This window comes from Stenotrophomonas maltophilia, assembly GCF_013464915.1.
Classification (GTDB): domain Bacteria; phylum Pseudomonadota; class Gammaproteobacteria; order Xanthomonadales; family Xanthomonadaceae; genus Stenotrophomonas; species Stenotrophomonas maltophilia_AT.
Genome location: NZ_RAVT01000004.1, coordinates 1 through 57,671 on the forward strand (window position 1 = coordinate 1; position 57,671 = coordinate 57,671).

At 67.5% G+C, this 57,671-nt stretch carries 41 protein-coding genes (1 of these 41 running past the window's edge); 12 read left to right on the forward strand and 29 right to left on the reverse strand.

The window, feature by feature from the left end:
* Window positions 1–46 precede the first annotated feature (46 nt).
* Window positions 47–940 (reverse strand): LysR family transcriptional regulator, encoded by an 894-nt coding sequence (locus tag D7T59_RS01145; RefSeq protein ID WP_180851207.1) that lies wholly within the window; start codon window positions 938–940, stop codon window positions 47–49.
* A gap of 106 nt (window positions 941–1,046) precedes the next feature.
* Here D7T59_RS01145 and D7T59_RS01150 point away from each other — a divergent pair, with 106 nt between their 5' ends.
* Both D7T59_RS01150 and D7T59_RS01155 read left to right on the forward strand, forming a co-directional pair.
* Window positions 1,047–1,790 (forward strand): SDR family oxidoreductase, encoded by a 744-nt coding sequence (locus D7T59_RS01150; protein WP_164137646.1) that lies wholly within the window; start codon window positions 1,047–1,049, stop codon window positions 1,788–1,790.
* A 233-nt stretch (window positions 1,791–2,023) separates the two neighbouring features.
* Window positions 2,024–2,338, forward strand: coding sequence for a hypothetical protein (locus tag D7T59_RS01155; RefSeq protein ID WP_180851208.1), 315 nt, complete (start codon window positions 2,024–2,026; stop codon window positions 2,336–2,338).
* A 91-nt stretch (window positions 2,339–2,429) separates the two neighbouring features.
* Here D7T59_RS01155 and D7T59_RS01160 read toward each other — a convergent pair whose 3' ends face one another.
* The 3 genes from D7T59_RS01160 to D7T59_RS01170 are packed head-to-tail and all read right to left on the reverse strand — an operon-like array spanning window position 2,430 to window position 7,920.
* Window positions 2,430–5,507 (reverse strand): efflux RND transporter permease subunit, encoded by a 3,078-nt coding sequence (locus D7T59_RS01160; protein ID WP_180851209.1) that lies wholly within the window; start codon window positions 5,505–5,507, stop codon window positions 2,430–2,432.
* A complete protein-coding gene (locus tag D7T59_RS01165) occupies window positions 5,504–6,676 on the reverse strand; it encodes an efflux RND transporter periplasmic adaptor subunit (RefSeq protein WP_180851210.1) in 1,173 nt (390 codons plus the stop codon). The genes D7T59_RS01160 and D7T59_RS01165 overlap by 4 nt, the downstream gene beginning before the upstream one ends.
* Complete coding sequence (locus tag D7T59_RS01170) at window positions 6,673–7,920, reverse strand: TolC family protein (RefSeq protein WP_180851211.1); 1,248 nt, start codon at window positions 7,918–7,920, stop codon at window positions 6,673–6,675. Before D7T59_RS01170 ends, D7T59_RS01165 begins: the two co-directional genes overlap by 4 nt.
* Before the next feature lie 62 nt (window positions 7,921–7,982).
* Between D7T59_RS01170 and D7T59_RS01175 the strand changes: the two genes are divergently transcribed.
* Both D7T59_RS01175 and D7T59_RS01180 read left to right on the forward strand, forming a co-directional pair.
* The gene (locus D7T59_RS01175; RefSeq protein WP_180851212.1) at window positions 7,983–8,657 is read left to right on the forward strand and encodes a response regulator; all 675 of its coding nucleotides are present in this window, start codon (window positions 7,983–7,985) and stop codon (window positions 8,655–8,657) included.
* Entirely contained in the window at window positions 8,650–10,023 is a 1,374-nt protein-coding gene (locus D7T59_RS01180) for a sensor histidine kinase N-terminal domain-containing protein (protein WP_180851213.1), read from the forward strand. The genes D7T59_RS01175 and D7T59_RS01180 overlap by 8 nt, the downstream gene beginning before the upstream one ends.
* 92 nt (window positions 10,024–10,115) lie before the next feature.
* On the opposite strand, the gene D7T59_RS01185 is transcribed toward D7T59_RS01180, so the two are convergent.
* Complete coding sequence (locus tag D7T59_RS01185) at window positions 10,116–12,470, reverse strand: GH92 family glycosyl hydrolase (protein ID WP_180851214.1); 2,355 nt, start codon at window positions 12,468–12,470, stop codon at window positions 10,116–10,118.
* Window positions 12,471–12,891: 421 nt separating this feature from the next.
* A complete protein-coding gene (locus tag D7T59_RS01190; protein ID WP_106548619.1) occupies window positions 12,892–13,308 on the reverse strand; it encodes a host attachment family protein in 417 nt (138 codons plus the stop codon).
* A 490-nt stretch (window positions 13,309–13,798) separates the two neighbouring features.
* Between D7T59_RS01190 and proP the strand changes: the two genes are divergently transcribed.
* Window positions 13,799–15,286, forward strand: a complete 1,488-nt coding sequence (gene proP, locus D7T59_RS01195; RefSeq protein WP_164137654.1) for a glycine betaine/L-proline transporter ProP — start codon at window positions 13,799–13,801, stop codon at window positions 15,284–15,286.
* A 111-nt stretch (window positions 15,287–15,397) separates the two neighbouring features.
* Here the strand turns inward: proP and D7T59_RS01200 are convergent, their stop codons facing one another.
* From D7T59_RS01200 to D7T59_RS01250, 11 genes are all read right to left on the reverse strand, one after another.
* A complete protein-coding gene (locus tag D7T59_RS01200) occupies window positions 15,398–16,042 on the reverse strand; it encodes a hypothetical protein (protein WP_164137655.1) in 645 nt (214 codons plus the stop codon).
* 110 nt (window positions 16,043–16,152) lie between these two features.
* Window positions 16,153–16,779 carry an ATPase gene (locus tag D7T59_RS01205; protein ID WP_180851215.1) on the reverse strand — a complete coding sequence of 209 codons (627 nt, stop codon included), beginning with the start codon at window positions 16,777–16,779 and terminating at the stop codon, window positions 16,153–16,155.
* Between the two features lie 3 nt (window positions 16,780–16,782).
* Entirely contained in the window at window positions 16,783–17,124 is a 342-nt protein-coding gene (locus D7T59_RS01210) for a type II toxin-antitoxin system prevent-host-death family antitoxin (protein ID WP_164137657.1), read from the reverse strand.
* 70 nt (window positions 17,125–17,194) lie between these two features.
* Window positions 17,195–18,790: a sensor histidine kinase gene (locus D7T59_RS01215; protein WP_180851216.1), complete on the reverse strand. Its 1,596-nt coding sequence runs from the start codon at window positions 18,788–18,790 to the stop codon at window positions 17,195–17,197.
* 9 nt (window positions 18,791–18,799) lie between these two features.
* A complete protein-coding gene (locus D7T59_RS01220; protein ID WP_180851248.1) occupies window positions 18,800–19,204 on the reverse strand; it encodes a response regulator in 405 nt (134 codons plus the stop codon).
* A 144-nt stretch (window positions 19,205–19,348) separates the two neighbouring features.
* Window positions 19,349–20,803, reverse strand: a complete 1,455-nt coding sequence (locus D7T59_RS01225; protein ID WP_180851217.1) for a surface lipoprotein assembly modifier — start codon at window positions 20,801–20,803, stop codon at window positions 19,349–19,351.
* A gap of 90 nt (window positions 20,804–20,893) precedes the next feature.
* Entirely contained in the window at window positions 20,894–21,658 is a 765-nt protein-coding gene (locus tag D7T59_RS01230; RefSeq protein ID WP_032129432.1) for a Slam-dependent surface lipoprotein, read from the reverse strand.
* A gap of 53 nt (window positions 21,659–21,711) precedes the next feature.
* Window positions 21,712–24,834, reverse strand: a complete 3,123-nt coding sequence (locus tag D7T59_RS01235; RefSeq protein ID WP_180851218.1) for a TonB-dependent receptor — start codon at window positions 24,832–24,834, stop codon at window positions 21,712–21,714.
* 181 nt (window positions 24,835–25,015) lie between these two features.
* Window positions 25,016–25,972 (reverse strand): FecR family protein, encoded by a 957-nt coding sequence (locus tag D7T59_RS01240; RefSeq protein WP_180851219.1) that lies wholly within the window; start codon window positions 25,970–25,972, stop codon window positions 25,016–25,018.
* Between the two features lie 82 nt (window positions 25,973–26,054).
* Window positions 26,055–26,558: an RNA polymerase sigma factor gene (locus tag D7T59_RS01245; protein ID WP_180851220.1), complete on the reverse strand. Its 504-nt coding sequence runs from the start codon at window positions 26,556–26,558 to the stop codon at window positions 26,055–26,057.
* A gap of 153 nt (window positions 26,559–26,711) precedes the next feature.
* Entirely contained in the window at window positions 26,712–27,638 is a 927-nt protein-coding gene (locus tag D7T59_RS01250) for a LysR family transcriptional regulator (RefSeq protein ID WP_180851221.1), read from the reverse strand.
* Between the two features lie 151 nt (window positions 27,639–27,789).
* Between D7T59_RS01250 and D7T59_RS01255 the strand changes: the two genes are divergently transcribed.
* The 3 genes from D7T59_RS01255 (at window position 27,790) to D7T59_RS01265 (ending at window position 29,904) form a co-directional block, all read left to right on the forward strand.
* On the forward strand, window positions 27,790–28,656 hold the full coding sequence (locus tag D7T59_RS01255; RefSeq protein ID WP_180851222.1) for a pirin family protein: 867 nt from the start codon (window positions 27,790–27,792) through the stop codon (window positions 28,654–28,656).
* Between the two features lie 70 nt (window positions 28,657–28,726).
* Window positions 28,727–29,407 carry a hydrolase gene (locus D7T59_RS01260; RefSeq protein WP_180851223.1) on the forward strand — a complete coding sequence of 227 codons (681 nt, stop codon included), beginning with the start codon at window positions 28,727–28,729 and terminating at the stop codon, window positions 29,405–29,407.
* 98 nt (window positions 29,408–29,505) lie between these two features.
* On the forward strand, window positions 29,506–29,904 hold the full coding sequence (locus D7T59_RS01265) for an OsmC family protein (RefSeq protein WP_180851224.1): 399 nt from the start codon (window positions 29,506–29,508) through the stop codon (window positions 29,902–29,904).
* A gap of 61 nt (window positions 29,905–29,965) precedes the next feature.
* On the opposite strand, the gene D7T59_RS01270 is transcribed toward D7T59_RS01265, so the two are convergent.
* The 6 genes from D7T59_RS01270 to D7T59_RS01295 all read right to left on the reverse strand — a co-directional run bounded on the left by D7T59_RS01270 (window position 29,966) and on the right by D7T59_RS01295 (window position 36,750).
* Window positions 29,966–30,295: a hypothetical protein gene (locus tag D7T59_RS01270; protein ID WP_005409871.1), complete on the reverse strand. Its 330-nt coding sequence runs from the start codon at window positions 30,293–30,295 to the stop codon at window positions 29,966–29,968.
* Window positions 30,296–30,393: 98 nt separating this feature from the next.
* Complete coding sequence (locus tag D7T59_RS01275) at window positions 30,394–32,139, reverse strand: putative porin (RefSeq protein WP_180851225.1); 1,746 nt, start codon at window positions 32,137–32,139, stop codon at window positions 30,394–30,396.
* Window positions 32,140–32,181: 42 nt separating this feature from the next.
* Window positions 32,182–32,847 (reverse strand): cell envelope integrity protein TolA, encoded by a 666-nt coding sequence (gene tolA / locus D7T59_RS01280; protein ID WP_180851226.1) that lies wholly within the window; start codon window positions 32,845–32,847, stop codon window positions 32,182–32,184.
* 39 nt (window positions 32,848–32,886) lie between these two features.
* Window positions 32,887–33,300: an ExbD/TolR family protein gene (locus tag D7T59_RS01285; protein WP_005409874.1), complete on the reverse strand. Its 414-nt coding sequence runs from the start codon at window positions 33,298–33,300 to the stop codon at window positions 32,887–32,889.
* A 10-nt stretch (window positions 33,301–33,310) separates the two neighbouring features.
* A complete protein-coding gene (locus tag D7T59_RS01290) occupies window positions 33,311–35,095 on the reverse strand; it encodes a DUF2341 domain-containing protein (RefSeq protein WP_180851227.1) in 1,785 nt (594 codons plus the stop codon).
* Between the two features lie 38 nt (window positions 35,096–35,133).
* Window positions 35,134–36,750, reverse strand: coding sequence for a ShlB/FhaC/HecB family hemolysin secretion/activation protein (locus D7T59_RS01295; protein ID WP_180851228.1), 1,617 nt, complete (start codon window positions 36,748–36,750; stop codon window positions 35,134–35,136).
* A 201-nt stretch (window positions 36,751–36,951) separates the two neighbouring features.
* Between D7T59_RS01295 and D7T59_RS01300 the strand changes: the two genes are divergently transcribed.
* Window positions 36,952–37,287 carry a hypothetical protein gene (locus D7T59_RS01300; protein WP_164138120.1) on the forward strand — a complete coding sequence of 112 codons (336 nt, stop codon included), beginning with the start codon at window positions 36,952–36,954 and terminating at the stop codon, window positions 37,285–37,287.
* 91 nt (window positions 37,288–37,378) lie between these two features.
* On the opposite strand, the gene D7T59_RS01305 is transcribed toward D7T59_RS01300, so the two are convergent.
* Entirely contained in the window at window positions 37,379–37,831 is a 453-nt protein-coding gene (locus D7T59_RS01305) for a general secretion pathway protein (RefSeq protein WP_164138117.1), read from the reverse strand.
* 115 nt (window positions 37,832–37,946) lie between these two features.
* Here D7T59_RS01305 and gspH point away from each other — a divergent pair, with 115 nt between their 5' ends.
* The 3 genes from gspH to D7T59_RS01320 are packed head-to-tail and all read left to right on the forward strand — an operon-like array spanning window position 37,947 to window position 39,363.
* Window positions 37,947–38,393 carry a type II secretion system minor pseudopilin GspH gene (gene gspH, locus D7T59_RS01310; RefSeq protein WP_180851229.1) on the forward strand — a complete coding sequence of 149 codons (447 nt, stop codon included), beginning with the start codon at window positions 37,947–37,949 and terminating at the stop codon, window positions 38,391–38,393.
* Window positions 38,390–38,752 (forward strand): type II secretion system minor pseudopilin GspI, encoded by a 363-nt coding sequence (gene gspI, locus D7T59_RS01315; RefSeq protein ID WP_164138113.1) that lies wholly within the window; start codon window positions 38,390–38,392, stop codon window positions 38,750–38,752. Before gspH ends, gspI begins: the two co-directional genes overlap by 4 nt.
* Entirely contained in the window at window positions 38,749–39,363 is a 615-nt protein-coding gene (locus D7T59_RS01320) for a prepilin-type N-terminal cleavage/methylation domain-containing protein (RefSeq protein WP_180851250.1), read from the forward strand. Before gspI ends, D7T59_RS01320 begins: the two co-directional genes overlap by 4 nt.
* 312 nt (window positions 39,364–39,675) lie before the next feature.
* Here D7T59_RS01320 and D7T59_RS01325 read toward each other — a convergent pair whose 3' ends face one another.
* The 5 genes from D7T59_RS01325 to gspD form a co-directional block, all read right to left on the reverse strand.
* Entirely contained in the window at window positions 39,676–52,062 is a 12,387-nt protein-coding gene (locus tag D7T59_RS01325) for a filamentous haemagglutinin family protein (RefSeq protein WP_180851230.1), read from the reverse strand.
* Window positions 52,063–52,264: 202 nt separating this feature from the next.
* Window positions 52,265–53,497 carry a substrate-binding domain-containing protein gene (locus D7T59_RS01330; protein ID WP_180851231.1) on the reverse strand — a complete coding sequence of 411 codons (1,233 nt, stop codon included), beginning with the start codon at window positions 53,495–53,497 and terminating at the stop codon, window positions 52,265–52,267.
* A gap of 311 nt (window positions 53,498–53,808) precedes the next feature.
* Entirely contained in the window at window positions 53,809–55,008 is a 1,200-nt protein-coding gene (gene gspF, locus D7T59_RS01335; RefSeq protein ID WP_180851232.1) for a type II secretion system inner membrane protein GspF, read from the reverse strand.
* A gap of 7 nt (window positions 55,009–55,015) precedes the next feature.
* Complete coding sequence (gspE, locus tag D7T59_RS01340) at window positions 55,016–56,449, reverse strand: type II secretion system ATPase GspE (RefSeq protein WP_180851233.1); 1,434 nt, start codon at window positions 56,447–56,449, stop codon at window positions 55,016–55,018.
* Window positions 56,446–57,671, reverse strand: partial view of a type II secretion system secretin GspD gene (gspD, locus tag D7T59_RS01345; RefSeq protein WP_180851234.1) — the 3' portion only. The gene runs 1,156 nt beyond the window's last position; only the last 1,226 of its 2,382 coding nucleotides appear in the window; its start codon lies beyond the right edge, outside the window; the stop codon is at window positions 56,446–56,448. Before gspD ends, gspE begins: the two co-directional genes overlap by 4 nt.

The following is a 57,671-nucleotide window of genomic DNA, read 5'->3' on the forward strand; positions in this document are numbered from 1 at the left end:
ACCTTGGCACATCAAGCGTGTTGCAGTTGCCGGCCHGCGGCCGGCACTACCTCATCTGGTCGAACACCCCGGCCACCCAGTCGATGAACACCCGAAGGCGTGGCGACGGTGTGCGGCTGCGTGGGTAGACCAGGCTCAACGGGCTCGGCGTCGGCGGCACCTCCGGCAACAGCTCGACCAGTTGCCCACGTGCGATGTAAGGGTTCATCCGGTAGCGCGGCGCCTGGATGATTCCCAGCCCCGCCAGCGCGGCGCCCAGGAACGCATCCGCGCCGGAAACACGCACCCGTGCGGGCAGCGGCACATAACGCACCTGCATGCCTTGCTGGAACTCCAGCGGAATCAGCTGACCAGTGGCACTGGAGCGATAGCCGACCATTTCGTGGCCTTCCAGCAGGGAGTCGATGCTGCCTGGCAGACCCCTGTCGTGCACGTAGCCCGGCGAGGCCACCGTGACCTCACGCAGCATCGTCAACCGTCGCGCCGCCAGATCACTGTCGGCCAGCGCGCCGACCCGCAGCGCCGCGTCCACACCCTCACGCAGCAGATCCACATAGCGGTCGCCCTCGCTGACCTCCAGCTCGATCTCCGGGTAGCGCTGCAGGAAGTCCGGCAGGTGCGGAAGCAGCAGATGCCGGCCCAGCGTGCCATGCACCTCGATTCGCAACGGGCCGCGCGGGGGTGCGTCACGGAACGCGGCTTCAGCGTCGTCCATGTCGGCGATCAGGCGCAGGCAACGCCCATAGAAGGCCTCACCTTCCAGCGTCGGCACCACCAGCCGCGTGGTCCGGTGCAGCAGGCGCACGCCCAGCCGCTGCTCCAATGCCTTGATCGCGTCGGTCACCGTGGCCCGCGGCAGGCCCAGGTCTTCGGAGGCACGCGTGAAGCTGCGGCGCTCGACGATACGGACGAAGGCGCGCATCGCTGTGAAGCGGTCCATTATTCGGATTTCCGGATGATGTTGGCGGATTATGCATGATTATCCGAAATGGAAAGATCGCGAAGATGGTCCTGCGCCGCTCCGGCGTGCCTCGCTGGAATCCACCATGCCCAACTCCCCAACCCGCCCCGTCGCCCTGGTCACCGGCGGCTCCCGCGGTATCGGCGCCGCCATTTCGCGCCGCCTCGCCGCCAACGGCCATGCCGTGGTGATCAACTATGCCGGCCGGCGCGAAGAGGCCGAGGCCCTTGCTGCCGAACTCAACGCCGCCGGCGCACAGGCGATCGCCCTGCAGGCCGACGTAGCGGATCCACAGGCGGTGCATCGGCTTTTCGACGCCATCGAGGCGCGCTTCGGTGGCATCGACGTGGTCGTCAACAGCGCCGGCGTGCTGCAGCTGGCACCACTGGCCGACACCGACGACGCCCTGTTCGAGCGGGTGATCGGCATCAACCTCAAAGGCGCCTTCAACGTGCTGCGTGAAAGCGCACGACGGGTGCGCGACGGTGGCCGGCTGATCACCCTGTCCACCAGCGTGGTCGGCATCAGGTTGGAGAACTACAGCGTGTACGCGGCCAGCAAGGCGGCGGTGGAGACGATGGGCGCGATCCTCAGCAAGGAGCTGCGCGGGCGCAACATCACCGTGAACGCGGTGGCACCCGGACCCACCGCCACCGACCTGTTCCTGGAGGGCAAATCGCCGGAGCTGATCGAGCGGTTGGCCAAGCTGAATCCCCTGGAGCGGCTGGGTACGCCTGAGGACATCGCCGGTGCGGTCGGGTTCCTGGCCAGCGCCGATGGCGGGTGGATCAACGGCCAGGTGCTGCGCGCCAACGGCGGGATGGTGTAGGTCGCGCGGACGGCATCCACGCATGGCGTGGATCTACCGATCGCATCCATGCATAGCGCGTGAACTCGGTAGAGCCGAGCCCATGCTCGGCTGTTTCTGGCCTTCGCTGACGGGGAGCCAGATCACTGCGGGCCAACGGTGGGATGGTGTAAGGGCACCCTCTCTGGCTATCCTCGCTCAAACGGACGAGAGCCACGCGCATGGGAAAGCCGGGCATCTGGTATTGGCTATGGATGATCACCCTCCTGCTGGGAGGCCTGTTGGCGCTGGCGACGCTGGTGTTATGGACCTGGCTGCCTGGCGACGTACGCAATCTGGCGATGGCGCTGATCTGGGTGCTGTGGGCACTGGCGACCGTCTGCTTCTTCCTGGGGGGCATCGCCGATGGCTTTACGATCTGGGGCGTCAACCTCGCCAGGAAAGTATGGCGTGCTGAAACGCCAGGCCGGTTCTGGCTCTTCCACATCACCACGACGGTGCTGTGCGTCAGCTGCCTGAGCCTGCTGATCGTACCGATGATGATCGCCTGGCAGGGCGCGGCATGGTGACGCAGCGCTGATGTAGCGCCGAGCACGGGCTCGGCGGATCTTCGCGCGAGGGCCAGAAGCAGCCGAGCGTGGGCTCGGCTCTACAGTGTGGTCAGGCGCTACGCGCCTCGCGGCGGCGATGGACCCAGTAGTACAGCGTCGGCAGCACCAGCAGGGTCAGCAGCATCGCCGACAGCAGGCCGCCGATCACCACCACCGCCAGCGGCTTCTGGGTCTCGGCACCGATCGCATGCGAGGTCGCCATCGGCAGCAGGCCGAACATCGCCAGAAACGCAGTCATCAGCACCGTGCGCAGGCGTTGCAGCGAGCCCTGCACCACCGACTGCAGCAGGTCCATGCCCTGCTCACGCAGCTGGGCGAAGCGACTGAGCATCACCACCCCGTTCAGTACCGCCTGCCCGAACAAGGCGATGAATCCAATCGCCGCCGACACCGACAGCGGAATGCCGGTCAGCCACAGCGCCAGGATCCCGCCGATCATCGCCAACGGCACGTTGGCCAGGATCAAGGCCGCACTGCTGATGTCCTTGAAGGCATCGAACAGCAGCACGAAGATGATCAGCACCGACAGCGGAATCACCCAGCCCAGCCGCTTCATCGCACGCTGCTGGTTCTCGAACTCGCCGGACCATTCCAACCGGTAGCCTTCCGGCAGCTGCACGCTGGCATCCACGCGCTTGCGCATGTCGGCCACCACGCTGCCCATGTCGCGCCCGGCGATGAAGATGCTGACAGCCTTGACCCGTTGTGCGTTCTCGCGCGAGATGTTGATCGCGCCGCTGGCCATGCGGAAATCGGCCACGTCGGACAGCGTCACCGTGTGGCCGTCACCGATGCCGACGGGCACCGTGCGCAGGCGCTGCAGGTCGCGGTCGGCGTCGTCCAGGCGCAGCGTGATCGGGAACCTGCGGTCGCCTTCCCACAGCTCCCCCACCTGGCGGCCGCCCAGCGCGGTTTCGATCACCTCGTCGATGTCGCGCACGTTCAGGCCATAGCGCGCGGCGCGGTCGCGGTCGATCTCGATCTGCAGCTGCGGCAAGGAGCCGTCGCGGTCGATGAACGCACTTTCCACGCCCTCCACGCCACGCACCTGGCCCAGGATCGCCTGCGCGTGCTGGTTGAGCACGTCCAGATCCGAGCCACTGACCTTGATCACCACCTGGCCCTTGATCTGCGAGATGCTCTCCAGAATGTTGTCGCGCACTGGCTGCGAGATCGAGAACTCCGGCCCCGGAATGCGCTGCTCCAGCGTGCGCTGCAGGTCGCTCACCAGCTGCCGCTTGTCCACGCCCTTCGGCCACTCCTTCTCAGGCTTCAACGCCACCAGCGCCTCGATCTGGTTGGCACCCTTGGCATCGGAGCCGTCTTCCGGTCGGCCGAGCTTGGCCACCACCGTCGACACCTGCGGGAACGTGCGGACCAGCTCACGGATACGCCGCGACTGCTGCTGTGCTTCGGCCAGGCTGGTGCTGGGGTCGAGCGTGGCGGTCAGCCAGATCGAGCCCTCGTCCAGCTCCGGCAGGAACTCCGAACCCAGCCGCGTGCCCAGCGCCAGCGTAGCGACCAGCAGCGCCACCGCCGTCAGCACTACCGTACGCGGTCGCGCCAGGGCGCGCTCCAGCACCGGCTTGTACCAACCGGTCAGGCGATCCATCAGCGGATTGCCGTCGCGCATGCGGTCGCGCCGCAGCCACCAGAAGCAGAACAGCGGCACTACGGTCAGCGCCAGGATCAAGGCACCGATCAGCGCCGAGGTCACCGAGTAGGCCATCGGCGCGAACATCCGGCCTTCCTGGCGCTGCAGGGTGAAGATCGGGATGTGTGCGGCGATGATGATCAGCATCGAGAAGAACGTCGGCCGCCCCACTTCGGACGCTGCCGACAGGATGGTCGAGAAGCGTGTCTTCCTGTCGGCGCTGGGTGGCAGCTTCGATAGTCGCGAAACGATGTGCTCGGTCACGATCACCGCGCCATCGATGATGATGCCGAAGTCCATCGCACCCAGCGACAGCAGGTTGGCCGGCACGCCCCACAGGTGCAGGCCGAGGAAGGTCGACAACAGCGCCAACGGCATCATCGCCGCCACGATCAGCGCCGCGCGGGCGTTGTACAGGAACAGCCACAACACCAGGAACACAAGCACCGCGCCTTCCAGCAGATTGCGGAAGACGGTTTTCAGCGTGGTCGAGACCAGCCACGAGCGGTCGTAGAACGGTTCGATGCTGACCCCGGCCGGCAGCTGGTTCGCTTCGATATCGGCAATGCGCGCATGCAGGGCGTCAAGCACATCGGACGGATTCTCGCCCTTGCGCATCAGCACCATGCCGAACACCGCGTCGTCGTTGTCGTCCTGGCCAACCAGGCCCTGCCGGGGCAGGCCGGTGTCGGCGATACCGGCCAGATCGCGTACCAGGATCGGCGTTCCTCCACGCTGCGCCACCACCACGTTGCCGATATCGGCCGGCGAACGCATCAGGCCGACGCCGCGGATCAGGAACTGCTGCTGGCCGCGCTCCACGTAGCCGCCACCCGCGTTCGAACTGCCCTTCTCCAGCGCTTCGGCGAACTCGCCGAGGCTGATACCGCGGTCGCGCAGCTTGTCCAGGTCCGGCTTGACCTGGAACGTCCGCGCGAAGCCACCGAAGCTGATCACATCGGCCACACCCGGCACGGTGCGCAGGCTGCGCTCCATCGTCCATTCCTGAACGGTGCGCAGCTGGGTCGGCGTCATGTGCGGGCCTTTCAGCACATAACGGTAGATCTCGCCCACCGCCGAACTCATCGCCTCCAGTTCCGGCGTCACCCCTTCCGGCAGTTCCACGCCCTGCAGGCGTTCCAGCACCTGCTGGCGCGCGAAGTAATCGTCAGCCTTGTCATCGAAGGTCAGGATGATCATCGACAGGCCGAACTGCGTATGCGAGAACACCCGCACCGAATGCGGAATGCCGGACAGCGCCACTTCCAGCGGCATCGTCACTTCGCGTTCCACCTCTTCGGCAGCGCGGCCCGGGTGCAGCGACACTACGGTCACCTGGGTGTCGGAGACGTCCGGGAAGGCCTCCACCGGCAGCACGCGGAACGCGGCGATACCGGCGCCGATGAACAACAGCAACGCCAGCATCACCATCAACGGCTGACGCAGGCAGTAGGCAATCAGGCGATCGATCATGGGGCGGCGTGCCCCGTGCCGGTGCTGACGGTTGCCGGCGCGTTGTCCACCAGCTGTTGCAGCAGCAGGCCGCCCTCGACCACCACCCTGCTGCCTGCAGCCAGCCCTTCACGCACCCACAGCCGGCCATCGCCCAGTTCCTCGGCATGCACGGCGTGGCGCACGAAGCGTCCCTTGCCCTCCTCCACGAACACCACCTGCTTGCCGTCGATCAACAACACGGCCGCATCGGGCAGCGAGACACCGCCCTGGGCCGGCAACGCCACCTGGGCGCGCACGTACTGCCCCGCCTTGAAGCCGCGTGCGCGGTTGTCCAGCTCGGCGCGCGCCTGCACCACGCGGCGTTCGCTGTCGACGAAGTCATCCATGTGAAGCAGAGTCGACTGCACTACCGCGCCATCGGCCGCGTGAAGGCTCACTCCCATGCCAACCTTCACGCGACCGGCCAGGCTTTCGGGAACATCCAGCAGCACCCACAGGCGGTCCGGATCGCCGATCACCGCCAACGGCTGGTCGCTGTCGGGGCTGACCGACATGCCCGGGCTCATCCGCCGCTCCACCAGCACGCCATCGATGGGCGCGCGCAGCGGCAGGCGCTGGTCGACGCGCTGGCCGTTGCCATAGGCCTTGGCGAAGGCGGCCGCGCGCGCATGATCGGCCTGGCTGCCGGCGAAATTTGCCTCGGCCTCGTCCAGTTCACGACCCGACGCCACGCCTGCCGCATGCAGTTCGCGGGTGCGGTCCAGTTCCTTGCGTGCCTTCTGCAGCTCGGCGCGGCCACGCGTGCCTTCAGCCTGGGCCTGGCCGAACTCGGGCGATGTGATCCAGGCGATGACCTGGCCGGCCTTCACCTTCTGCCCCGGCTGCGCCTCGATGCGCGCCACCTGCCCCGGCAGCGGCGTGTGCAATGCGCTGGAGCGCGTCTCATCCCAGGCCACCCGGCCCGGCAACTGCAGGCTGGCACTGGCGCCGGCACTCACCGCCTCGCTGCGCAGCACGTCCAGCTGACGGCTGTCGGCGGGAAACTGGATCTGGCCGGCGCTGACCTGCGACGCATCCTCAAGATAGGATGCTGGCTCTCGACCGCAGCCGCCCAGCAGGGCCAGCACCAGCAACGCCGGCAGCACGGCATGTCGCGCCCGCAGGCGATGGGCAACGGTGGACTTCATCGGGATTCTCCTTCAGCAACGGATGTGGCGGCTTCCCAGCGCGCCAGGGCAATGGCATGGTCGGCACGTGCTTCGATCAGCGCGGCCTCGAAGTCGCGCCAGCTGCGGCGCGCGTCCAGCAGGTCGGTCAAGCTGGCAGCACCGCGGCGGTAGGCCAGTTCGATGCCCTGCATCGCCTTGCGCGCGGCGTCGGCGTGCAGCCCTTCGTAGGCGGTGCGGCGCTGCCCGGCGGACTGCGCGCTGGCCAGCAACTGGTCCAGCTCGGCACGCGCTTCGCGCTGCCGCACCTGCAGCTCAAGCGCCACGCTGTCACGGTCGGCCTCGGCACGTTGGATGGCACCGCGCGCACGCGATGGGCCGCCAAGGGGAATGGTCAAAGACACGCCCCAGGTGACACCACTGATATCGGTCGGCTCACGTTCGGCCTCCACACCCAGCTGGATATCGCGGTGGCGCTCGCTGCGTGCCAGTGCGACGCCCGCATCGGCTGCGGCCAGGCGCGAACGTGCCGCGCGCAGATCGGCACGTTGCTGCGGATCGAACGCGCGCGCATCGGCCACGCTGCTGGCATCCGGCCAGGGGTCATCGGCACTGAGGCCGCGGCTGTCATCGCGGCCGAGCAGCAGCCCCAGCGCATTCCGCGCGTCGCGCAGATCCAGCGCCGCCTCGCGCGCCGCGTCGGCTACCGCGAGGTCGTCCACCGCCAGCCGCGCGCGGTCGACCGGCGCCATCGCCCCTGTCGCGACCTGCTTGTCCGCCGCCGCCATCTGCTCGGCCGAACTCTGGCGGTTGGCCTCGGCAATCTGCGCCCGCTCCTGGGCTCCCTTCAGGCCGAAATAGGTTTCATGCAGCGCCACTTGTTGTCGGCGCCGGGTATCGAGCATCTCCAGCCCGGCCACTTCCAGGAGCGCATCGGCCTGGCGGACGCGCAATGCGCGCTTGCCACCGCGTTCCCATGTCCAACCCAGCCCCAGCGTGCTGTCCACCCGTTTGTCCTGCCAGCGTCCGGGGCCGATGCCATGCTTGGGGCTGATCTTGCTGCTGCCGATCGAAAGCTCGGCTGCGGGCCGCAGCGCGGCGGTCTGCGCATCGCCCTGCATGCCGCGCAGCTCCAGTGCCGCCGCACGCAGGTCCGGATTGTGTGCTTCCATCGCACGCTGTGCTTCCTGCAGGGACAGCGCCGAAGCCGGGGGCGCGCACCAAAGAGTGGCAAGTACGGCCACAAGACAAGAGGAGAAGTTCATGCGCGTCACGGTAAGGTGACGTACTTGCGCCAAACTTGCCCCAACCTTGCACGAAGCTTGCAATGCGAATCCTGCTGATCGAAGACGATGCCGCTCTGGCCGATGGACTGATCCGCGCCCTGCAGGGCGCCGGACATCTATGCGACCACCTCTCGCGTGGGCTGCACGCGCCCGCAGCGTTGGCCAGCGCACCGTATGACGTGATGGTGCTGGACCTCTCGCTGCCCGACGTCGATGGCCTGGATCTGCTGTCGCGGCTGCGCAACGATGGCGTCACCCTGCCGGTGCTGATCCTGACGGCACGCGACGGTGTGGAGGACCGCATCCTTGGGCTGGACCGGGGTGGCGACGATTACCTGGCCAAGCCGTTCGCACTGGGTGAGCTGGAAGCACGCCTGCGCGCGTTGTCACGTCGCCGCAGCGACGCACCGGCGCAGAAGCGGCTCGGGCGCCTGTGCTTCGACAGCATCCGCAATGAGGTACAGGTGGATGGCCAGCGCATCGAGCTGACCGCACGCGAGCTGGCGCTGGTCGAGGCATTGATGCAGCATCCCGGTCGCACTGTCACCAAGCAGCGCCTGTTCGATGCGTTGTACAGCTGGGACCACGAGGCCAACCTGTCGGTGATCGAGGTGCATGTCAGCCGCCTGCGCCGCAAGCTGGAACAGGCGCGCGCCGGCGTTGGCATCCGCATGCTGCGCGGCCTGGGGTATCGCATGGAGGCCGGCGGTGACTGAGGGCGTGCACAGCCTGCGCGGCCTGCTGCTGCGTCGCCTGTGGCTGCCGCTGCTGGTGCTGATGCTGTGCAGCGCGGTTGGCTCGTTCGCGCTGGCCCGCTTCTATGCCGGCCAGGTCTACGACCGCTGGCTGCTGGACTCGGCGATGTCGTTGTCCGAGCTGGTGAAGGTGCAGGACGACCAGGTCTCCATCGACATCACGCCGGCGGTCTCGCGCATGTTCACCTGGGACACCGCCGACGAAGTTCATGGCGAGGTGCTCGATGCCGCGGGCGGGCGCCTGTACGGCGATCTGCCCGAGGCACTGCCGCGCCCAACGGTCGCCGCCGGCGGCAACGACGCGGTCTACTACGATGCACGCCTGCGCGGCCAGGCCGTGCGCATGGTCGAGGTAGTGGTCAGCGCCGGGCCCGGCCATGACATCCGCCTGCGCGTGGCCGAAACGCTGCGCAAGCGCCATCGCCTGGAACGCAAGCTGCTGATGACCAGCATCCCCTTCCAGACCGCGATCCTGGCACTGGCCGCATGGCTGGCCTGGTCGGGCACCGGCGCCGCCGCCCGGCACGCCAACCAGGTCGCTCGACGATTGGCCAGCCCGCGCCCGGATCCGCTTGCTCCCCTGGAACCAGCGCAGGAAGCGCCGCGCGAACTGTGGCCCGCGGTGGAGGCCTACAATGCCCTGCTGCAACGTCTGGATGCCATGCAGGCCGCACAGCGGCGCTTCGTCAGCAATGCCGCACACCAGCTGCGCACGCCCTTGGCGGCGATGCAGGTAGAGCTTGAAAGCTCATTGCGCCAGCATGATCCGCAGGCCCAGCAGCTGGCGTTGTCCGGCACGCTGGCCGGACTGGCACGGTTGCAGCACCTGGTCAATCAGCTGCTGCTGCTCAGCCGCTCCGAGAATGCGCAGGGCAGCGCGCTGTCACTGCAGCCTGTGGATTTGGCCGCACTCGCCCGGGGAGTGGTCGAACGCTATGCCGACCGGGCGCTGGCCGGAGGCGTGGACCTGGGCTACGACGGACCGGATGACGGCGTGCAGGTACAGGGTGATCCGCAGCTGCTGCGCGAGGCGCTGGGCAATCTGCTGGACAACGCGTTGCGCTACGGCTTCGTGCGCGGCGTAGTTACCCTGGGTGTGCGGCAGGATGCCCACGGCGCGCAGGTGTGGGTGGACGATGACGGCCCCGGTATCCCCGCGGCTGAACGAAGCCACGTGACCGAACGCTTCTACCGCGCCAGCAGCGAAGGCGACGGTTGTGGGCTGGGCCTGGCGATCGTGGCCGAGATCGCGCAGCGGCATGCTGCAGTGCTGGCGATCGACAACGCCCCCATCGGTGGCGCACGGGTGGGATTGCGGTTCACCTGACCTTTGTCGAATTGTCTGTGCAGAGCCGAGCATGGGCTCGGCTCTACAGTTCCACGCATCGGAATCACGCCGGGCATGGCCCGGCGCTACCGTTACGGCGTGCTCATCGAATACGGTGCCTGTGCACCCTGCCCCGGCCAGTCCTTGTTCGGCTCGGCCTGCATGCTGAAACGCAGTTCGCCACCGGCCAGGATCTCATCGTGGCGCAGGAACGTGCGCTGCAACGGCGTGCCGTTCAGGGTCACGCTGCCCACATAGGTGTGCCTGTCGTCCAGACCGTCGGCCACAATGATGAAGGTCTTGCCGTTCGGAAGACGCATCGCGGTCTTCGGCAGGAACGGGCGGCCGAGGATGTACTCGCCCGAACCTGGCGCCACCGGATAGAAGCCGAGCGCGGTGAACACGTACCACGCCGACATCTGGCCCACGTCGTCATTGCCGGCCAGGCCATCGGGGCGATCGGCGTACTGGGTATCCATGATCTGCTTCAAGCGCGCCTGCGTGCGCCACGGCTGTCCCGCGTACGAATACAGGTAGGCCACGTGATGGCTGGGCTCGTTGCCGTGCGCATACCAGCCGATCAGGCCGGTGATGTCTTCCATGTGCGCGAAGATCGACGGATCCACCTTTGCATTGAACACATCGTCCAACCGCGCCAACAGCTTGTCGCTGCCACCGTGCACTGCGGCCAGCCCGGCCACGTCCTGCGGGACGTACCAGGAATACTGCCAGGCGTTGCCTTCGGTGTAGTCGGTGCCGTAGCCGCTGGCGCTGGGGTCGAACGGCTCGCGGAAGCTGCCATCGCGCTTGCGCGCGCGCATGAAACCGGTGTCCTTGTCGAAGGCATTGCGCCAGTTGCCGGCACGCTTGTCGAAGGTCGCCGCGACATCGGCCTTGCCCATCGCCTGCGCCATGCGCGCAATGGTCCAGTCGTCGAAGGCGTATTCCAGCGTCTTGCTGGCGGCCTCGCCTTCCTCGTCGATCGGCACGTAGCCCAGCTCACGGTACTGCGCGATGCCGTCGTAGGGGCCGTAGTTGGCGGTCTCGACCATCGCCTTCAATGCCTTGTCTGCGTCAAAGCCACGAATACCCTTCACGTAGGCATCGGCGATCACCGGCACCGCGTGGTAGCCGATCATGCACCAGTCCTCCAGCCCGTGGAACGACCACACCGGCAGCATGCCGTAGGGGCTGTGCTCATGATGGGCCAGCATGGAGTTCACGAAGTCGCTGTTGCGCTTTTCCGGCTGCACCAGGGTCAACAACGGGTGCAGCGCACGGTAGGTGTCCCACAACGAGAACGTCGAATAGTTCGTGAAGCCGTCGGCCTTGTGCACGGCATTGTCCGAGCCGCGGTACTGGCCATCGGCATCCATGAACAGCGTCGGCCCCAGCAAGGTGTGATACAGCGCCGTGTACGCACTGCGGCGCGCATGTTCAGGGGCATCGATATCGAGTACCGACAGTGCCTGCGTCCATTCCTGTTTTGCCTGCGCCCGCACGCGGTCGAAATCGAAGCCGGCCACTTCGGCATCGAGGTTGGCGATGGCGCCGGCCTCACTGACCGGCGAGATCGCCACCTTGACGATCAACGGCGCATCCAGCTTGCCGAAGTTGAAGGTGCCAACCAGCTGCTTGCCCTCGATCTGTGCACGCTGCGCCGGATCCTTCTCGCCCGGCGGCGGGAAGCCCTTGTAGACAATGTCCTTCTCGGTGCTATGCAGCTCATGCCCGGCCAGCGGCCGCGAGAAACGCATCGCGAAGAACAGCTGGCGGCCCGGCGCCCAACCACGGGTTTCACGGAAGCCGGTCACCGTGCCATCGGCGCGCACGCGCACCCGCGACCACAGCACCTTGCCCGGGTAGTCATACATGCTGGTGCGCATGTCCAACAGCAACTTGGCGTCGGTGCCCTTCGGGAAGGAGTAGCGATGCACACCCACGCGGGCACTGGTGGTCAGCTCGGCGCGCACCTTGTAATCGTCGAGGGTGACCGCGTAGTAGCCCGGCTCGGCTTTCTCGTCGTCATGGCGGAATCGGGAGGCATAGCCGCTGCCCGGCTTCTCCGGATCACCGCGCTCGAGCCCGGGGTTGCCGGTGAACGGCATGACCAGGATGTCACCCAGGTCGGAATGGCCGGTGCCTGAGAAATGCGTGTGTGAAAAACCGACGATGCTGCTGTCGTCGTAGCGGTAGCCAGCTGCCCAGCCGTAGGCTTTCTCACGCGGCTGGATGCGCGTATCAGGGCTGAGCTGGACCATGCCGAACGGCACCGTTGCACCCGGGTAGGTGTGGCCCTCGCCGCCGGTGCCGATGAACGGGTCGACCGAGGCATAGGCCTTGTCGGCGGCGGTTCTCGGCGTGGCAGCCAGAGCGGCACCGGAGGCAAGCATGGCGGTGGCGGCGACAGCGATCAGGAGACGACGGTCCAGCGTGGGCATCGGCATTTGGATCGATTCAGGTGATGGCCGGATCCTAGCACCGGGCTTCCCGTGCCGCATGTTGCAGTGCGTCCATCCGCCCTTCCATGGGTCACACCTCCAAGTAGACGCTTCCCACGCGAAGCGCAGGCGTACTTGCTGTGCAGCCGATGCCGCCCTGCCCTGCGCCCACTCCCGGGAGAGCACGCATGAACATCCGCGCTGCATGATGGATCGTGATGGGAAGCGCGTTGGCTTTCGCAAGACCCGGCTACGCCACGCCGTCCACTACGGCCACCACCTCGCAGCCTCCACAGGATGACTACACCATCCTGCGGTTGCTGGTCACCGACGACCTGGGTCGCCTGCTGCTGGAACACAAGCGCCACGGCTGGGAAGCAGCGGAGCTGATCGGCACGGAAGCGCTGCGGATGGAAACCCTGCCTGCCTACGCCGCAATGGCCTTCTGGATATCCGCCAGCGGGGCATTGGTCAGGTCCTTGGCGATATCGCCCAGCAGGCGCGCCTGGGTTTCCTTGTGCAGCAGTGGGCGGATGCGTCCCAGCGTGGTCGGGTCGGCCACCAGCACCAGGTGCGCATAGCGGTTGTTCAACGCATCATCATTGAGCTGCTCGGCCACCTGCTTGGCAAACGTGGCTTCATTGAGCTGCGAAATGGACATGTCCTTCGGCACGGCGCCGGCCGGTCCCTGCCCCGAAACGCCCTGCTCGCTGATGTCCTGCAGGCGCAGTTCGCCCTCCTGCTTCAATGCCAACTGGTGATCACTGCCGACGTTGGTGAATACACGGGCCGATCCGCCATCGGCGACAACCACAAGCGTACCTTCGGGAATGCGACGGGTCATGCGATGCTCCTTCTCTGTTGCGTTCGCCTCTACCGTAGAGGGCCGAACGTGAGCGGTGCGACCAGATTCCGTTCAACGCATGTCATCATCGCTTCGCACATGAACAGGCGCGATGGAACACAGCGTGCAGATCGACGCGCTTCGCCGCACGCTCACGCGCGTGCCGCTATGATGAACCCATGATCGACACGACCCACTACGTGACGGGCGCACCTGTTACGTGGGAAGCACTGCCGACCGGCGCTTCGCTTGCCACGCCGGCTTCTGCCACGCATGTTCCCGCTTCGCCCATCCATCGCCTCGCGCTGGATCCTGGCGGATGACACCCGCAGGCGCTTCGCCTGCCACTTCCCGCATCGCTGTGATTCCCGGCCGCTGACTGCGCCGCCGTAATCGCATTGCCATGTTTCCGCCGCAACGGCGGTGCTTTGCCGTGCCCGTGCATCCATGCATGCCGCCTTCCCCATTCCACATCTCCAAGGGAGCCCCCATGCAGGACACACCCGAGGCACATGCCCATTTCGGCTGGTTCAAACGTCGCCGCCACCTGAAGGTCGATGAGATCACCGTCGTCGACAAGCCCATGCTCAAGCGCGCCGTGGGCGCCGCCGCACTGGGCAATGCCATGGAGTGGTTCGACTTCGGTGTCTATGGCTATCTGGCCGTCACCATCGGCCAGGTGTTCTTCCCGTCCAGCAACCCCACCGCGCAGGTGATCGCTGCCTTCGCCACCTTCACCGTGGCGTTCCTGGTGCGGCCGCTCGGCGGCCTGGTGTTCGGCCCGCTCGGTGACCGCTACGGGCGCCAGAAAGTGCTGGCGTTCACCATGATACTGATGGCACTGGGCACGTTTGCGATCGGCCTGATTCCTTCCTATGAGCGCATCGGCATCTGGGCTCCGGTGCTGTTGCTGCTCGCACGCGTAGTGCAGGGCTTTTCCACCGGCGGTGAGTATGGCGGCGCGGCAACCTTCATCGCCGAGTATTCCACCGACCGCAACCGCGGGCTGATGGGCAGCTGGCTGGAATTCGGCACGCTGGGCGGCTACATCGCCGGCGCCGGCACCGTGACCGCGCTGCACATGCTGTTGAGCAGCGAGCAGATGCTGGACTGGGGCTGGCGCATTCCATTCCTGGTGGCCGGTCCGCTGGGCCTGCTCGGCCTGTACATGCGCATGAAACTGGAGGAGACCCCGGCCTTCCGTGCCTTCGCCGAGGAAGCCGAGAAGCGCGAGCACGATCGTCCCGGGCTGGGCGCGCTGTTCCAGGTGCACGGCCGCCAGCTGCTGGTATGCATGGGCCTGGTGCTGGTGTTCAACGTCACCGACTACATGCTGCTGACCTACATGCCCAGCTACCTCAGCGTCACCATGGGCTATGCCGAGAGCAAGGGACTGCTGCTGATCATCATCGTGATGCTGGTGATGATGCCGTTGAACATCGTCGGCGGATTGTTCAGTGACAGGCTGGGCCGCCGACCGATGATCATCGGTGCCTGCATCGCGCTGCTGGTGCTGGCGGTGCCGTGCCTGCTGCTGGTGGGCAGCGGCAATGACTGGCTGATCTTCCTTGGCCTGATGCTGCTGGGCCTGGCGCTGGTGTGCTTCACCAGTTCGATGCCGTCCACGCTGCCCGCGCTGTTCTATACCCCGGTGCGCTACAGCGCGTTGTCGATCGCGTTCAATGTGTCGGTGTCGCTGTTTGGCGGCACCACGCCGCTGGTGACCGCGTGGCTGGTGGAGCGCACCGGCGATCCGCTGGTACCGGCGTATTACCTGATGGGCGCGGCGGTGATCGGGCTGGTGACGATGCTGTTCGTGAAGGAAACCGCCGGTCTGCCGCTGCGCGGCTCACCGCCGGCGGTGGGTAGCGAGAAGGAAGCCGCTGCATTGTTGAAGAGCGATGTGCCGGTGACGGTGGATCCGAGCCTGCCGCCGCTGCCGGACGTTGCAGAGCCCGATCAGGTGAAGCCGGCCTGAGGCTCGGCGCGAAACGCCAACCGCGCATGGCGTGGATCTGCTGGACGGGTAGCGCCGGGCCATGCCCGGCGGCATTTCGCGCGACGTGCGCCTGGCAGGCAGACGCCGATGTCACACGCCGTGCGGGGGCGCCTCGGCCTCCCCGCCCTCGCGGGTCAGCTTTCCGGGCGTCCAGTGCAGGGTCCACTCGTACGCCCCCTCTGGCGGACAGACGTGTTGGAAATCGCGGGGAATTTCGCAGACCGTTGCGCCTGCGGTCACAGTGAAGGCAACGATGATCCGGTTGCCCTCGATTCGGATCGACCGCACTGCGCCAGGAATCTGGATGCCAGCGTCATCGCCGTAGCCCGATTCCCGGATGGCCGCGAAGTCCTCGGCCTCCACCCGTGACAGGCTCTTCGGGTTCTCCTGGCCGCGCGGATCGTTCGCCGTCAGTGCGGTCATCACCGCCACCACATTACTTTGCGCGAAGCTGCCACCGGTATAGGTGGAGGTGTAGAAGTACACAACTTCAGAACGACCATCACCATCGAGATCGGCAACAGCCGTCCACGCCGGGCGGAAGTCCGATTCGATATCGTCGCCGGGAATAAGCCGCAGGCTGGCTTCGGCGGCGTGCAAGGCCTGCACCAGGCTGGGCGGCGGCACCGTGCGCTTGACGACAGGTGGCGCGGCCATCACCGGCAGGCAGGACAGCGCCAGCACTGCAGGCGCCAGATGGATCAGGATCGAGCGGAGCGTTGCGGATCCGTGCATGACGTCCTCCTTGAATGTGCGGGCAGTCTAACCTGCGGCTCCTGTAGCACCGGGTCATGCCCGGCGATCTTCTGCCCGATGTGCACAAGGCATCCACGCTCGGCGTGGATCTACCGGGAGGTGTTCAACTCCATCGCGCGCATCACGATGGGCTTGGCCCAGTCCGGCGTGTGCAGCAGTTCGGCCACCGACACCGGGTACTGCAGTTGGCCATGCGCCATCGCCAGCACCGGCAGCGGCTCGACGCAGCCTTCGGCGTCGGCCGGTGCGCTGTTGTCGTAGACGTGCAGTTCGGCCAGGTGCGGCAGCAGTTCCAGCAGGTTCTCGCGCGCCGAATCGAAACGAGCGTGGATCTTCTCCACCGGAATGTCATGGCCACCGGCGGCCACCCGCGCTGCAACGCGGGCGATATGCAGGTCCACCGTGGCCAGGCCGCAGAACCAGATCGCCACGTGATGGTGCTCGCAGGCCTCGCGCAGCAGGCGTGGAATGGTGTTGCCACCCAGCGTGGTCTCGAAGGCGAAGTCGGTGCCATCAGCCATGGCCCGGCGCAGGCGGCGGGTGCCTTCCTGCCATGCCTCGGCATTGGCATCGGACAGCGGCCAGCCGGCCTCCACCAGGCGACGGGTGAACGAATCAGGGTTGAACCAGCCCAGCCCTTCGGCTTCCAGCCAGGTACCGAGCAGCGAACTCTTGCCGGCGCCGTTGACGCCGGCAAGCACCAGGATCCGTCCCATCGGTCAGAGCGGACGGCCGAGGGTGACCTTGCGACCGCGGCGGATCGGCTGGCCCAGCACCTTGCCCAGCCCCTCCCCGCGCTGCAGGCTGGCCAGGGTCTGGTCGAATTCACCGCGCAGGCGCAGCAGCTCTTCGCTGCGCTCACCGGCATCACTGCCGGCGGCCTTGGCCAGCAGCTCCTGATAGACGCGGATATCCACGATCACCGCTTCGGGGTGGTTGTGGTTGGTGATGACCAGCGCCTGCTTCTCGCGCACGGTACGCATCAGGCTCGGCCAGCCGCGGGTTTTCACCGACGAGGCCGGGGCCTTTTCGAGGCCAGGCAGATCCAGCGGCAGGGTCATGACACGGCTCCAGACGAGGGCGATTGAGGCCATTATGCCCAATTTGGCCCAATTGGGGATAAATGGACCTTTACCTGCCGGAACCGTCCGCCGCGACGTCGGGCGCATCGGTCTGCAGCAGGCTGTCGCGCTCGCGCAGCGGGAAGCGGATCCAGGCATCCAGGCCTTGTGGGCCAAAGCGCAGCTCCCCGCTGCCGGCCAGCTCGTACGGCACGCGCTGCTCGATCAGCGCCCGGCCAAGGCCGCGCTGGCGTGGCAGCTCCCAGTCCTCCACGGCGGCATGGCGCTCACGCCAGTGCAGGCCCAGCCATGACTGGCCTTCCTGCACCTGCAGGTGCCAGGACACCTCGATCCGGCCGTCCTCATGGGTCAGGGCACCATGCCGCAGGGCGTTGGTCGCCAATTCGTGGATCGCCAGGGACAACACTTCGGCCGCCTTCGGTGGCAGCAGCACGTCCTCGCCCTGCAGGTGGTAAGCGGCCGCTGCCGGCGTCTGCGCTGCGATCTCCTCATCCAGCATGCCGCGCAGGCAGACCCCCGCATTGGCCCCACGGGTCAGCAGGCTCTGCGTGCGCGCCAGCGACATCAGGCGCCCGCACAGCCGCTCGGCATACTCATCCACACTGCCGACCGACTCGCGGGTCCGCCACGCGATGGCGTGGATGGTCGACATGATGTTGCGCACCCGATGCTGCAGCTCGGCCAGCAACACCGCCTGGCGTTCGGTCGCGCGCTTGAGATCGTCGATGTCCACGGCGATGGCGAACACGCCGCTCACCTCGCCATCGGCATCGCGCAACGGCGCCGCAGCGACCCGGGTCCAGCGCACCCGGCCATCGTCGTGCAGATACTGGAACTCCAGCCCGGGCACCACGGTTTCCCCGCGCATCGCACGGGCAATGGCGAAGTCCTCGGGCCCGATGGTGGAGCCGTCCGGATGCCAGCCCCGCCAACGATGCTGGTTCTCCGCATCGGTCGAAGGCACCTTGCCACTGGGCAGGTACGCTCGCATCTGGTCGTTGGACAGCACCATGCAGCCCTGCAGATCGACGATGCACAGACCCACCGGCAGCACCTTGAAGGCCAGCTCCAGGCGCCGCTCGCTTTCACGCCGGCGTTGCTCCTCGCGCTCGCGCGCGGCCTGGGCCACGTGCGCAGGGGTGGTCTCGAACATCGTTACCAGCACACCATTGATGCGCCCTTCCTCGCCCCGGATCGGGCTGTAGGTGATGGTGAACCAGATGTCTTCCAGGCGACCACGCCGGGCCAGCGGATACAGCTTGTCCTCGAAGGTGAGGGTCTCTCCCTGCCAGACGCGGGTATAGAGCGGCCCGTTGATGTGCCAGACCTCGGGCCAGCACTCGCGGGTCGGCTGGCCGAGTCCCCCGGGGTGCTTGTCGGCCAGGATCTCGGCGTAGCCATCGTTGTAGAGCTGCACCAGCTGCTCGCCCCACAGCACGATCATCGGGAACCCATGGGCCAGCATCAGGTCGACGGTGGCGCGCAGGTGTGGCGGCCAACGCTCGATCGCGCCCAAGGGCGTGGAGGACCAGTCGTGGCGGGCGATGCGCGCGGCCATGCCATCGTGCCGGGCATGCATGCGCAGCACAGGAGGCACGGACCCACGCATGTCGGCAGCATGGAGACCTTCAGTCGGGCGGGCCATGCCGCGCAATCAGGCGGCGCCCGCAGAGGCCCGTGGGACCGCCACCAATCCGGCCAGTTGCTGGACCAGGGCCTCGATGTGGTAAGGCTTGGTGCAGCGAGGAGCGGCAGCAAAGCGGCTGGGCAGGTTCTCATCGTAGCCGGAGGTGAGCAGGAACGGTGTGCCCGCCTCGGCCAGTCGATCGGCCAGGGGATAGACCTGCTCGCCGCCCAGATTGATGTCCAGCAGTGCCACATCGATGGGATGGGTATCCACCAGCTGGCCCAGCGCCTGCAGATCGCCTGCAGGCCCGACCACCTTCGCGCCCTTCAGCTCCAGATAGTCGACCAGGAACATTGCGATGGCGAATTCGTCTTCCGCCACCAGTACGCGCAGCCCATTCAGGCCATCCCGTTTGCTACCTGCCTCCAGCACGCCCTGCACTCCTCGGTACACGCGGCCTGCTTCGCCGCAATGCTGGCAGGATGCGCGATCCGGGTTACAAGGGCGCGTGACGACCGATGAAGAACGCTGCCACGCCGCATTCACTCCGATGATGCAGGCGTCGCGGGCGGCGATTCAGAAGGCGCGCTCCCATTTCAGGCTGAGCAGGCTGCGGTCGTGGCTGTACAACCAGCCAACGTTGCTGTCGATGCGTGCGTAACGAAGGCTGAGGCTCGGCACCAGCCCGGCCACGGCCAGCCGCTCGCTGCGCACTATGGCGATCAGGTTCTGCTCGCTGTCCCCGCGACGCGCCTCCAGCAACGGGCTCCACGCGTCGTAATCACGCTCGCGCAACGAGACGAATACAGTGGCGGTGGTGCCGCTCCATTGCCGCGCCGCCCCCAGGCGCAGGCCGCGCTGGCGGTATCCGTTGGCCGGATTGGCGGCGCTGCTGTCACTCAGGTCCAGGCCGGCAAACAGCGTCCAGCGCGGATTGAGCGCGCGGAACCAGGTGGCATATACCGCTGCCAGCTCGCCATCGTAGTTGCTGGCCAGTCCCTGCTGGCGATAGCGCTGGCGCTTCCAGTCGGCCTCCAGCTTGAGCAGGCTGCGCGCGTCCAGTGCATATTGCCATTCGCCATGAAGCCCGCTGCCGCCCTGCAGGGCCCGGTTGCCCAGGCCCTGGTAGTCATAGCTGGGGGCGATCTGCAGGGTGTGCCGTGCACTGCGCCAGCTGTAGCCCGCCTGCACGCTCGCATTGAGCTCGTTGTAGGCGCTGTGCCCGCGCCATGCCTGGCCGAACGCAAGCCCGCGCACATAGACCCCGTGGTGTCCGGCCAGTGCCCAGCGACGTTCCAGGCTACCGTCGTAGTCCAGGCCCACTGCGCGCTGGGCATCGGGAAGATTGCGCTGGATGATGCAGGTGTCGCCCACGCCGAACAGACAGGTGCGGCTGGCCGAACTGCGGTTGATGTTGTCACTCCAGGCCGGACCGGCCGCCACGGCCCCTTTCCAGCGCTGACGGGCCTGCAGCGCGGCCAGGTAGCCATCCACGCGGCTGCGCACACCTGCGGTGGCCGGGTCGCCGGCGTCGATGCTGCTGGCGATGGCCTTGAACAGCGCAACGGCGTCACGGTCGCGCTGGTCCTCGGCATAGACACGTGCAAGTTCAAGGCGGGCGGGCAGGAAATCCGGCTGTGCCGCCAGCAACGCTTCGTATTCGCTGGCCGCGCGATGGTGATCGCCAGCCACACGCGCCAGGCCGCCCTGCGCGTAATGGCGCAGTAACGGGTCGTGGCCGGGCAGTTCGATGTATTCGTCCAGGAAGCGTTGCGCGGCGCCCCATTGCTGGTGCTGCAGCGACAGGTACAGCGCCTGGCCCAGATCGTCCACCGTGCGCTCCACGCGCAGGGTCTGGCCGTCGATGGTGATGGTCGGCCGCTCGGACTCGGCCTGCTGCAGGCGCTGCTGGTCCTGCTGCTGGTGGCGCAGCTCGCTGCCCTGTTCGAGCACGCGACGCAGATCATCCTGCTGGGCGCGCACATCGGCAGCAGCCAGCAACAGGATCACAAGGAAGATGGGATGGCGCATGGTCGATCCGTGGTGATGCATGCAGCGGGCCGAAGCAGGGACTGGCGGATCGCGGCTTGTCCCTGCCCTGCCCCGTCAGGGGCGTGGCAATCAGTTCTTGCTGCCGCCGAAGGCGGTGTCGTACTGGCTGTTGCCGCTGAAGGTGGCGATACCGGCCAGGGCGGCCGCGTTGGCGCCGAAGAACTGCCCCTGGGTGGTGCCGGCAACGCTGCCGTTGGCGGTGGCCGAACCAGCGAACGATGCGTCGGCACTGTTGATGTTGGCAACGATGGCCAGGTTCAGGCCATTGCCGGACAGCGCACCATCCAGGGTGCCGGCGCCGAAGTCAGCGTCGAAAGTGCCGCTCAGCAGGTTGCTGCCGTTGAACTTGTTCAGGCCAGCCACGGTGTAGGACGCCACGCCGGCGGGCAGCGTGGTACCGGCGCGGTCACCGACAAAGTAGACCTGGCGGTTGTTGAAACCACCAGCGGCGCCATCCTTGGACCATTCGCCGAACCAGACGTCGCCACTGCCAACCTTGACGAAGTTGAAGTGGCCCATGCCGGCGTGGCTGCCCGGCGCGCCGGTGATCGGCATGGCCAGGGTACGCACCGTCACGCCATTGACGGTGGTGGGTGCCGAATAGGCGCTCAGGCCCTGGAAGTCCACCGGCTTGGCCTGGGACACGGTGCCGACACCGATACCGGCCTTGCCAGCGCGGTGCGGGCCGCCATTGACCTGCGACTCGCCGACCGCAACGTACAGCTCGGCATCGGTCTTGGCGCTGGCAGCACCGACGATGTCGGCGGCATGCGCGGCACCGACCAGGGCCAGCGAAGCGGCAACGGCGAGAACCGAACGGGAGATCATCTTCATGGTATTGCTCCTTGGTTGAGGTAACTACGGGTACAACGCTTGAAGGCAGGAAATCAGAAGCGCGCGGTAATGCCGAGCTTCAGGGTGCGGCCCGGTGCCGGCAGCGTGGAACGCGTGGCCGGGTCGACGTAGTAGCGGTTGCCGAGGTTGCTGCCCACCAGCTCCACGCTGGCATGCTCGTTGAAGCGCCAGCGTGCGTAGGCATCGACGGTGGTGATGTTTCCCCAGGTGAACGGCACGTTCTGCCAGAGCAGGCCGCTGCCACCGCCCAGCAGGCGGTCCCGATAGGCCTGCAGGTCGGGGTTCTCGTGCCGCTGGTAGTGCACGATGCGGCTGCCCAGCTCCAGGCGCTCGTCGAACAGCCGCGTGCCCAGCGACCAGTTGATCGACAGCTTGGGAATGGCCTGGGTAAGCAGGTAGCCGCCAACGAAGCCGTCCTGCACGCAGTTCGGTACCAGGCCGCGATTCGCGTCCAGAAGCACCGCCGTGCTCTCGTCACACACCTCGTTCTCCAGCGTGCGGGTGACGCCCAGATCGGTGAAGAAGCGCCGGTTGTCGAAGCGTGCCTGCAGCTCGATGCCACGGATGGTCTGCTTGTCGATGTTGTCGAACAGGAAGTTGCCATCGCGCTCGATCACGTCGCGGGTCTTGTGCACGTAGTAGGCCAGCTTCACGTCGGCATCGGCGGTGTTGCCGAACAGCGCCGACAGGTTGTGCACATAGCCGATCTCGTAGTTGTAGGCGTGCTCGGGCTTGAGCGCATACAGCGGATTGAGGCTGCCGGAGAAGGCAATCGTGCTTTCGAACATGCTCGGGAACCGCACCGCTTCGCTGTAACGCACGTAGGCACGGGCGGCCGGGGACAGGTGCGCAGTGGCCGAGAAGGTCGGCAACCAGGCATGGTCGCGCCGGCGGCCGTTGCGTCCATCCACCGGCTGCGACTGCACGCTGTTGCCGATGCTGCAGACCTGGTCGCTGCCGGCAAAGACCGGCTGCACGCCGGGAATGGCCGCCACTTCGCCATTGAGGCAGGGATTGCCGGCGCGGGTGTAGTTGCCATCGGCATCGGGCAGCCAGGGCCGCGTGTACCTGACCGGACGCGGCGTCTCGTACGGCGCCAGCAACGCACGGATGCTGTCATCGATGAACCAGCCCATGCCGCGCTTTTCCCATACGGCCCGGCGTGCTTCCAGCGCGTCGATGCGGGCCTGCAGATTGGCGGGACGGGGCGGCAACTCGTTCACGGTGTACTGGGCCTCCTTGCCCCCCACCCCCTTGGTCAGCAACTCCGGATGGGCCTCGAGGAAATCATCGAAGGCCCAGTAGCGGCTGTAGCGCACGCCGGCATTGAGGGTGAGGAAGTCGACCGGACGCCACTCCAGGGTGAGGTAGCCTTCGCCCTCCTGGCGGCGCCCGGCACGCGGGAACATGCGCCAGCCATCGGTGGTACCGAAGTACGGATCGCTCGAGCCGAGCTTCTCGTACTGCCAGTTGCCGCCCACGGTCAGGTCCAGGGTCGAATGCAGCGCGAAACGGTTGCTCAGGATCAGGCCGGTGCGGTCGTTGCGCGCATTGGCCAGCGCGGTGTTGCGCAGGATCGGGCTGGCGTCCGGGTTCCATGCCGGGTTGCCCACCGCGAAGTTCGGGAAACCGCCTGCGGTATAGGTATCGCTGTCCGTCTCGGTGCGCCACAGGTTGGCGTAGAGGTCCAGCCAGCGGCTGCCGGCCGGCTGGAAGCGGTACTCCAGGTTCCAGGCATCGGACGCAACCCGGCTGAGCGGCCACTGGATGCGCCCATAGTCCGGCGCGGACAGGATGCGCGACGGCATGATCTCGCCGTAGTGCGACAGCGTGCGCCGCCAGGTGGCCTTCAGCTGCTGGTCGTCATTGATCTGCCAGCTGCCCTTGACCAGCCAGGACTCCTGTTCGCTGGAGGTATTGGGCACTTCATCGCCCGGCTTGAAGTAGCGCGCCAGCGTGGTGATGTAGTCGATGCCCTGGTACTCGTACTGCTCGCGCCGGTCCTGGTCGTAGTACGCGCTTCCCTTGCTGCCGGAGAAGTAGTTGCCGCGCTTGCGCCAGGCGTAGGCGGCCATCAGGTCGACGTTGTCGCCGCGCACACCCAGCGCCAACCGCCAGGCCTGGTCCTCGCCGTCGAAGGGGTTGTTGCCGCTGCGCGACTTCACCGGCACCACCAGGGTGCGGTCGTCATAGGGCGAGTTCGGCGAGCCCTGCGGGAATCCCGGCACGCTGCGGTAGTCCTCGCCGGTGTGCAGGCGCGGCAGGCGCGGCGCCACCGCATTGCTGCTGCCTTCGATCTTCAGCTCCCCGCCGAAGCGCTCACCGGCCGCAACAATGTCATCGACGTCGATGGTCTTGATCACCAGCGCACCACCGATCCCGCTGTGCACATCGCGCACCAGCCCTGGCCCCTTGATGACCTGGATGCCACCAATCAGGTTGGGATCGATGTAGTTGCGGTTGCTGACGCCGTTGTAGCCGCGCCAGACCGTAAGCGCCTGTTCGCCACCGTCGATGCTGACCGGCACCCGCCCTGGCCCCTGGATGCCGCGGATGTTGACGTCCAGCGCGCCGCTGTTGCGCGCATCGCCGCTGAACACACCGACCAGATCCTTGACCACGTCGGCCGGGTTGGAGCCGCGGTAACGCTCTACCCGGTCGCGCCCCGAATACGCCGTGGTCAGGTCCAGCGCGAACACATCATCGTAGCCGCGCCGATCGCGGGCCTCGCCCCCTTCCGACTGCAGGCGACCGGCCACGTCCAGTGTCTCGGTCACCCGCACCCCTTCCCCCTCGCCCGCCTCCGCTGCGGCCCGCAGGCTCCAGGTGCCGTCCATCCCGCGCTGCGCGCGCACGCCGCTGCCGCGCAGCAGCTGCTGCAGGGCCTGCATCTGGCTGTACTCGCCACTCACCGCACTGGAGCGGCGGCCCTCCACCAGGTCGCTGCGGAACACCACCTGCACATCGGCCTGGCGGCCAAAGGCACGCACGGCGTCGGCCAGTGGCTGCTCCGGAATGGCGTACTGGCGCAGCGGCGCGACGATCGCCGGTTGCGCCTGCACGGCCGGCACCCAGGCCAGCGGCAGCAGTGCGGTGGAGATGGCCAGGGCCAGGACAGTGGCGCGGCGATGACAGGCGGATGCCGTGGACGGCATGGACAGGAACTCCTCAAGCGTGGCGGGACCACGGGCACATCCGGTGCCGGTGGTGTGTCTGGCTTGAGGAAAAACGGTGTTTCGCTCTGGCTATACCTCTATAGACAGCGGGGCACTGCAGGTGCCCACGGTTCTTTCATGTTTTTTTCATGCGCCCGTTCAGCCGGGTGCTGCGCGGGCCTCACCACACCACCAGCGCGCCGCCTGGCAAGCGCTGCACGCGCAGTCCTGCCTGCGCGGCCACCGCATCGATGGCGGCCTCCGGTTGCTGCAGATGGAACAGGCCACTGACCCGCACGCGTGCGCCCTGCCCGCCCAGCACCCAGACCGGGGCACGACGGTAGCGCGCCAGATCGGCGATGGCCTGCGTGGCCGGCTGATCGTCGATCACCACCTCGCCACGCCGCCACGGCGCCATGGCCTCGGAATCCTCCAGCTGCACCGGCTGCAGCCAGCGACCGTCACGGAACGCCCGTGACTGCCCGGCATGCAGGCGCTGCACGCTGCCATCGCCGGGGCGCACATCCACTACACCCTCACTGACCCGGGTCTCGATCGTGGTGTCCTGCATCGACACGCTGAAGGCGGTGCCGATATCACGGACCAGGCCGCCCGCCGCCTCGACCTGGAACGGACGAGCCTCATGCGCCACCTTGAACCAGGCCTGGCCGCGCAGCAGGCGCAGGTAGCGCTGCTGGCCATCGAACTCAACCGCCAATGCGGTGCCCGCATCGAGTACGGCAGTGCTGCCGTCCTCCAGCTGCACAACGCGCGGTGCATCGCTGCTGCGCAGGTCACTGCGTGCCAGCAGCAGCGCGTGCGGCGCAGCGGCAACCATCAGCACCACTGCGGCTGCACTGGCCAGCAGCCAAGGCAGGCGGCGACGCGGTGCGATCGGGCGCAACCCTTGGCGATCAGCCGTCAACTCGGGCAGCGCGGCCAGCACGTCGGGCCCGGCGGCATCCAACCCCTGCCAGAAGGCCTGCTGCCGGCGCCAGGCCAGCGCATGGCGCGGATCGGCCTGCAGCCAGCGCTGCAGGGTTCGTTGCTGGCGATCCGGCAGCGGGCCTGCACTGCACCGGATCACCCAGCGCAACGCCTGCCTGGCCTGACGCGGCGAGGGTTCGGACGTGGTCATGGTTGTGGCCTGCCGCACCGCGAACGGGTGCGCTTTCCTGTTGTGACAACGCCGGGCGCGATCTGCCCACGGCAATCGCGGCTCATCGGCGTGTTCCCTGCTGGTGCTGCTGGATCAGCAACGCCGCGCGCATTACGTATTTGCCCACCACGCTCTTGGAAATGCCGAGGCGCGCGGCGATCTCGCGCTCGCTCAGGCCCAGGTAACGGTTGAGCACGAAGCACTCGCGTACCTGCGCCGGCAGGGCAAGGATGGTCTGGGTGATCTCACGCAGCTGCGCCTGGTCCAGCGCCTGGGCCTCGCCGTCATGGCCGGCCTCCGCCATGTCGGTGGCGTACTCCGCCATCGCGCGCCGCTCGCGGGCGTCGGCCTGGCTACGGTTGAGCGCGTGATGGTAGGCCATCCGGTAGAGATAGCCGCGCGGCTCGAGGATGGGTGGATCGCCGGGTACGCTGCTGGCCTTCAGGTACAGGTTCTGCAGGGTGTCCTCGGTACTGGCCGGGTCGAGGTAGCGTGCGATGAAGCGAGACAACGCACGGCGCTCGCGGATCAGCAGCTCGACCAGCGCCAGGGCATTGGGAGACATAGGTGCCAAGGCCGGACCGGGGAATGATGGGCGTGATGGCGACGGTCCGGATGTGGATTGTGTGCTGCGCAGCCGCAGGCGGCAAGCAAAGCCTGGTAGCGCCGAGCCCACGCTCGGCTCCACAGTAGATCCACGCCATGCGTGGATGAAGGACTACGGTTCGTCCAACGCCTCGAAACGCTCGGCAAGGTAATCGATCAGCGCACGCACGGCAGGCAGCAGCCCACGCCGCGACGGGAACACCGCATGCACGATACCGTGCTTCGGCACCCACTCCGGCAGCACCGGCAGCAGCGCCCCGCTCTCCAGTTCATCGGTGATCATCATCCGCGGCAGCATCAGCAGCCCGACCCCGGCCACGGCCGCCGCACGCAGCGCGATCATGTCATCGCTGACCAGCCGTGGACGGTGGTGCACGCTGGCCTGCACGTCGTCCGGCCCGGTGTACTCCCAGACATGCTGCTGGCTGGGCGAGGCCAGATCGACGGTCGGCATCATCGCCAGATCAGCCGGCACCTGTGGCGTGCCCAGCCGTTGCAGCAGCGCCGGGCTGGCACTGGTGCACCAGACCCGGCGTGCCAGCACGCGCACCACCAGGTCGCTGTCCTCCAGTGGCGGCGGCCGTACCCGGATCGCCACGTCCACGCCCTCGCCCACCACGTCCACGCGGCGGTTGGTGGCGTCCAGCTGCACCGTCACCTGCGGGTGCAGGGCCAGGAAGTCGGCCAGCATCGGGCCGATGCGCGCGTGCAGGATCGCGATCGGGCACGCCAGGCGGATCGTGCCGCGCGGCTCGGCGCGTGACATCGCGATGGCTTCTTCGGCTGCTTCGGCCTCGACCAGCATCGCCTTGCAGTGGCGGTAGTAGTCCTGGCCGACCTCGGTGACCGAGAAGCGCCGGGTCGAACGCTGGATCAGGCGCACGCCCAGGCGTTCCTCCAGCAGCGCGATGCGCCGGCTCAGTTTCGACTTCGGCATGGCCAGCGCCCGGCCGGCCTGCGAGAAGCCGCCGTGCTCGACCACCATGGCGAAGTAGAACAGGTCGTTGAGGTCGCAACGGCGGATATCAGCGATGAACACGGGGCGATCTCCTGTGGCGCAAGGCCCGCACCCATTGTTCACCAGATAGGACTATGACGGCAAATATTGGCGTCTACCGGCCCCATTGTCGCGGCGATATCGTCTCCTGCAACGAAGAACAGCGGCCGGCAACCCCGGCCAGGAGATCGCCATGAAGCGTGTCACCGGTACCTACAGCGCCCCCCGCCCGCACTGGGTGGGCGACGGATTCCCCGCCCGTTCGATGTTTTCCTACAACACCCACGGCCAGCACCTGAGCCCGTTCCTGCTGCTGGACTATGCCGGCCCCTACACCTTCGCCCCCAGCGACACCCCGCGCGGCGTCGGCCAGCATCCGCACCGCGGGTTCGAGACGGTCACCATCGTCTATGAGGGCGAGGTCGCCCACCGCGACTCGACCGGAGCCGGCGGCACCATCGGCCCGGGTGACGTGCAGTGGATGACCGCCGCCTCCGGCATCCTCCACGAGGAATTCCACACGCCGGAATTCAGCAGGCGCGGTGGCACCCTGGACATGGTGCAGCTGTGGGTGAACCTGCCGGCACGCGACAAGATGGGTGCGCCGGGCTACCAGACACTGCTCGATGCAGACATTCCCTCGGTGGATCTGCCCGATGGCGCCGGCCGCGTGCGTGTCATCGCGGGCCGCTTCGACGGCCACGCCGGTCCGGCGCGTACCCACACGCCGATGGATGTCTGGGACATCCGCCTGCAGCAGGGCCACCACGCCGAACTGCCGGTGGCCGATGGCCGCACGCTGGCGGTGGTGGTGCTGAAGGGCACGGTCCGGATCAACGGCGGCCAACCGGTCGGCGAAGCACAGCTGGTCACCTTCGACCGCAGCGGCGAGGACGTGTTCGTCGACGCCGACAGCGACGCCACCGTGCTGCTGCTCAGCGGCGAGCCGATCGACGAGCCGGTGGTGGGCTATGGCCCGTTCGTGATGAACAGCCAGGCCGAGATCGCACAGGCGGTCAACGACTTCAACAGCGGCCGTTTCGGCCGGATCGCGCACTGAGCGCTTCCGCGCAGCGGGCAATCACCCGCCGCGCCAACGGGCCATCGCCCACTTCCCCAGGAGACTGACCATGAGTACCCCCGCCAACTTCAATGGTGCCCGCCCGGTGATCGATCCGGACAATGCCGCGATGCTGCTGATCGACCACCAGAGCGGCCTGTTCCAGACCATCGGTGACATGCCATTCACCCGCGTGCGCGCCCACGCCACTGCGCTGGCGAGGATGGCCACGCTGGCCAGGATGCCGGTGATCACCACCGCCTCGGTCCCACAGGGCCCGAACGGCCCGTTGATTCCGGAGATCCATGAGGCCGCCCCGCATGCGCAGTACGTAGCACGCAAGGGCGAGATCAATGCCTGGGACAACCCCGAGTTCGTTGCCGCAGTGAAGGCGACCGGCCGCAAGCAGCTGATCATTGCCGGCACCATCACCAGCGTGTGCATGGCCTTCCCCTCGATCGCCGCCGTGGCCGATGGCTACCAGGTGTTCGCGGTCATCGACGCGTCGGGTACCTACTCGAAGATGGCCGAGGAAATCACCCTGGCCCGCGTGGTGCAGGCCGGCGTGGTGCCGATGGACACCGCCGCGGTGGCCTCGGAGATCCAGCGCAGCTGGAACCGCGACGATGCCCAGCAGTGGGCCGAGGTCTACACGAAGATCTTCCCGAACTACCAGCTGCTGATCGAGAGCTACCTGAAAGCGCAGGACGTGCAGAAGAACCACGAACAGCTGGATTCGCAGCGCAGCTGATCCGGAAGGCAGGTAGAGTCGGGCCTGCGATGATCGGGCACGGCCCGACGCTCACCTTGATCAGTCGAGCAGGCTCGACGCTACCTCTGGAGACCCTGATGGCCTACGCACGCATTGTTTCGACCGCCGACAACTACCTGCACCACATCAGCAACGGCACATTCGCGGTGGATGCGGACGAGCCCGCCTCGCTGGGCGGCCAGGGCAAGGGTTTCGCGCCATTCGATCTGTACCTGGCCTCGCTGGCGGCATGTACCGCCATCACCCTGCGCATGTACGCGCAACGCAAGGGTTGGGAACTGGGCGAGTTCCATGCCGAGCTGCGCTCGGAACGCGACGAGGATGGACGCTTCCACGTGCACCGCGTGCTGCATGCCAGCGCCGAGCTGAGCGATGCGCAGTGGCAGCGGTTGCTGGAGGTGGTGGAAAAGACCCCGGTAACGCTGGTGATGCGCGAGGGTGCGCGCATCACCAGCGAACGCGGGGCCACCGGGTAACCCCATCCACGCATGGCGTGGATCTACTGGCGGCGCTCGCCGGGCCATGCCCGGTGGCCACTCAGCGCCGTGAATGCAGCACGGTGCGCTGGCGCATCGCGTTGAATTCCTGTTCCACCTGCTGGATGTCCTCGGCCTGGAAACCGGCCGCATCCAGCAGCTGGTCGGCGGCAGCCGCCGCCAGCGGATCATCGTCACGCTGGCGCCAGCAGCGCGCCGGCAGGAAATAGCCCACTTCGCTGCGCCCACGCATGATCACCACAGGGCGGCCCGCATACAGCAGGAACTCTGCCAGGTGCTGGCGCAGGCCCTCCACTGAAACATAGGCCGGTCCAACACCGAGCATCTGGCTGGACGGTTCGGGACTCTCGAACAGCTTGCGACGGCTCATCCACTCCTCCTTTTGAACAACGCGTGGTCTCCTTTCCTTAGACGGGCGCATCGCTGCGCCCCCGCCACGCACTACGTGATCCGCATCACGCCCGCCACTCAGAAGCCGGTGTTGAACTCCAGCTGGAACACGTCGATCGACAGCGGCGCACCGGACACTTCCTTGGCCGCCATCCACTTGCCACTGATCCAGCTGCGCGCATCCAGCGCGTAGGCGCCGCCCACGTAGTAGCCACGGGCATTGGTGCCGCCGAGGTGGAAATTCGGGTCGTTGTAGGCATCGGGCAGCGCATCGGCCTCGATGTGCTTGTAGCCCAGCAGCGCCTGCCACTGGCCCTTCTCCTTCAGGTCAGTGGCGCCGAAAGTGGCCTGCACCATCCAGGCGGTGTCGCCGCTGCGGAAGGTATCGATGCTGGCAGTGCCGCCAGCGCCGTAGTTGTTCACGATCCCGCTGTTGGCGCGACTGAACATGGCCTGCTTGTCGTAGGCCAGGTTGCGGATGTAGTCGCCGTCCAGGCGCAGACCGATACCCTGGGTCAGCTGGGTATCCCAGCGCAGGTTGAGCGTGGCCAGGCGGAACGCCGAGGCCAGGCCCACATACTGCGGGGTCGGCGTGTTGGCCGGGTCCAGCGGATTGCGCGCGATGTCGCGGATCAGCATCAGGGTGTTGCCCTTCTGCATGAACGCCGGGCGCGACCAGTCGGTATCGCAGCCCACCGCACCCGCATACAGCGCGCACGACGAGGACAGGCGGCCGCTGATGTTCTTGAAGTCGTAGTAACCCAGTGCCGCGCGCAGCGCGTTGTCGTCGTTGAAGCGCCAGTTCACGCCCACCTGCGCACCGGACAGCCACTTGTTCTCGTTCGGGGTCTTGACCCGGCTCTGGCTCGGCGAACTGTCGGAGGTGTATTCCAGCGGCACCACCGCAAGATTGCCGAACAGGTCGAGGTCACCACCGTCGAAGTCGTACTTCAGGTTGGCGGCCAGGCCATCGAAGTTGAGGTCGTTGGAGAACAGCGTGTCGCTGGTCCAGAACGGATTGCCGAAGCGGCCACCGCGCACCGTCACCCAGTCGACCGGACTGTAGGCCAGCCACGCCTGGTCCAGCCACACGTCCTTCTTGCTCAGCCCGCCGCCCAGCTGCTCGGTGGTCGACACCGGGCCATTGCTGCTGCCGCTGGCCAGGCGCACGCCGGCCGTGGTGTGCTGGCCGATGGTTGCCTCGATGCCCAGGCGCGCACGGATGCGCCACAGGTTGCGGCGGTCCTGGCGGCTGTTCAGCAAGGGCGGCAACTGCAGGTTGGTGTTGGTATTGGTGTCGAAGCCGTTGCCGGAGTTGATCGACGCCCAGTTGCTCACGATGTCGCTGTTGCGCTCGGAGTAGAAGCGCGACTCGCTGCGCACGCGCATGTCACCGGTGACCTTGATGCGCTTGGTCCATTCGGCCACCTCGTTCGGTGCCGCCCAGCCCTCGGCCTTGGCCTGCGCCATCACGTCCTGGCGCACTTCGTCACGAATGCCGTCGCGCACGCTCTGGGGCACGTAGGGCACCCGCACGTCGCCGGCTTCCAGGGCCACGCCACCGCTGGCGGCCGCAGGTGCAGTGGTCGCGGTGCGCGATGCGGCCGCCGCCTCAGCCTCGGCCTGCACCAGCAATGCCTGGCCGTCTTCGGGCTTCAGCGCGCCACTGGCGATCAGGCCCTTGATCAGCTTGACCATGGTGGTTTCGGCCGCCATCGCCCCGGCCGGGGCAGCCAGGCTGAGCAGCACGGCGCAGCACAGCAGCGCCCGTCGGGCCGGCCGTGGGCGGCGGGAGTCGGTTCGTGCGCGGACGTGGTCGTTCATCACGGTTCTCATCGAAAGAAGGGAAATCACTGAAGTCGGGAATCAGGCGCCGGGACGGCGGCCCTGGATCAGCACGCGTGCGGGGAAATCGAGTGACGGCGGCGGTGCCTGGTCGACCTTGCCGATACGCCGCAGGGCATCGAGCACGGCCGCGTCGGCCTCCTCGTTGCCACTGCCGCGCACCAGCTCGACCTTTTCCAGGCGGCCATCCGTGGCCAGCCAGACGTTCACCTGCAGCTGGAACGCCAGGCGCTTGACCTTGTCATCGCGCGAGATTGCCTGCTGCATCAGGTAGCCGAGGTAGCGCCCATAAGTGGCGTTGCCGGCGCCACCGCGGCCGACGCCGGATGAACCGCCGCCGCTGCCGGACTGGATACCGAAGTTGTCACCACCGGCCTGCGCATCGGCATTCATCGTCACCGGGTCGGCATTGTCCGGCGTCGGTGTCGGCTCTTCCGCCGGCGTCGGCTGATCCAGCGGCTCCGGCTCGGGGATGGCCTCTTCGGGTGGCGTTTCCGGTTCCGGCGGCTTTTCCGGCGGGGGCGGAGGCGGTGGCGGCGGTGGCGGCAGCGCCAGCATCGGCGGCTGCACCACCGGCCGGCGGGTACTGGCCGTGTCCTTGAGCAGCATCCACCACACGGCAGTCCCGAGCACCAGCAGCGCGGCCAGCACCAGCGCGACAGTCACCAGCAACTGGCGACCGCGCATGCCGGGTTCCGGCCGAGGGGGTTGATGGGCCGTCATGCCTCAGCCCTGCGCCTTGCCGGTGACCAGGCCGACCTGGGCCAGTTCCAGCCGCCGCAGCAGGTCCAGCACTTCGACCACGCGCGCGTACTGTACCTGCGCATCACCGCGCACGATCACCGGGAAGTCCGGCGTGGTCGCGCGCTCGGTGCGCAGGCGGTCTTCCAGCTCGGCCATCGTCACCGGGTAGGCATCCAGGAATACCTGGCCGCTTGGGTCAATGGTGATCGCCTTGGTCTTCGGCTTCTCCAGCGCGACGCTGTTGCTGGCCTTCGGCAGATTGACCTCGATGCCGGGGATGGAGGCGTTGCTGGTCAGGATGAAGATCACCAGCACCACCAGCAGCACGTCGACGAAGGGCGTAACGTTGATGCCCTTCTCGCGCTTCTTGATGCCGAACTTCGCCTTCTGGCCCATGGCGCGCCCCTCAGCCCTGGACCGCGGCCGGGCCGCGCCCGTCCTGCTCTTCGGCCAGGCGCGCGGCGAACTCGTCGATGAACACCGCCATGTCCGCGCCGATCGCTTCGGCACGCGCACCCAGGTAGTTGTAGCCGAACAGTGCCGGGATCGCGACGCCGAGGCCGGCAGCGGTACACAGCAGCGCCGCGGCCATGCCGGGCGCCACCGAGTTGATGTCCACCGCGCCGGCCATCGCCGCCACCACGAACACCAGCATGATGCCGATCACGGTGCCGAACAGGCCCACGTAGGGCGCACCTTCGATGGTGGTCGACAACCAGTTCATCCGCCGCGCCATCGCCTCCTGCTCGCGCACCATCACCGCATCCATCGAGGCACGGATCGCGGCGATGGTGGCGCCACTCAGGTAGCCACTGTTGCCGTCGCGCTGGTGGCGCTGCTGCATTTCATCGATGGCCACCTGGTAGATGCGCCACAACGAGCCATCATGCATGGCGGTCGGCGCCTTGCCCTGGCGATCCATGTCCGACAGGGTGCGCAGCGGCACGCCGGACAGCTTGCCGAAACTCTCGGTGAACACCGCATTGGCCTTGCTGGTACGGCCGAAGTGGCGGCTCTTGGCGATCATGATCGCCCACGACAGCAGCATCATCAGGCCGAGGATGGCGACCACCACCCAAGCGTCGAACGGCATCGCCTTGAGGATGAAGGCGAAGTGGCTCTGGCCCGCCGACTGCTCGTCGGCGCCGTAGCTGATCAGGCGCGAATCGGCACCCTGTGCGGTGGCATCGGCCAGCAGCAGTGCCGCCGGACGTGCCACCCGCGAGACACGCAGCTCATCCAGCGCGCCTTCGAAGTTGGCCAACGGCTGCGCCGCGCCCGGGGCATCCGCGCCCACCACCGGGGCGGTGCCCAGCGCTGGCAGCTCGCCGCTCAGCTGGGCCACCACGCGGCCGTTGAGGTACAGCTGCAACGCGCCCTTCTCCGCGGTCAGTGCCACGTGCGCCCACTGCCCTTCCGGGATTGGCTGTGCCGGCGTGCTGCGCTGGCCATTGAACTGCACGAACGGCACCCGGTTCTCGATGCCCAGCACCAGTTCAGCGTTACCGTCGCGACGGGCGTAGATCGCCTGCGCAGCGTTGTTGCTGCCCGGCTTGATCCAGGCAGAGACAGTGAGCGGTGCGCCCGCTTCCTGCGTTAGCGACGCGCTGGCCGGCAACGGCAGCGGGCCTGCACCCAACTGCACACCGCGGCCGATCACCGAGCCCTCGGCAGGCGGCACCACGGCACCGGCATTGTTGCCGTAGGCGGTGGTGTCGCGCGCCGGCGCATTGGCCTCGGCAAAGTGGTAGACCAGCGTGTAGTCCGGGTCGAACACCTGCTGGCCATTGCCGCTGGCCGGTGCCTTCTCATTGCCGTAGTACATCCAGATCGTCTGCGGCGCGGCGGCGCTGACTGCCGGCACGTCCACCCAGACCAGGGCCAGGCCCAGCGTGGGATCGAACTGTTCGATCTGGTGGGCCAGTACGGTGCGGCCATCGCCCGACACGAAACGCAGGTCGTTGCCCGCGTCCTGGGTACCGTCGAAACCAAAGTTGCCGGTATGCAGGCGCAGCAGCAGCGGCGTGCGGCCCGGGTCACCGGCCAGGCCCGCGCCCTGCGGGCCGGCGTCGACGGTGATCGGCTTGCGGTACTTCCATTCGGCCTGCCACCAGTTGGCGTCGGCCGCTGCGGCGGGCAACGCGACCAGCGCGGCCAGCAGCAGCAATACTCGGGAAAGCAAACGGTCCATGCGAAGGGTCTCCGGAGAACGCATGTTCAAGGAATGGGTCAGTAGCTGGTGCTGATGTTGAAATGCAGGCGCGGGTCGTCCTTGCGCGTTACCGGGCCATCGGCGTAGGGCCAGGCGTAGTCCAGGCGCAGTTGCAGGTGTTCGCCCAGGCGCAGCTGCGCGCCCAGGCCGACCGAGGCCAGGTTGTACTTGTCACGCTGCTCGGGCAGCGGCTGGCGCAGGCGCAGATAGGCCGCGTCAGCAAAGCTGTAGACGCGCAGATCGGTGCCGCTCCACAGCGACCACGCCGGCGTGCGCCATTCCAGGCTGGCCAAGCCGCCGTAGTCGCCGATCGCCTCAGCCGAGAGATAGCCACGTACCGTGTACATGCCACCGGCGGCGAACTGCTCGGCCGATACCAGCGGTGCGTCGGTCACCTGCAGCGAGCCACGCGCGTACCACTGCCAGTCGTTGCCGAAGGTGTGGGTGTTGGCCACGTCAGCCTTGAAGGCCACGAAGCTAGGGTCGGCCCAATAGCGCTTCTGGCCGAAGGCGGTGGCGTCACTGCCGTAGCCGAACAAGCGACGCGTGCCGGCCACCAGCTGGGTGTTGATGCTCAACTGATCCTGCTCGCCCTGGCGCACACCGACGAAGGCGAGCGTGATCGGCGCGTACTTCAGCGGCGTCTTCAGGCTCTCCTTGCCCATCTGCGTGTCTTCCTCGGTGTCCTTGAAGTCCACACCGAGGCTGAGCTGGCGCCACCACTGGCTGCTGCCGGCCAGTCGATAGTTGAGCTTGAGGCCGATCGAATGGCCGTTGCCGATCACATTGGTTCCGGTGCCGGTACCAACCTGTCCGCCCGCGTTCAGCACGCGGCTGTCGGATTTGTAGCCGGACGCTTCCAGGCTCCATGGCGTGCCTTCGAACGGCATCATGTACGAGGCCGAGAACACCTTGGCCTGTCTGGTGTCTTCCGGCGCCAGATACACACCGATGTTGGCGCTGTGCCCGCGCTTCCACAGATTGTCGTAGGCCAGCGACGCACTCAGGCGCAGCTTCTCGGTATCCGCGCTGTGGTCGTTGTTGAGCGCCGCGCTGGCGCGCCAAGGGGATTTCTCCTCGACCTGCAGGTCCACATCCATCGTGCCCGGCACCTGGCCCTCTCGCACCAGTGGCATCACCTGGCGGCGGCCACCTTCGTTCAGCGCGGTCAGTTCCTTCTGCGCCTGGTCGAAGTCCGGCACCTTGCCCTCAGCCAATGCCGGTACGCGTTCGCGGATCCGCTCGGGCGATTCATGCTTCGTGCCTACCACCCGCAGCTGGCCGATCGGCGTCTGCTGCACCTTCAGCAGCACCACGCCACCACTGACCTGCTGCTCGGGCAGCTCGACGTAGACCGACTGGTACCCTGCCTGCTGGTACAGCGCATTGACAGCATCGCGTGCCTTCTCGACATCGGCCAACGTCTTTCCCGGCCCAAGGAACGGTTCCACCGCGCGTTCGATCTGGCGCGGATCGAGCACGGTGTTGCCGCGCACGATGTATTCATTGATGTTCACGCTGGGCGCAGGCGCCGCCTCCTGCGCGAGCAATGGCAGCGGCATCGCGACCAGAGCCAGCAGCAGCGGATGCAGGCGCAGCGGAAGGCGGACGGCTCGGCACGGAACAGGAGTCATCGAAGGCATCGCGTCGTATCGAAGGGAGTGGCCAGGGAGCGGCGCGTGGGTCTACCAACAGGACGTGCACGTCGCGTCAAAACCGCCAACAGTTTTGTGACAGCACTGTCATCTTTTGACATAGCCGCAACGCTCACAGGCGGACCCTGCCTTTGCCACACGTCTTCATTGCAGAACATCGATTGCTGCGGGATATTCGAGATGCGTGAATCGTTGATGACGTGCCGCCGCCCTGCCCTCGCCCTTGCCCTGCTGCTGGTATTGCCCTCGGTTCGCGCCGACGAGGCGAAGAAGCAGGAGGACGCCGCGCCCTGCATCGAAGTGCAGGTCAATGGCGAGCGCATCCCGGCCTGGGACTGCCTGCAACGCAAGCTGGCGCCGGCATCGAAAGCGGCGAAGTCACCGGCGCTGCCGGAGGCCGAACGGCTGATGCGGCAGCCCGGCAACCAGCTGATGCAGTACAACCTGGAAGGCACGCGACAGCGCATGGGCGATGCCTTTGGTCGTTCCGTGGTGCCACAGCGCCCAGCGCGCTGAGCCTGCGCATCGGTAGAGCCGAGGCCATGCTCGGTTGCGTCTACCTGCATTGCGGACGGCACGCGGAAAGCAGCCGAGCGTGGGCTCGGCTCTACAGGGAGGCGGCCGGCACGATGCCATCGGTCGGCACCGGTGGCAGCTCGGGCACCGGCAGGCTGCGCGATTGACCGGCCTGGTTCAGCTCCACTGTACTTGCACTTATGCTGGCCAGCACCGTGCAGGGTCCGAGGCGTTGGCCTGGCGCGTAGGCCTCCGCGGGTCGGCCATCCACCGACAGCAGCGCCAGTGGCGCGTGGTCACCGGCCATCACGCCGAGCACCACCACCTCGGTCTGCACTGCGCCGGGGGACAGCAGCCGTACCAGCGGCAGGCTGGCCACCGCATCGAACATCGGACGCACCGGCGCCTCTTCGCGCGCCTCACCGGCCACCGCCGCTGGCGCCACCGCAGACAGGGTGACGCTCCAATAGGCCACCACGGCCAACAGCAACGTCGCCGCCAGCAGGGTCAATAAGCGATTGCGATCCCAGCGCCTGCCATCCATGTTCCGCACCATCGCCACGGTCGTGTACACCTACGCTAGCAGCTGCGGCTGACGCTTTTGTTTCATCATGCCGGCCTAGGCTGGCAGGCATCGGCCAGCACAGGAGGCAACGTCGATGCAGCGCATGCCGCGTGGTTTCACCCTGCTGGAACTGATGGTGGTGCTGGTGATCATCGGCATCTGCACGGCGGGCATCGGCCTGGGCCTGGGCAGCCTGCTCGACCCGGGCCGGCTGCTGCGGCAGGAGGCCGAACGGCTGGCACAACGCCTGCAGGTGGCGCGCGACGAGGCCCGCATCGATGGCCGTCCGCTGCGTTGGCAGGCCGACGCCAGCGGCTATCGCTTCAGCCGCCGCGAAGGCGGCCGCTGGGTCACCGTTGAAGGCGATGATCTGTTGCGTCCGCAGAAGTGGCAGGCAACGGGCATTGCAGTGCAGCCCGCCAACCCCATTGAACTGAGCCCGGAGTGGATAGGTATCGCCTGGGAGCTTGGATTGTCGCTGGACGGCCGCACACTGCGTCTTCGTGATGATGGCAGCGGACAATTGCAGGTCGTGCAGTGAAGCAGAAGGCACACGGATTCACCCTGATCGAAGTGCTGATCGCGCTGGCGATCGTATCGATTGCACTGGCAGCGGTGATGCGCTCGGTGGCAGTGGCGACCGACGATCAGTCACGGCTGCGGGATCGTCGTCTGGCACTGATGTGCGCGCAGGACCGCTGGCAGGAGCTGCGCCTGGCCGGGCAGCTGCCACAGGATGCGCGACGGCGCTGCGTGCAGGGGCGCAGCACGTTCCTGGTGCTGCAGCATTCCGGCACAGGCAGCGACGGCCAGCCACAACTGGAACTGAGCGTGGTCGCCGAGGACGCGCCGCGGCAGTCGTTGGCGCGGATGCAGTTGCCATGGACGGCGGCGCCGTGAAGCGCACGGCGCGGGGCTTCACCCTCATCGAGGTGATGATTGCGATCACCATCATGGGCGTACTGGCACTGATCTGCTGGCGAGCGCTTGACAGCGTGGCCAGCAGCGACCAGCGCCTGCGCCAGGCCGATGCAGAAACTACTACTGCGCTGCGCGTGCTGCAGCAGTTCCAGCGTGATATCGAGATGCGTGCCGACGATGCACTGATGAATGGTGCAGTGCGCCCGGCCGATCAACCGCAGCGGCTGCTGCCTCCTTCACTGGCAAGCGAGCGGCATACGGATGGCAGCTTCGCGCTGGAGATCACCCGCAGCGTTGGCAGTGATGGCCTGCGCTGGCAACGGGTTCGCTGGTGGCGGCAGGGCAATACGCTGTGGCGGGCCAGTGGTGCGGCCACGGACCGGTATCCGCTGCCGGCGCCGGATCTGTCGAAGGGAATTGCGGTTGCGCGCGATGTGCAGCGGTTCGAGGTGCGGGCGTGGCAGCCGGGTACCGGGTGGGCGGTGTTGCCCAGCGACGGCGAAGTGCTGCCGGCCACCGGACTTGAGCTGCGGCTGGGGTTGCGCGACGGGCGCGGGCCCTTGAGTTACCGGCGGGTGCTGGAGCTCTAGGCTTCGTTCGTGGCACCACATCCACGCATGGCGTGGATCTACTGCCGACCAGGGTCGGCACCTACCAGGATGCGTTGGCATGGCCCGGCGGCGCCCCTCCTGCCGCCGGGTGCGCTCCTGCACCCGGCGGCGCCGTGTCGGTGGTCCTCACCGCTGATGGCCGCTCCCTGCCCTCGGTGCCGTCCTGGCTGGGGCCGCCACCGTTCCGTGGCGGCTGGCCCGATGCTGTTCGTTCTTCCGGCCCGATCGCATCCACGCATGGCGTGGATCTACCGCCGACCAGGGTCGGCACCTACCCGGATCGTGCGATGCCTAGCGGCGCTGTGTGCCCTCGTCGCGGCTGGCCTGCGGGAACTGGAAGGCACTGTTGGCGTCATAGCCGCTGTCGGCCGTGTTGCTACGCGCCGGCGGGGTGATGCTGCTGGTGCCGCTGCCGAAGCCGAGGATCTGCACGCTGATCACCGACGGCTGGTTGCGCCGTGCGTCATCCTGGCTCTTGCGCATCACATCCTGTGCGGCCTGGCTGGCACTGCTGGCCGCCGCACTGGCCGAGGCCAGCGCGTTGACATTGACGGTGGCCAGCACCGGCAGGCCCTTGCTTTCGCCCTGCACCTGGATGTTGGCGGCATTGAGCACCTGCAGCGCGGCCAGGTTGATGTTGCCCGAGACACGGATGCCGGCCTCGCCGGCATCGATGGTACCCAGCGGCGCGATCAGGTCGACGTCGCCCGGTGCCACTTCGGCAATCGGGTTCAAGGTCGCGACGCCCGCACCGCTGGCCGGCGCCTGCGGCGACAGGATCACATTGCCCCAGTTGTCGTAGAGGCGGCGCGGCGGGGTGTACAGCAGGCTGGTCCGCGAGCCGCGGCCAGCGTTGATGTCGCCCTGCTCCGACCACGCCAGGATGTCACCGCCAAAGGTGGTCATCACCCGCGAAAGGCCCAGCAGCACGCTGTCCTGGCTGAACAACCGGATATCGCCTTGCCCCTGGGTGACCAGGCCGGCGCTGGCCGGCGGCACCACGCCCTGCACGCCCACCACGATCCGCCCACCCGGTGCCATCAGCTCGATGTTGCCGCCAGCTTCGGTGCGCACACCGGAACCACCGTACATCACGATATCGCCGGTACGGTCGATGGTGGCCCCGTTGGCGTCCTTGTCCGGCATCAGCGTGGCGATGGCCTCACGCCCGCGAAGGTACGAGCCGAACCGCGGCCCCTGCGCATCGGTGTACTCGCGGCCACCCTCTCGCAGTTCGGCGTAGTAGACCTGGCGCAGGAAGATGCGTTGCTGTTCCTTCGGCAGCGCGTCGAACAGGGCCAACACCTCGGCACCCTCGGCCGTGCTGCCGAAGCGCTGCTGCAGCCACTGCTTCAGTTCCTTGTCGTAGATCTTCACCGCCTTGCCCGGCTGCGAGGCCAGCGACTGCTCCGGATCGGCCCGCTTGGCCGAGTCCAGGTAGCGCGCACGCACTGCGTCGAAATCGATCTGCTGGTTGCCGGCAGTCAACGCGATGCTCGCGCCCGGGCGGGTATCGCCCTGCACGATGCCGCCCAGACTGACGATGCTGCCGGCCTCTTCCTGGCGCAACTGGCGGCCCGCGCTGACCTCGACGTTGCCCGGGCCGGCCACGGTCATGCTGCTGCGGACGATATCGCGGCCGGCAGTGATCATGCTGATGTCGGTGCCGGTGGTATTGAGCGATGTGACGTTCGATTCGAGCACATCGCGGCCAGCGCGCAGCTGCACCGGTGCGCCGGCTTCATACCAGTTGACCACGGTGCGACCATCATTCCCCGAGGAACGGTCCAACACACGCTGGTTACCGACCGTCAGGGAGCGGATGTCTCCCGTGCCCGCGTAAAAGCGACTGATCGCCGTCGCCTGCGACAGCAGGGTGCCCGCCAGCGGCGTATTGGGCCCGAAGGCGAACAATGGCAGCGAGGCCTGCACCGAGGCAACGGTTGCATCGACCGAGACATTGCTCCGCACCGTCGTACCCGACGCATCCGTTGCGATGAACGCCGGATCGAAGGGGCCTGGCAGGCGCACGTCGGCACCCGAACGGGTGACCTGCAGACCGTACTCTGCGGAGAAGATCGACCCGCCCGCCAGAATGTCGAGGCGGCCACTGGCCGAGGGTGCCAGCAGCAGGACGTCCTGAATGGTTCCTGCCATTGAATCCAGGTTGCCTTCCAGGCGCGGCAACGAAACGTCACCGCTGGCCGCGACGGCGCTGAAACGGGAGGGGTACAACCAGTAGTTCAGGTACTTCATGGCACCGGCCACCCTGACCTGCTCCGGCCACAGGTTGCTTCCGGTTCGGTGCATCGTCCCGGCCAGCGAAGGTGCCAAGCTTCCCCCTGCCGAGAACAGGTCCAGGGCGGTGTTGGCCGTCCACAGCGAGAACCAGCTGGTCCCCGCCGCGTGACGCCCATTGTCAAGCAGCATATCGGTGTAGTTGGCCACCGGCACGCGGCCCGGATCGGCCGCCCCGCCCAGCACCAGGTCGCCACGCGCCTGCAACTGCGCGGTGGCATCGCCCAGTACCACCACCGGTCCGCCCATCGCAAGCGCAGAACCGACCTTGTAGGGTTCCAGTGAGGAATAGCTGTCCAGGATGGCACTGAGGCCGCCGATGCGCGCCGCATCCACCCGCGCGTTGCCGCGCAGGTTGATCAGTGCGCCGTTCAGATCCAGGTCCTGCTGGTAGCCGCTCGGCAGCTGGCTGCTGGCACGCAGGCCCGGATTCAGTGCCCCTCCTGTGCGCACGCTCAGGTCGCCACCACCGGTGAGGTGCAACTGCCCGTCACTGACCCGCCCGGTGGAGCCGACCGCTACCACCAGCGCGCTGGAATGTGGCGCTGCGAAGAAGCCCAGCGCATCGCCCATCGGATCACGCACACCGGCATCGCGCCCGGCCTCGATCACCAGGTTGCCACCGCCCAGCGTGCCGAAGCCGGTGAAACCGACCATGCGTGGTGACTTGTTCGGGCCCGTCTGTACTGCACTGTAGGTGCCGAAGTTGATCCACCAGCTGGTCGCCGTCGGCTGCACGCCAGCCGCAGCGGCTGTCCCCTGGCGCCATAGCCAGTTGCCGACTGCGGCACTGGCATGATCGGCCTGGTCGCGGTCCGGCGTTCCCGACTGGGCGCGCGCGCTCCACACGTCACCGATGATGTCGCGGCCCGCTTCGATGCGCAGGTTGCCACCATGATCGGGATACCAGGCCTGGTAGTTCGCCAGCGCCGCATCATAGGCGCCGGGAACCAGGTTCGTTCCCAGCAGCGAGGGACTTTCGGGTGCCGCCGAGCGACCCGGGTTGAACGCCGCGTCCTTGCCGTTGCCGAGCACGGTAGGCGCACCGGCGGTGTAGACGCCGAACGCAGAGCGCATGTGCACGTCCCGCGCGGCCAGCAGTTCCAGATCGCCCTTGCCGGTACGCAGCACGCTCCAGGCCGGTGTGCCCAGGCGCTTGCCATAGGTGGTCACCTCGGTCAGCGTGCCGCCGCCATAACAGTAGCCGACGGTGGCGCAGAACGCCTCCTCGGTCATGCCCATCATCTCCGCGAAGTCCTTGGCCGACGTCCCCACATAGGTCTCGTCGCCCCAGAAATCCAGCGACCCCTGCTTGTCGACCAGGCGTGGCGCGGGGCCGCAATAGGGACCGGCGGCACAGAAATCGTCCTCGCTCATGCCAAAGGATCCGGCCACTTCCTTGGCCGGCTTACCCACCAGGCTGTCATCGCCGGCCCAGTCCATCGACCCGTCCACCGAGACCACGCGGTCGCCCTTCCATTCGGTGGTGGTGGAGACCGTGCCGATCGTGGCGTAGTGGCTGTCGGCCAGCACGATGCTGCCCTCACCGCCCCAGCGCCGCGTGCGTGGATCGGCAGCATCCGCATCGGCTCCGGCCACCGCCGTCAGGTCCCAGGAGGTGGTGCCCTCCGGCAGCATCGAGGCCAGCGCCCAGTTGCGCCCCTGGTTGCCCGCGGCGTCCGCCGGCCGCAGCTTGACCGGCTCGCCCCCGGCCAGCACTACCTTGGTCATCGAGGGAATGAGCGACCCGGCGCGCAGGTTCAGTGCGGAGGCAAGGGTCAGGTTTGCCGGCAACGGAACGTTGGCCGGCCACAGCTGCGCCGCCATCGGCGCCTCGCTGCGCAGGCGGAAGCCTGCACCCAGCTGGTCTCCGGTCCCCAGGGTGATCGGTTGCGCCAGCACCGTACCGGCCGCAATCACCTGGCCGCCATGGGTGACGGCCGCCCCCAGTACGGTCCCTGCCGGCAACAGCAGTTCGCCGGACAGCATCATCGCTGCCGGTAGCACCGTGCCTGCCGGCAGCCTGATGGCCCGGAACGGCAGGTCATAGTTGAGACGGGCGCCCTGCTGGAACTCGGTGCCCGCCTGCAGTTGCACACCTTCGCCCGGCACCACCAGGTCACCACCGAATGCCGTGTTCGCCGAATTGAGACTGCGGCCCTGCACCAGGACCCAGCCGCTTTCGTCCGGATTCGCCGGCGGCGGCGCGAAACCGTCATTGATGCTGCCGTAGACGTTGATGTCGCCCTCGGCGCGCAGCACCAGCGCCGCAGATTCGCCGAAACCACGGCGTGCAGGATCGTTGCGGTTGGACTGCGGCCCATAGCGATAGCCAGACAGGTCGATGTCACCGGCCACGACCAGGTCGCCGCGTGGATTGTCGGATCCCTTGCGGGCGACGATCTGCACGCCCGGGCGCAGGCGATGTTCGCCCAGCGCGGCAATTCGCTGCTGCAGGCCCGTGTTGGCGAAGGCGGCGTTGAACCACGCACTGCTGTCCGGATCGACCACGGTATTCAACCAGCGCTGGTTGATCATCTGCGGACGGTTGCCATGGACATCCGGTGCGCTGACCTGCGGCGCATCGTCGTAGCTGCGGAAGCCGTTGACCTGGATATCCCCCGCACCGGCAATGCGCACGCCGGCCGCCACATTGATGGCCGCATCGTCGCCTCCGACCCGCGGCACGTTGAGCTTGATCGTGCCGCGCGCACGCCCATCGTTCTGGCCGGCCGCCTTGCCCAGCGCTACGCTGCTGCCGGCACGCAGATCCATGCTTGCCGCGTTGCCCAGCACCAGTTCACCCTGTGTGGAGGTCAGTTCGATCATCGCCCGGTTCGGGCTGTCAATGATCTTGCCGTAGCTGTCCACGCGCAGGCCGCTGCCATGCGCGTCCAGCGCTCCGTCCACCCGCAGCCCATCACGTGCGGACAGACGGATGCTGCCCACCTGTTCGCCACTGGCGTCAATACGGCCATCCAGCCGCAGGCTGCCGCGATCGACACTGATGTCGACATTGCGCGCCTTCACTTCATCGCCCACCCGCAGATCGCCTTCGGCAAGCTGGAAGGTACGGCCACCGGTGACGCCACCTGCAGTCAGGCGCATGTTGAGGCCGGCGAAGTCCTGCAGCTGGCGCGCGCGGATGACCGCCTCGCCAGCGTCGAACGGCACCATCGTGCCACCCGCATCGTATCGGCCACTGGCGCTGCCCAGCACGCTGCCGGCCAGGTCGACCCGGCCGCCCTGCTCGCCCAGCGCCGTCACTGTCAGGCGACCGCCGCGGTTGTCCCGTGCAGACAGGTCGATGCGCGAGGCCGCGTCGGTGTGGATGTCACCGGCGGCCGAAGACAGCAGTACGTCGCCACCCCAGCTGTACTTGTCCACGTCGAACAGGCTGACCCTGCGCCCCGCCAGGTCCAGCAGCGCATTGGCGCCCAGCATCAACCCGTTCTGCGCCACGGCGTCCAGCCGTCCGGACGCCAGCGCAATGCGGCTGTCCAGTACGATCCGGTCGGCCTTCAGACTCAGCTCCGCGCCCAGCGCATCGCTGCCCGGGGTTGCACCCGCACCCTGCACGCGCAGCGATCCGCCACTGCGCACGGCCAGGCGCGCGGCCGCATCGCCGGTCAACAGCGGGGTATTGATATCCAACGCGCCGCCGCTGTACTGCCAGCCCTGCCCGGTGACGTAGCCACCCTGCGACTGGTAGACATCCAGGCTGCCCCTGGCGGAAAACACCATGCGCTCGGAGGCGCTCAGGTTCACCCCGGCAAAGCCCAGTACCTGGCGGTCGGCAGCCACCTCGGAACTCGGCCGGGTGAACGGCGCGCGCCCCAGTGTCAACGTGCGGGTGACCATGTCCAGCTGGCCGCGGCCAAGGCGGCCCACCATCGCCTCGCCCGGCCCCTGTGCCTGGCTGCTGCCCGGCACCTGGTCGGCCGCCAGCGTGCCGTCCCACACCAGGGTATCGGCGAAGATGCGTGCGCGGTCCTCCGCGCCGCCATAGCCATGAATGGCCGGCGCGCCCAGCACCAGGCTGCGCAGGCTGCTGCGGCCGGTCGCCGCATCGCGCGTATCCAGATCGACGCTGCCGAACACGTTGATCGCGTCGCGGGCGGACAGGCTGAGCGTATCCATCGCCGGCGCGCCGGTCGCCGTATTGCCACGCAGCAGCTGCTGCAGCACCTGCTGGTTCATGGTCATGCCCTGCGGCAGGCCACCTGCCGCAGCCGCTGCGGCGATGGCCTCGGCCGTGCCCAGGTTCAGCGCAGACATGCCCAGGCCGAGTTGCCGCGTGCCATAGCTCACGCTTTCGCGGATGTTCAGTGCACCATCGGTGGCAATGGTGATGCTGCCATCGGACACCAGCCGGGTCTGCCCGCTGCAGTCGTGCTGGCAGCCACCCAGGTCGATCGCAACCGGCCCGGCGTCTGCAGAACCTGACGTGGTGATGACATTCAGGCGCCGATTGGATACCGCCAGCAAGCCGCCCTGGGCGAAGTAGGGCTCGACCGTCTCGTTCGCCCGCGACACCTTTGCCGCAGACAGGGTGTCGATCGATGCGCCCTGTTCCAGCAGGATGCCACTGCCCCCGGACGCGGCGGAAACCAGCACCTCCTGCGCGGCAAGCGTCACACCCGAGCGCAGCACCACACTCTTTGCATTGCCGGTAATCGAACTGCTCGTCAGGGCGGCACGGCTGAGGCTGCCACCGATCAGCAACGTGGCAGGACGGAACGCATTCAGGGCTGCATCGGTGATGGTCGCGCCGGGGCCGGTGGTCGTCGTGCCGTCCTTGCCGACGACTTCCAGGTCCCTGCCTTCGGCCGTGGTCAGGTTGACCGACAGGATGCCGTCGCGGCCCTGTGCGCTGCCGGGATTGAACCGTGCAAGCCCGGCGAACGCGACGGCCGCCGTGCCGCTGCGGCCCGCGCCGTCACCCAGCACAAGATTGACATTGCCGGCGTCCAGCGGGCGCCAACGCATCGGCTCGCCGCGCCGCTCCGCGGTTCCCTGCACGAAGGCGTTGTAGCTGGTTTCGTTGTAGCCCGAGTGGCGCCGTACCACCTCGGCCGGGGTCACCACCAGGTCGGTCAGCAGAGGCGAAGTGGTGCCCCCCAAGCCCTGGCCCTGATGGCCGGACAGCCGCCAGGAACCGGTTCCCGTCGACAGCGGCTGGTTCATGCCGGTCGCGCCGGTTGCGCCCACTTCCACCCGGAACGCGCCGGACTGCAGCGCATAGCTGGCCGGCAGCAGGGTATAGGTCCCTGCCGGCAGGCCCGGCACGCCGGCCGGCACCGTGATCTGTTGGCCAACGCGGGGGTCGGCCGCGCCATCGGCCATGCCCGCCGGTGCCGGTACCTGTGCCCGGCCCGGCATGATCGCGTACACGGCGCTACCCGTTTGGCTGAAGCCATAGCGCGGATTGGCATCGGCGAGCGCCGTACGCAGCACATCCACCGAACCGCCGCGTCCAGCAACGAAGGCGCCACCATTGAGTTCACCGCCGCCGGAAACATCCAGCACACTGCCGGGCGCGGCGTCGATCACGTTGGCGGTGATGGTGACGCCGATCGGATTGCTGCTGCCGCCGGGCCCCGACAGGTCGAAACCGGCGCCATTGAAGCGCCAGGTGACACCGTCGACCGTGCCACCAAACGGCAGGCTCAGGCCCGCACCGCTGATCGAGGTCACACTGCCCGGCAGCAACTCCACCCGGCCGGCACTGCTCCGGCCCGACTGGCTGCCACCGATCAGGATCTGGCCCCAGGGCGCCTGCACGGTGCCTCCCTGCTGCACCGTTGCGCCCAGCAGGGCAAGGCTGCCGAACGCCGAGTCCGGCGGTGGCAGTGCGGCGCCGCCGCTGTTGCTGATGCGTAGCACCGCATCCGGGTTGACCCAGCCGGAGAGGCGCGTACCAAGGTCGGTGGCCGACGCGCCGGCCATCAGGCGTCCGTTGGCACGCAGCGTGGGATACAGGCGTGCCGCCTGCACATCCATCGAGCCCGGCACCAGCACCGACGATTCCTGCGCGCGCACGGCACCGGGCGCCAGGAAGCGGATGTCGCCGCTGCTGTGCAGGCTGGCCTGATCGAAACCGGCCAACCAGTTCACGTCACGGATATCGAGCAGGTCCGCCTGCACGGACAATCCATGCCCACGGCCGATGGCCATCGCCGCCACCGCGGGCAATGAGAATCTGTCGACGCTCACCTGTGGGCCAGTGCCCTGGGCCAGGCGCAGGTAAGGAGCTGCCAGCGACAGGCGGCTGCCCTGCGCCGCGTCGGGCAGCAGCCCCAGCGCGTTGGCCTGGATGCCGTGCAGGCGCAGGCTCTGCCCCATGCGCAGGTCGACATCGCCGCTGGCACGGATATCACCCAGCAGCGACAGGTGTTCGAAACCACCGGCCTGGATCTGCTGCACGGACAGCGGCGCATGCCCGTACTCGAGCGGCCCACCCTGCCCGTTCCCTTCTGCCGTCCGCTGGCTGAGCAGGATCGCACGACTGGCCAGCAGGTCCTTCTTGTCCTTGTCGGCGTTCTCGCCGTAGACCCCACCGACGAAGGCGACCCCCAGGGTGCCGCCACTGGCGCCCTTGCCACCGGCGCTGGCGTCCATCACGCCGTCCAGGTACAGGCCATTGGCCGAGCGCAGCACGATGCTGCCACCGTCACTGTCGACCTGCGTGTGGCCTTGTCCCTCTACGTCCAACGTGGTCGACGCACCTGCGGCCCGCAGGCGTGCACCCTGCTCCACCACCACGAACGCATCGGGCGCGCGCATGACGGCATTGGCGGCTTCCCAGTCCAACGGGCCACCGATCTCGATGCGGCCGCCGCCCTGCACCTTGCCCTGCAGCCGCCCGCGGGCGTCGGCCAATGCAACGGACGTACCGCGCACATCCAGCTCGGCGCCTTCGGCAATCCGCCAGGTGCGTCCATTGGGCTGGCCGGCATAGAGCCCGATCGGGGTGAACGCCTCGTTCAAGGTGATGCGCCCGCCCAGCGCACGAACGGTACCCTGCACGTCGATGCTGCCGTTGCCCAGCAGCGCGACGGACTGGCCCGGATCGACCGCGACCAGCGCCCCCTTGCCGATCCGCACATCACCGCCCTCGGCATTGCGGCCGGAACGCAGGGTCACGCTGGCACCTGCACGCTGGCTGACCCGCCCGCTGATCGGGTCGGCTGTATACAGCGGCGCATCCCAGGCCTCCAGTGCCTCTGCTGCACTGCCGGCCCGGCGCGCCGCATCGGTCATGCGCACCCCGGGTGCCGCCACCACCAGCTGAGTGCCATCGGCGACGGACAGGCCCTGATGGCCATTGATGTCGTAGCTTCCGAAGCCACTGCCGAACAACGAGGCCTGCAGCTTCAGTGCCGCATCAGCCGCCCCACCCTCGCCGATCTGCACGTGTCCGCCGCTGGCGAGACTGAAACTGCCACGACCACTGCCGCCACGGCCACTGAAGTGGCTACCCTCGCCAAGTACGACCCGGCCACTGCCATCGGAGCTGACCTTCGCGCTGTTGGCCGTCAGGCTTGCACTGCCGCCCTTGCCGATCTGCCCCTTGCCCTTGGCATCGATCATGCCGCCGGCGTCGGCCAGGATGGCGGCACCGTCACCCAGCACCACGTCGTGGCTGTTCTGCAGCTCCACGCTGCCGCCGTCGATCCACGCCTGGCGCGCACCTTCGCCGGGCTGGGCAAGGGCATTGCTCCAGCCCCCGCCCACGTCGATACGTGCGCCTTCGCCAATCCGCACCGCGCTGCGGCCTTGGACCAACAGTGCCGTCGTCGTTGCCAGCACATCCAGCAGGTTGCCTGCGCGCACCTGGCCACCGGCGATGCGCACGTCGCCACCGAAGTTCACCTGGCTGCCGAGCAAGGCAAGCTGGCCGCCGTCCTGCAACTGCAGCATGCCCTGCAGATCCACGGTTGCCGAAGTCGCCAGGTCGAGCCGGCCCCATTGCTGTGCACTCAAGCGGGAACCATCCAGCCACACCGTGTTGCGGCGTGCCTCGTCGATCGGCGCCTGCAATGTCCAGTCGGTCGCGGTCGCCGCTGGCGTACCCACGCGGATCTGCGAGTCGAACAGCCCGGTGCGGCCGGTGCTGTCATAGCGTCCCACCCACAGCTGCGCGTTGCGCGCCACGGCGGTCTGCGCCTGCGCGTAGCCGTCCAGCGCCTGATCGGGGCGACGCACCTGCTGCGCGCCCTGGAAGGTCTGGGTATCGACCTGGCCGTCCAGCACGGCCGTGGGTGCCGACACCAGCAGCCGGCCCGCATCACGGCCGACCGTGTAGCCATTGTCCACGCGCTGGTCGGGAGCAATGAGCGGGTTGCGGAATGACTCGGTAACGCCCCAGCGTTCCTGCTTGACTTCGAAGCCCTTGTACAGGCCGTCGTAGAGCATCTCCGCCGGCGCATCATCAAGGCGATACAGCTGCCCGTCGCGCCCGCGCAACCAGCTCTGCTGGATGGCGCCGGACTGTACGTCCAGGCTGCCGCCGGCCAGGTTGATGCGCGAAGCAGCGTGGCTGACCACTTCCTTGCCTGCCAGCTGCACGGTGCCACCCTGGACCGCCCATTCGCCGATTGAATGGCCCTGATTGTCGAGGTAGCCACCCACCTCCAGCAGTCCGCCACCGGCATACCAGCGCTCGCCTTCATGGCCTCCCGTTCCTGCAGCCACGTGGGTCAGCAGGCGACGATCTATCCAGACCTCGCTGCTGATCAGCTTGCCGCTGTCACGGTTGTCCGGCGAATCGCGCAGTTCGTTGCCCTGCACTTTCACCTTGACGTTGTTGCTTTCCATCGCCACCTGCACGCCCACCGCACCGGAGACATCGACGCGGGCGCCATAGCCGACATAGCTGCGCCGCGCCGCGTCCGCGATCACCTGGCCGCCGGTCGCCACCGCCAGCGAGCCGGCCTGGAAATCCACGTCACCACCGGAGACAACCTCGATACGCGACTGGTCGCGACGGTCCTGCAGCCGCGACAGGTTGTCGAAGGTACCGCTGTTGCTCCTGCCGCGCAGCGCGTCCTGTTCAGCCGATTCCCTGATCACCGCGTCGCGCTGGCTGTCCAGCACCGTGCTCTTGCCATCGTCCTCGATCAGCACCGCGGTCGTGGAGCCCGTCGCCAGGGTGACGCTGCCCTTCGTATCGGAGGCCGAGTTCAGCAGATGCACGGTGCCGCGCTGGCTCAGGGTAGTCGTGGCCACCGCCACGCCCGCCTGCTCGACCGCGCGCCCGGCCAGGGTGACATCGCCTTCGCGCGCCTGGATCAGGCCGCTGTTGCGCACGCTGCCGGCACTGCTGTCGGCAATGAAACGCGGCGCGATTTCGTTGCCTCGGGTAGTGGAGGAGGTGTTCTGCGCGGTGCCCACGCCGCGCCGGATCACGAAGCTGTCACCGGCCGCCAGCTGGGCCTGGCCCTTGCGGGTCTCGATCTGGCCGGCGTTCTCCACGCTGTGGCCAGCCAGCAGCACGTAGCCGCCGCCACGGGTGGCGGTGGTCGGCTCGTGGGTGCTGATGCGCGCGCCCTGCTCGACCATCACCTTGCCCAAGGCATCGGTCAGTGAGGCCGTGTTGGCATCGGCGCTGTACAGGCCGTTGTCGCGGAACTGCGCATCGCTGATGCGTGTTGCCGCCGCGACCAGATTGCGCACGTTGACCTGGCTGTTGTTGCCGAACACCACGCCGTTGCGGTTGGCCACGAACACCGTGCCACTGGCCTTGAGCTGGCCGAGGATCTGGCTGGGCCGGGCGTTGGGATCATTGACCCGGTTCAGCACCGCCCAGTCGGGGTTCTGCAGGAAGTTCAGCGTGGTATTACCGCCAACGTTGAAGGTCTCCCAGTTGAGGATCGCCGTGTCCGCGGTCTGCTCGATGCTGACCTGGACCCGGCCATCGGCCCCTTGCGACTGGATGGCTTCACGTGCGTTGATCCAGCCGCGCGTGAGTGGGTTCTCGTCCACCTTCAGGCCGTCCTTGCCCAGGCCGTCGGCGATCACCAGGCCACCGTCGCGGCGGACCTGCCGGGCCTGCTCCTGCAGGCGCTGCTGCAGGGCGATCGCCTGCGCTGCGGTGCCGAGGTTGTCGATCGATTGCTGCAGCTTCTGCCGCGCCGCGTCCTGCTGCTGTGCCGGCAGCTGGAACTGGATCGGCACGCCACTGGGCATGCGCCCGCTCTGTGCCGCCGCCCCTTGGGCCGCACCGCGATCGGCGAACCATGCCGGGCTGAATGCCTGCTGCGCCTGGCTGGCCGGAGCAACGACGGAGCCCAACGCCACCGCAATGGCCCACGCCATCGGGTGATTGCGGCGCAGCAGCGCGGCCGGACGAACAGCGGACGTGAGCGGGTGCGACATCGGGACCTCGGCAATCGGGTGGGCCGCGGCGGCGGCAGCAATCGGGAGGCACGTGCAACGCGTGCCCTGCCCTTGATAGACGGTCTACGTGGCGTGAAGCCGACAGGAAACTGCGATCCCCACAGGCGGCTGACCAGGGAAACGAAGACGCCGGCCCAGAGGGCCGGCGTCGGGTCAAACGGATATCACCAAACGGTCGCGATTACAGCGGACGACCGATGTTGGCGCAGGTGCTCGGGTTGTTCAGCGCTGCAGCGTTGCCGGCCAGCACGAAGCGGGCACGGATGGCTTCACGCCAGGTCTTGGTCAGCGGGATGAAGCCGTGGGCACGGACGGCGGCATCGTTGGTGCCGTTGGTGCCGGCGTTGTAGTGGTTCATCAGGAAACCACGCAGGCTGTTGGCAACCGCGGTGGCCTTGTAGCACTGGCCGAACACCAGGTTGGTGTAACCGGCGATCGGGTAGCCATTGGCCGGATTGCCGAACACCGGCACCCACTTGGCCGGGTCGCTGGCGTCGGCACCGGACGGCGGAGCGGCCGATTCCAGGGTGGCCTGCACGTCCACTTCGTTCGGCGAGTAGCCCTTCACCTTGGCAACCTTGGTGGCATCGCTCAGGGCGGCCTGGCGAGCGGCTTCGGTGTTATCGGCCGCCGGGATGGCGTCCGGGCTGACATAGCCGATGCGGCCCTCGGCAGCCTGCACGGTGCTGTACAGCGCGCTGCCGCCGGTGGCGCTGGCCGGGATGAAGTTGGCCGGGGCGGTGTTGTTGACGAACAGGTTCTTGAAGGTCGACTGCACCGCGAACTTCGGAGCCTCGGTTTCGCCCGTTGCCCAGACAACCTTCTTCAGCGTGGTGCCAGCGACGTCGGCCTTGGTGCAGGCGGCGGTCAGGAAGCGGGTCAGCAGTTCGCTGGTGCCGCTGCTTTCGTCGCGGTAGACGACAACCAGGTCACCGCTGCGGCCGGAACCGGCGATGTCTTCCCACTTGTTGATCTTGCCCGAGAACACGCCGCAGATCTGGGTCACGCTCAGGTTCAGGGCGGCACCGGCCTTGTTGAACGGGACGGTGACCGAGGTCGCAACCGACGGCACCTGGATCAGCGCACCGTAACGGTTGGCATCGCCCGCGACGTTGTAGGTGGTGTTGTAGGTGGTCAGCTCGGTGCCGCTCAGCACCGAGTCGCTGCCGGCGAAATGCACGGTGCCGGTCGCCTGGAACAGCGCCGAGTTGTTTTCCAGGAAGGCCTTCTTGCCGGTGCCCGAGCCGGTCACGGCGTAGCTGAAGCTGGCCGGCAGGATGCTGTCCGGCTTGCCCTTGTAGAGGTCGGCCGGCAGCGAAGCGCCGCCGCCGGTGACAGTCTGCGCCGAAGCGGCACCGGCAGTGGCCAGCAGCGCGGTGGCAACCAGCGCGGCCAGGGTCTTGTACTTGTTCATGATCTTCTCCTGAAGGGTTTACTGCGAAGGGAAACGCCAAGGGAGGAACGGTCACTACACGCCTGCTGCCGCCGAGGGCCTCCCAGCCCACTCTGCGGCGACGTGTCCATGCTGGTCCGTGCCGATGACAGGCCGCTTAAGAAACCTGTGGAAGATCGAAAAAAGGTATGGAGGATTGTGTGGAGAATCGAAGACGCTGACCGGGTAGAGTCGACTGTMAGTMGACWGGCGCGCGAAGCGCGGGTCTTTTCGAAGTGCGTTGGAGAAGCAGTCGACTGACAGTCGACTCTACCCGTGATGCGCGTTGCGCATCACTGAACCAACTGGTTCATTTCCATGATCGGCATCAGCACCGCCAGCACGATCGTCAGCACCACGCCGCCCATCACCAGGATCATGGTCGGCTCCAGCAACGCAGTGAGCGCCATCGCGCGACGTTCGATCTCGCGCGAGATCGTCTGCGCGGCGCGATCCAGCAGCGGCGCCAGCGAACCGGTCTTCTCGCCACTGGCCACCAGATGCACCAGGATCGGCGGATACACCTTCTGCACCTTCAGCGCAGAGCCAAACGCGGCACCTTCACGCACGCGCGCGGACACGTCATCGGCACAGCGCGCCAGCAGCGCATTGCCAAGCGTCTGCCGCGCCGCCTCCAGTGCACGCAGCAGCGGCACACCGGCATCCAGCAGGATCGCCAGGGTCGAGGCAAAGCGCGCACTGTTCACGCCCAGCACGAAACGCCCGACCATCGGCACCCGCAGCAGCATCGCGTCCCATCGCAGGCGCAGCTCGGGCTTGCGCAGTGCCAACCGCCATGCCACCACCAGCGCAGCGATGCCCAGCCCCACCCACACGCCCCAGCTGCGCACGAAAGCACTGGCTGCCAGCATCACCTGGGTCAGCATCGGCAGCGTCTGCCGCGCCTGCACGAACGCGGTCACCACCTGCGGCACCACGTAGCTGAGCAGGAAGATCACGATCGCCACCGATACCAGGCTGATCGCCGCCGGGTAGATGAAGGCGGTCAGTACTTTGGCCTGCAGCGCATTGCGTTCTTCGATGTAGTCGGCCAGGCGCTCCATCACACGTGCAAGATCACCGGAATCCTCACCGGCGCCCACCAGCGCCCGATAGATCGGCGGGAAATCGCGTGGCCGCGCAGCCAGCGCAACGGTCAGGCGCTGGCCCGCGCGTACATCCGCACGCACGGCGGTGAGTGCCTGCGCCACGTGCGGGCGCTCGGCCTGCTCGATGACCGCGCTCAATGCGCCTTCCAGCGGCAGGCTGGCGGCCAGCAGGCTGGCCAGCTGGCGCGTGGCCCAAGCCAACTCGCTGGCGGACAGCCGGCGGGCACCCCAGCCACTGCCGGCATTGCGCGCCGCACTGACCTGCACAGGGGTCAACCCGCGTCCACGCAACAGCTGGCGTGCGCCGCGCGGACTGTCCGCATCCAGCTGGCCTTTCTCGATGCGGCCCTGCGCGTTGGCGGCCTGGTAATCGAACAGTGCCATCGTCGTCTCAGTCGTCGCCGGTGACGCGCAGGATTTCTTCCAGCGTGGTCACGCCACTGTCTACCCAGCGTTGACCATCCTGCCGCAGGGTCCGCATACCGGCACGTCGTGCTGCCTCGCGCAGCGCAGGTTCGCCCTGCCCTTCGTGGATCAGCGCACGCACGCGGTCGTCGACCACGAACAGTTCGTGGATGCCGGTGCGTCCCCGGTAGCCGCTGTTGGCACAGGCCGCGCAGCCCACCGCACGCCACACGGTACGGCCGTCGCCATCCACCTCGGCGCGCCGGCACTGCGTGCACAGCCGCCGCACCAGCCGCTGCGCCAGCACGCCGCGCAGCGACGAGGCCAGCAGGAACGGTTCCACGCCCATGTCGGCCAGGCGGGTCACCGCCGAGATCGCGTCGTTGGTGTGCAGCGAGGCCAGCACGCCATGCCCGGTCAGCGACGACTGCACCGCAATCTGCGCGGTCTCCAGGTCGCGGATCTCACCGATCATGATGGTGTCCGGATCCTGGCGCAGGATCGCGCGCAGCGCCGTGCCGAAGCTCATGCCGATACGCGCATTGACCTGGATCTGGCCGATGCCGGCGAAGTCATACTCCACCGGGTCCTCCACGGTGAGGATGTTGCTGGTGCTACTGTCGAGCTGGCCCAGCGCGGCGTACAGCGAGGTGGTCTTGCCGCTGCCGGTCGGGCCGGTGACCAGCACGATGCCATGCGGCTGCCGGATCAATCCGGTGAACGTGCCCAGGGTGTCATCGGCCATGCCCAGGCGCTGCAGCTGCAGACGGCCGGCATCCTTCTCCAGCAGTCGCAGCACGGCGCGCTCGCCATGCCCGGTCGGCACGGTGGAAACACGGATATCCAGCGGCCGCCCGCCCACGCGGATCGCAATGCGTCCGTCCTGCGGCAGGCGCTTCTCGGCGATATCCAGGTGCGCCATGATCTTGATGCGCGATACCAGTGCCGCGTGCAGGGCGCGCCGTGGCTCCACCATGTCGCGCAGGGTGCCGTCCACCCGGTAGCGCACCACCGAGTGGGTCTCGAACGGCTCGATGTGCAGATCGCTGGCGCCATCGCGTGCAGCCTGTGCCAACAGCGCATTGATCATGCGGATCACCGGCGCATCGTCCTGCGCATCCAGCAGATCGGTGACCTCCGGCATGTCCTGCATCAGCCGGTCCAGATCGACTTCGCTTTCGGCGGCACCGACCACGGCAGCGGCATCGCCGCCGTCACGGTACTGCTCACCCAACCGCTGCTGCCAGGTCGCGGCATCCACTGCCTGGAACGGCAGCGGTCCGTGCCGGCGGCGCAGTTCGGCCACGGCCCACACCGCGGTTTCTGCGGTGCCCAGCAGCACGGGCTCGCCGCCAACTTCGGACAGCATCACGCCATGGCTGCGAACCCACGCGTACGGCAGTGGCGCGGCGGCGCTCACGGCCCGATCACCAGTTCCGGCGTGTAGCCCAGCCCGCGCAGCTGCTGCAATGCCGGATCCAACTTCGCCGGATCACGCGGCAGGCGCACGCGCAGGCGTTGCCCACTCTCGCCCGGCGTCGCCTCGGCGTAGGCCTGCAGGCCCAGTGCGCGCACCTGGGCTACGCCCTGGCTGGCACGGGCCGGGTCCAGGCCCTGCGCGAACTGCACCAGCTGCGCATCACCGTCACCAGCCGGATACAACGCCGCCAGGCTGGTGTTCTGCAGTGGCTGGCCCAGGCCGTCGCGCGCGTTGCCCTGACCGAGTACGGACAGGTCCTGTGGTGGCAGCTGCGGCGCCGACAGCGCTGGCAAGGCCCAGCTCTGCACCGGCTGCGCGCCGGCCTGTGCATTGCGCATGTAGTCGTAGCGGTCGCGGGTCAAGCGCTGTCCGGCGGCCGGGTCGCGCACCACGTGCGGTCGCAGGAACACCATCAGGTTGGTCTTGGCGCGCTTGCGCGTGTCGCTGCGGAACAATGCCCCGAGCACCGGCAGCTTGCCCAGGCCCGGCACCGCATCGCGCCCGTGGCTGACGCTATCTTCCAGCAGGCCGCCGAGCACCATGATCTGGCCATCATCCAACAGCACGCTGGTGTCCAGTGCGCGCTTGTTGGTGATGATGCCGGCGGTGCTGTTCGCGCTCTGCGCATCGATGCTGCTGACCTCCTGGTAGATGTCCAGCTTCACCGTGCCACCTTCGGAAATCTGCGGTCGCACCCGCAGCTTCAGGCCCACGTCTTCGCGCACGATGGTCTGGAACGGGTTGTTGCTGCCACCGCCGCCGTCGGTCACGTAGCGGCCGCTGACGAACGGAACGGTCTGGCCGACCATGATGCTCGCCGCCTCGTTGTCCAGCGTCATCAGGTTCGGCGTGGACAGGATGTTGGCGCCACCCTTGCTCTGCAGCGCGTTGGCCAACGCCTTCATGTTGAGGATCTGGCCGACACCGGGCAGATTGATGGTGCCGTCGATCACACCGATCTTCAGACCATCCCTGGGCAGCACGTCCAGCGTAGTGCGTGCGGTGGTGTTCAGCCCGCTGCCACCGGTGGTGCCGCCGAAGTGGGTACCGCCGAAGGTGCGGCCATTGCCCAGCATCCACTGCACGCCCAGCTCGGCGGCATCGGTCTGGTTGACCTCCACGATCAGGCTTTCCACCAGCACCTGCGCACGGCGCTGGTCGA

Coding starts and splice junctions, on each gene's coding strand:
- D7T59_RS01225 (WP_180851217.1), bottom strand. CDS start 20,803: ATGCGCCATCCCATCTTCCTTGTGATCCTGTTGCTGGCTGCTGCCGAT.
- D7T59_RS01155 (WP_180851208.1), top strand. CDS start 2,024: ATGATCACCCTCCTGCTGGGAGGCCTGTTGGCGCTGGCGACGCTGGTG.
- D7T59_RS01265 (WP_180851224.1), top strand. CDS start 29,506: ATGGCCTACGCACGCATTGTTTCGACCGCCGACAACTACCTGCACCAC.
- D7T59_RS01290 (WP_180851227.1), bottom strand. CDS start 35,095: ATGGACCGTTTGCTTTCCCGAGTATTGCTGCTGCTGGCCGCGCTGGTC.
- D7T59_RS01160 (WP_180851209.1), bottom strand. CDS start 5,507: ATGATCGATCGCCTGATTGCCTACTGCCTGCGTCAGCCGTTGATGGTG.
- D7T59_RS01270 (WP_005409871.1), bottom strand. CDS start 30,295: ATGAGCCGTCGCAAGCTGTTCGAGAGTCCCGAACCGTCCAGCCAGATG.
- D7T59_RS01260 (WP_180851223.1), top strand. CDS start 28,727: ATGAGTACCCCCGCCAACTTCAATGGTGCCCGCCCGGTGATCGATCCG.
- D7T59_RS01235 (WP_180851218.1), bottom strand. CDS start 24,834: ATGCCGTCCACGGCATCCGCCTGTCATCGCCGCGCCACTGTCCTGGCC.
- D7T59_RS01190 (WP_106548619.1), bottom strand. CDS start 13,308: ATGACCCGTCGCATTCCCGAAGGTACGCTTGTGGTTGTCGCCGATGGC.
- D7T59_RS01255 (WP_180851222.1), top strand. CDS start 27,790: ATGAAGCGTGTCACCGGTACCTACAGCGCCCCCCGCCCGCACTGGGTG.
- D7T59_RS01285 (WP_005409874.1), bottom strand. CDS start 33,300: ATGGGCCAGAAGGCGAAGTTCGGCATCAAGAAGCGCGAGAAGGGCATC.
- gspF (WP_180851232.1), bottom strand. CDS start 55,008: ATGGCACTGTTCGATTACCAGGCCGCCAACGCGCAGGGCCGCATCGAG.
- D7T59_RS01170 (WP_180851211.1), bottom strand. CDS start 7,920: ATGAACTTCTCCTCTTGTCTTGTGGCCGTACTTGCCACTCTTTGGTGC.
- gspH (WP_180851229.1), top strand. CDS start 37,947: ATGCAGCGCATGCCGCGTGGTTTCACCCTGCTGGAACTGATGGTGGTG.
- D7T59_RS01185 (WP_180851214.1), bottom strand. CDS start 12,470: ATGCCGATGCCCACGCTGGACCGTCGTCTCCTGATCGCTGTCGCCGCC.
- D7T59_RS01205 (WP_180851215.1), bottom strand. CDS start 16,779: ATGGGACGGATCCTGGTGCTTGCCGGCGTCAACGGCGCCGGCAAGAGT.
- D7T59_RS01295 (WP_180851228.1), bottom strand. CDS start 36,750: ATGACTCCTGTTCCGTGCCGAGCCGTCCGCCTTCCGCTGCGCCTGCAT.
- D7T59_RS01300 (WP_164138120.1), top strand. CDS start 36,952: ATGCGTGAATCGTTGATGACGTGCCGCCGCCCTGCCCTCGCCCTTGCC.
- D7T59_RS01165 (WP_180851210.1), bottom strand. CDS start 6,676: ATGAAGTCCACCGTTGCCCATCGCCTGCGGGCGCGACATGCCGTGCTG.
- D7T59_RS01215 (WP_180851216.1), bottom strand. CDS start 18,790: ATGGCCCGCCCGACTGAAGGTCTCCATGCTGCCGACATGCGTGGGTCC.
- tolA (WP_180851226.1), bottom strand. CDS start 32,847: ATGCGCGGTCGCCAGTTGCTGGTGACTGTCGCGCTGGTGCTGGCCGCG.
- D7T59_RS01150 (WP_164137646.1), top strand. CDS start 1,047: ATGCCCAACTCCCCAACCCGCCCCGTCGCCCTGGTCACCGGCGGCTCC.
- proP (WP_164137654.1), top strand. CDS start 13,799: ATGCAGGACACACCCGAGGCACATGCCCATTTCGGCTGGTTCAAACGT.
- D7T59_RS01330 (WP_180851231.1), bottom strand. CDS start 53,497: ATGAACAAGTACAAGACCCTGGCCGCGCTGGTTGCCACCGCGCTGCTG.
- D7T59_RS01230 (WP_032129432.1), bottom strand. CDS start 21,658: ATGAAGATGATCTCCCGTTCGGTTCTCGCCGTTGCCGCTTCGCTGGCC.
- D7T59_RS01305 (WP_164138117.1), bottom strand. CDS start 37,831: ATGGATGGCAGGCGCTGGGATCGCAATCGCTTATTGACCCTGCTGGCG.
- D7T59_RS01245 (WP_180851220.1), bottom strand. CDS start 26,558: ATGTCTCCCAATGCCCTGGCGCTGGTCGAGCTGCTGATCCGCGAGCGC.
- D7T59_RS01145 (WP_180851207.1), bottom strand. CDS start 940: ATGGACCGCTTCACAGCGATGCGCGCCTTCGTCCGTATCGTCGAGCGC.
- D7T59_RS01210 (WP_164137657.1), bottom strand. CDS start 17,124: ATGACCCTGCCGCTGGATCTGCCTGGCCTCGAAAAGGCCCCGGCCTCG.
- D7T59_RS01275 (WP_180851225.1), bottom strand. CDS start 32,139: ATGAACGACCACGTCCGCGCACGAACCGACTCCCGCCGCCCACGGCCG.
- D7T59_RS01175 (WP_180851212.1), top strand. CDS start 7,983: ATGCGAATCCTGCTGATCGAAGACGATGCCGCTCTGGCCGATGGACTG.
- D7T59_RS01240 (WP_180851219.1), bottom strand. CDS start 25,972: ATGACCACGTCCGAACCCTCGCCGCGTCAGGCCAGGCAGGCGTTGCGC.
- D7T59_RS01325 (WP_180851230.1), bottom strand. CDS start 52,062: ATGTCGCACCCGCTCACGTCCGCTGTTCGTCCGGCCGCGCTGCTGCGC.
- D7T59_RS01200 (WP_164137655.1), bottom strand. CDS start 16,042: ATGCACGGATCCGCAACGCTCCGCTCGATCCTGATCCATCTGGCGCCT.